General features: G+C 52.8%; 55 protein-coding genes (1 of these 55 only partly in view). 36 read left to right on the top strand and 19 right to left on the bottom strand.

Annotated elements, in window-relative coordinates; all coding sequences use genetic code 11:
• From WNY38_RS05335 to WNY38_RS05300, 8 genes are all read left to right on the top strand, one after another.
• On the top strand, positions 1 to 812 hold the 3' portion of the coding sequence (locus tag WNY38_RS05335) for an ABC transporter substrate-binding protein (protein ID WP_342856301.1). It extends 184 nt beyond the left edge of the window; 812 of the gene's 996 nt are visible here — the last part of the coding sequence; the start codon falls outside the window, past its left edge; the stop codon is at positions 810 to 812.
• Positions 813 to 822: 10 nt separating this feature from the next.
• The gene (locus tag WNY38_RS05330) at positions 823 to 1659 is read left to right on the top strand and encodes an ABC transporter ATP-binding protein (protein ID WP_342856361.1); all 837 of its coding nucleotides are present in this window, start codon (positions 823 to 825) and stop codon (positions 1657 to 1659) included.
• Positions 1656 to 3239 (top strand): ABC transporter permease subunit, encoded by a 1584-nt coding sequence (locus WNY38_RS05325; protein WP_342856300.1) that lies wholly within the window; start codon positions 1656 to 1658, stop codon positions 3237 to 3239. The genes WNY38_RS05330 and WNY38_RS05325 overlap by 4 nt, the downstream gene beginning before the upstream one ends.
• Positions 3239 to 3811 (top strand): aromatic-ring-hydroxylating dioxygenase subunit beta, encoded by a 573-nt coding sequence (locus tag WNY38_RS05320; RefSeq protein WP_342856299.1) that lies wholly within the window; start codon positions 3239 to 3241, stop codon positions 3809 to 3811. The genes WNY38_RS05325 and WNY38_RS05320 overlap by 1 nt, the downstream gene beginning before the upstream one ends.
• 23 nt (positions 3812 to 3834) lie before the next feature.
• The gene (locus WNY38_RS05315) at positions 3835 to 5283 is read left to right on the top strand and encodes an aromatic ring-hydroxylating dioxygenase subunit alpha (protein ID WP_342856298.1); all 1449 of its coding nucleotides are present in this window, start codon (positions 3835 to 3837) and stop codon (positions 5281 to 5283) included.
• Between the two features lie 11 nt (positions 5284 to 5294).
• Positions 5295 to 5711 (top strand): ester cyclase, encoded by a 417-nt coding sequence (locus WNY38_RS05310; RefSeq protein ID WP_342856297.1) that lies wholly within the window; start codon positions 5295 to 5297, stop codon positions 5709 to 5711.
• A 41-nt stretch (positions 5712 to 5752) separates the two neighbouring features.
• On the top strand, positions 5753 to 6724 hold the full coding sequence (locus tag WNY38_RS05305) for a 2-oxoglutarate and iron-dependent oxygenase domain-containing protein (protein ID WP_342856296.1): 972 nt from the start codon (positions 5753 to 5755) through the stop codon (positions 6722 to 6724).
• Positions 6725 to 7417: 693 nt separating this feature from the next.
• Positions 7418 to 8182, top strand: coding sequence for a DsbA family protein (locus tag WNY38_RS05300; protein ID WP_342856295.1), 765 nt, complete (start codon positions 7418 to 7420; stop codon positions 8180 to 8182).
• Between the two features lie 9 nt (positions 8183 to 8191).
• On the opposite strand, the gene WNY38_RS05295 is transcribed toward WNY38_RS05300, so the two are convergent.
• Both WNY38_RS05295 and fdxA read right to left on the bottom strand, forming a co-directional pair.
• Positions 8192 to 8983, bottom strand: coding sequence for a ferredoxin--NADP reductase (locus tag WNY38_RS05295; RefSeq protein WP_342856294.1), 792 nt, complete (start codon positions 8981 to 8983; stop codon positions 8192 to 8194).
• Between the two features lie 16 nt (positions 8984 to 8999).
• Positions 9000 to 9338, bottom strand: coding sequence for a ferredoxin FdxA (fdxA, locus tag WNY38_RS05290; protein WP_342856293.1), 339 nt, complete (start codon positions 9336 to 9338; stop codon positions 9000 to 9002).
• Between the two features lie 122 nt (positions 9339 to 9460).
• Here fdxA and WNY38_RS05285 point away from each other — a divergent pair, with 122 nt between their 5' ends.
• From WNY38_RS05285 to WNY38_RS05230, 12 genes are all read left to right on the top strand, one after another.
• Positions 9461 to 9751, top strand: coding sequence for a gamma-butyrobetaine hydroxylase-like domain-containing protein (locus WNY38_RS05285; protein ID WP_342856292.1), 291 nt, complete (start codon positions 9461 to 9463; stop codon positions 9749 to 9751).
• A 57-nt stretch (positions 9752 to 9808) separates the two neighbouring features.
• Positions 9809 to 11554 carry a fumarate reductase/succinate dehydrogenase flavoprotein subunit gene (locus WNY38_RS05280; protein WP_342856291.1) on the top strand — a complete coding sequence of 582 codons (1746 nt, stop codon included), beginning with the start codon at positions 9809 to 9811 and terminating at the stop codon, positions 11552 to 11554.
• A gap of 11 nt (positions 11555 to 11565) precedes the next feature.
• The gene (locus tag WNY38_RS05275) at positions 11566 to 11808 is read left to right on the top strand and encodes a ferredoxin family protein (protein WP_342856290.1); all 243 of its coding nucleotides are present in this window, start codon (positions 11566 to 11568) and stop codon (positions 11806 to 11808) included.
• A 6-nt stretch (positions 11809 to 11814) separates the two neighbouring features.
• Positions 11815 to 12777, top strand: a complete 963-nt coding sequence (locus tag WNY38_RS05270; RefSeq protein WP_342856289.1) for a HEAT repeat domain-containing protein — start codon at positions 11815 to 11817, stop codon at positions 12775 to 12777.
• 316 nt (positions 12778 to 13093) lie between these two features.
• Positions 13094 to 14473 (top strand): ABC transporter substrate-binding protein, encoded by a 1380-nt coding sequence (locus WNY38_RS05265; protein WP_342856288.1) that lies wholly within the window; start codon positions 13094 to 13096, stop codon positions 14471 to 14473.
• Between the two features lie 78 nt (positions 14474 to 14551).
• Positions 14552 to 15442, top strand: coding sequence for an ABC transporter permease (locus WNY38_RS05260; protein WP_342856287.1), 891 nt, complete (start codon positions 14552 to 14554; stop codon positions 15440 to 15442).
• Entirely contained in the window at positions 15439 to 16113 is a 675-nt protein-coding gene (locus tag WNY38_RS05255; protein ID WP_342856286.1) for a hypothetical protein, read from the top strand. The genes WNY38_RS05260 and WNY38_RS05255 overlap by 4 nt, the downstream gene beginning before the upstream one ends.
• Complete coding sequence (locus WNY38_RS05250; RefSeq protein WP_342856285.1) at positions 16106 to 16945, top strand: ABC transporter ATP-binding protein; 840 nt, start codon at positions 16106 to 16108, stop codon at positions 16943 to 16945. The genes WNY38_RS05255 and WNY38_RS05250 overlap by 8 nt, the downstream gene beginning before the upstream one ends.
• Entirely contained in the window at positions 16942 to 17538 is a 597-nt protein-coding gene (locus WNY38_RS05245) for an SCO family protein (protein WP_342856284.1), read from the top strand. Before WNY38_RS05250 ends, WNY38_RS05245 begins: the two co-directional genes overlap by 4 nt.
• Positions 17535 to 17966, top strand: coding sequence for a copper chaperone PCu(A)C (locus WNY38_RS05240; protein ID WP_342856283.1), 432 nt, complete (start codon positions 17535 to 17537; stop codon positions 17964 to 17966). The genes WNY38_RS05245 and WNY38_RS05240 overlap by 4 nt, the downstream gene beginning before the upstream one ends.
• Positions 17956 to 18549 (top strand): c-type cytochrome, encoded by a 594-nt coding sequence (locus WNY38_RS05235; RefSeq protein WP_342856282.1) that lies wholly within the window; start codon positions 17956 to 17958, stop codon positions 18547 to 18549. Before WNY38_RS05240 ends, WNY38_RS05235 begins: the two co-directional genes overlap by 11 nt.
• Entirely contained in the window at positions 18536 to 19270 is a 735-nt protein-coding gene (locus tag WNY38_RS05230; protein WP_342856281.1) for a Crp/Fnr family transcriptional regulator, read from the top strand. The genes WNY38_RS05235 and WNY38_RS05230 overlap by 14 nt, the downstream gene beginning before the upstream one ends.
• Here the strand turns inward: WNY38_RS05230 and WNY38_RS05225 are convergent.
• A complete protein-coding gene (locus WNY38_RS05225) occupies positions 19264 to 19923 on the bottom strand; it encodes a Crp/Fnr family transcriptional regulator (protein ID WP_342856280.1) in 660 nt (219 codons plus the stop codon). The genes WNY38_RS05230 and WNY38_RS05225 overlap by 7 nt on opposite strands.
• A gap of 236 nt (positions 19924 to 20159) precedes the next feature.
• Here WNY38_RS05225 and WNY38_RS05220 point away from each other — a divergent pair, with 236 nt between their 5' ends.
• The 5 genes from WNY38_RS05220 (at position 20160) to WNY38_RS05200 (ending at position 25864) form a co-directional block, all read left to right on the top strand.
• Entirely contained in the window at positions 20160 to 21452 is a 1293-nt protein-coding gene (locus tag WNY38_RS05220; protein ID WP_342856279.1) for a M20 family metallopeptidase, read from the top strand.
• On the top strand, positions 21449 to 22270 hold the full coding sequence (locus tag WNY38_RS05215) for an ABC transporter permease subunit (protein WP_342856278.1): 822 nt from the start codon (positions 21449 to 21451) through the stop codon (positions 22268 to 22270). The genes WNY38_RS05220 and WNY38_RS05215 overlap by 4 nt, the downstream gene beginning before the upstream one ends.
• An 83-nt stretch (positions 22271 to 22353) precedes the next feature.
• Positions 22354 to 23361 carry an ABC transporter substrate-binding protein gene (locus WNY38_RS05210; RefSeq protein WP_342856277.1) on the top strand — a complete coding sequence of 336 codons (1008 nt, stop codon included), beginning with the start codon at positions 22354 to 22356 and terminating at the stop codon, positions 23359 to 23361.
• A gap of 69 nt (positions 23362 to 23430) precedes the next feature.
• Positions 23431 to 24777: an allophanate hydrolase gene (locus tag WNY38_RS05205; RefSeq protein ID WP_342856276.1), complete on the top strand. Its 1347-nt coding sequence runs from the start codon at positions 23431 to 23433 to the stop codon at positions 24775 to 24777.
• A 94-nt stretch (positions 24778 to 24871) separates the two neighbouring features.
• On the top strand, positions 24872 to 25864 hold the full coding sequence (locus tag WNY38_RS05200) for a putative sulfate exporter family transporter (protein WP_342856275.1): 993 nt from the start codon (positions 24872 to 24874) through the stop codon (positions 25862 to 25864).
• Positions 25865 to 26386: 522 nt separating this feature from the next.
• Here the strand turns inward: WNY38_RS05200 and rlmF are convergent.
• The gene (gene rlmF, locus WNY38_RS05195) at positions 26387 to 27313 is read right to left on the bottom strand and encodes a 23S rRNA (adenine(1618)-N(6))-methyltransferase RlmF (RefSeq protein ID WP_342856274.1); all 927 of its coding nucleotides are present in this window, start codon (positions 27311 to 27313) and stop codon (positions 26387 to 26389) included.
• A gap of 300 nt (positions 27314 to 27613) precedes the next feature.
• Positions 27614 to 27997: a Cu(I)-responsive transcriptional regulator gene (cueR, locus tag WNY38_RS05190; protein WP_342856273.1), complete on the bottom strand. Its 384-nt coding sequence runs from the start codon at positions 27995 to 27997 to the stop codon at positions 27614 to 27616.
• Positions 27998 to 28091: 94 nt separating this feature from the next.
• Between cueR and WNY38_RS05185 the strand changes: the two genes are divergently transcribed.
• Both WNY38_RS05185 and WNY38_RS05180 read left to right on the top strand, forming a co-directional pair.
• The gene (locus tag WNY38_RS05185; RefSeq protein ID WP_342856272.1) at positions 28092 to 28841 is read left to right on the top strand and encodes a MauE/DoxX family redox-associated membrane protein; all 750 of its coding nucleotides are present in this window, start codon (positions 28092 to 28094) and stop codon (positions 28839 to 28841) included.
• A gap of 72 nt (positions 28842 to 28913) precedes the next feature.
• Positions 28914 to 29351 (top strand): cytochrome c, encoded by a 438-nt coding sequence (locus tag WNY38_RS05180; protein WP_342856271.1) that lies wholly within the window; start codon positions 28914 to 28916, stop codon positions 29349 to 29351.
• Here WNY38_RS05180 and WNY38_RS05175 read toward each other — a convergent pair.
• The 12 genes from WNY38_RS05175 to WNY38_RS05120 all read right to left on the bottom strand — a co-directional run bounded on the left by WNY38_RS05175 (position 29322) and on the right by WNY38_RS05120 (position 42527).
• Entirely contained in the window at positions 29322 to 29522 is a 201-nt protein-coding gene (locus tag WNY38_RS05175) for a hypothetical protein (protein WP_342856270.1), read from the bottom strand. The two genes, WNY38_RS05180 and WNY38_RS05175, sit on opposite strands and share 30 nt — an antisense overlap.
• A 430-nt stretch (positions 29523 to 29952) precedes the next feature.
• On the bottom strand, positions 29953 to 31563 hold the full coding sequence (gene groL / locus WNY38_RS05170; RefSeq protein WP_342856269.1) for a chaperonin GroEL: 1611 nt from the start codon (positions 31561 to 31563) through the stop codon (positions 29953 to 29955).
• Between the two features lie 44 nt (positions 31564 to 31607).
• Positions 31608 to 31895, bottom strand: a complete 288-nt coding sequence (locus WNY38_RS05165; protein WP_342856268.1) for a co-chaperone GroES — start codon at positions 31893 to 31895, stop codon at positions 31608 to 31610.
• A 642-nt stretch (positions 31896 to 32537) separates the two neighbouring features.
• A complete protein-coding gene (locus WNY38_RS05160) occupies positions 32538 to 33710 on the bottom strand; it encodes an AGE family epimerase/isomerase (protein ID WP_342856267.1) in 1173 nt (390 codons plus the stop codon).
• 106 nt (positions 33711 to 33816) lie between these two features.
• Positions 33817 to 34593, bottom strand: coding sequence for a DUF1499 domain-containing protein (locus WNY38_RS05155; RefSeq protein WP_342856266.1), 777 nt, complete (start codon positions 34591 to 34593; stop codon positions 33817 to 33819).
• 573 nt (positions 34594 to 35166) lie between these two features.
• Complete coding sequence (locus tag WNY38_RS05150; protein ID WP_342856265.1) at positions 35167 to 36945, bottom strand: adenine deaminase C-terminal domain-containing protein; 1779 nt, start codon at positions 36943 to 36945, stop codon at positions 35167 to 35169.
• On the bottom strand, positions 36935 to 37843 hold the full coding sequence (locus tag WNY38_RS05145) for a nucleoside hydrolase (protein ID WP_342856264.1): 909 nt from the start codon (positions 37841 to 37843) through the stop codon (positions 36935 to 36937). Before WNY38_RS05145 ends, WNY38_RS05150 begins: the two co-directional genes overlap by 11 nt.
• The gene (locus WNY38_RS05140; protein WP_342856263.1) at positions 37840 to 38853 is read right to left on the bottom strand and encodes an ABC transporter ATP-binding protein; all 1014 of its coding nucleotides are present in this window, start codon (positions 38851 to 38853) and stop codon (positions 37840 to 37842) included. The genes WNY38_RS05145 and WNY38_RS05140 overlap by 4 nt, the downstream gene beginning before the upstream one ends.
• Positions 38846 to 39622 (bottom strand): ABC transporter permease, encoded by a 777-nt coding sequence (locus tag WNY38_RS05135; RefSeq protein WP_342856262.1) that lies wholly within the window; start codon positions 39620 to 39622, stop codon positions 38846 to 38848. Before WNY38_RS05135 ends, WNY38_RS05140 begins: the two co-directional genes overlap by 8 nt.
• A gap of 4 nt (positions 39623 to 39626) precedes the next feature.
• A complete protein-coding gene (locus WNY38_RS05130) occupies positions 39627 to 40448 on the bottom strand; it encodes an ABC transporter permease (protein WP_342856261.1) in 822 nt (273 codons plus the stop codon).
• A gap of 85 nt (positions 40449 to 40533) precedes the next feature.
• Complete coding sequence (locus tag WNY38_RS05125) at positions 40534 to 41553, bottom strand: extracellular solute-binding protein (protein WP_342856260.1); 1020 nt, start codon at positions 41551 to 41553, stop codon at positions 40534 to 40536.
• Positions 41550 to 42527 carry a LacI family DNA-binding transcriptional regulator gene (locus WNY38_RS05120; RefSeq protein ID WP_342856259.1) on the bottom strand — a complete coding sequence of 326 codons (978 nt, stop codon included), beginning with the start codon at positions 42525 to 42527 and terminating at the stop codon, positions 41550 to 41552. Before WNY38_RS05120 ends, WNY38_RS05125 begins: the two co-directional genes overlap by 4 nt.
• Positions 42528 to 43087: 560 nt before the next feature.
• Between WNY38_RS05120 and WNY38_RS05115 the strand changes: the two genes are divergently transcribed.
• From WNY38_RS05115 to WNY38_RS05090, 6 genes are all read left to right on the top strand, one after another.
• Positions 43088 to 44647 carry an ABC transporter substrate-binding protein gene (locus tag WNY38_RS05115; protein ID WP_342856258.1) on the top strand — a complete coding sequence of 520 codons (1560 nt, stop codon included), beginning with the start codon at positions 43088 to 43090 and terminating at the stop codon, positions 44645 to 44647.
• Positions 44648 to 44775: 128 nt separating this feature from the next.
• A complete protein-coding gene (locus tag WNY38_RS05110) occupies positions 44776 to 45756 on the top strand; it encodes an ABC transporter permease (protein ID WP_342856257.1) in 981 nt (326 codons plus the stop codon).
• Positions 45753 to 46697: an ABC transporter permease gene (locus WNY38_RS05105; RefSeq protein WP_342856256.1), complete on the top strand. Its 945-nt coding sequence runs from the start codon at positions 45753 to 45755 to the stop codon at positions 46695 to 46697. Before WNY38_RS05110 ends, WNY38_RS05105 begins: the two co-directional genes overlap by 4 nt.
• 5 nt (positions 46698 to 46702) lie before the next feature.
• The gene (locus WNY38_RS05100) at positions 46703 to 47695 is read left to right on the top strand and encodes an ABC transporter ATP-binding protein (RefSeq protein WP_342856255.1); all 993 of its coding nucleotides are present in this window, start codon (positions 46703 to 46705) and stop codon (positions 47693 to 47695) included.
• A complete protein-coding gene (locus WNY38_RS05095; RefSeq protein ID WP_342856254.1) occupies positions 47692 to 48723 on the top strand; it encodes an oligopeptide/dipeptide ABC transporter ATP-binding protein in 1032 nt (343 codons plus the stop codon). Before WNY38_RS05100 ends, WNY38_RS05095 begins: the two co-directional genes overlap by 4 nt.
• A gap of 28 nt (positions 48724 to 48751) precedes the next feature.
• Positions 48752 to 49663 carry a LysR family transcriptional regulator gene (locus WNY38_RS05090; protein WP_342856253.1) on the top strand — a complete coding sequence of 304 codons (912 nt, stop codon included), beginning with the start codon at positions 48752 to 48754 and terminating at the stop codon, positions 49661 to 49663.
• Positions 49664 to 49746: 83 nt separating this feature from the next.
• Here the strand turns inward: WNY38_RS05090 and WNY38_RS05085 are convergent, their stop codons facing one another.
• Positions 49747 to 50622 carry a LysR family transcriptional regulator gene (locus tag WNY38_RS05085; RefSeq protein ID WP_342856252.1) on the bottom strand — a complete coding sequence of 292 codons (876 nt, stop codon included), beginning with the start codon at positions 50620 to 50622 and terminating at the stop codon, positions 49747 to 49749.
• A 162-nt stretch (positions 50623 to 50784) separates the two neighbouring features.
• Between WNY38_RS05085 and WNY38_RS05080 the strand changes: the two genes are divergently transcribed.
• From WNY38_RS05080 to WNY38_RS05070, 3 genes are read left to right on the top strand one after another with little or no spacing between them, the layout of a single operon-like run.
• Positions 50785 to 52404, top strand: coding sequence for a GMC family oxidoreductase N-terminal domain-containing protein (locus tag WNY38_RS05080; RefSeq protein WP_342856251.1), 1620 nt, complete (start codon positions 50785 to 50787; stop codon positions 52402 to 52404).
• On the top strand, positions 52401 to 53609 hold the full coding sequence (locus tag WNY38_RS05075; protein WP_342856250.1) for a mandelate racemase/muconate lactonizing enzyme family protein: 1209 nt from the start codon (positions 52401 to 52403) through the stop codon (positions 53607 to 53609). Before WNY38_RS05080 ends, WNY38_RS05075 begins: the two co-directional genes overlap by 4 nt.
• A 36-nt stretch (positions 53610 to 53645) precedes the next feature.
• The gene (locus tag WNY38_RS05070) at positions 53646 to 55076 is read left to right on the top strand and encodes an aldehyde dehydrogenase family protein (protein ID WP_342856249.1); all 1431 of its coding nucleotides are present in this window, start codon (positions 53646 to 53648) and stop codon (positions 55074 to 55076) included.
• Positions 55077 to 55169: 93 nt separating this feature from the next.
• Here the strand turns inward: WNY38_RS05070 and WNY38_RS05065 are convergent, their stop codons facing one another.
• Complete coding sequence (locus WNY38_RS05065) at positions 55170 to 56138, bottom strand: NAD(P)-dependent oxidoreductase (RefSeq protein WP_342856248.1); 969 nt, start codon at positions 56136 to 56138, stop codon at positions 55170 to 55172.
• Between the last annotated feature and the right edge of the window lie 408 nt (positions 56139 to 56546).

Genomic DNA, 56546 nt, shown 5'->3' with positions numbered 1-56546 from the left:
CTGAAAAAGGGCTGGATGTCAGCCTGTTGTCTGGCGGGCCTAACGCGCCAGTAGAGCCATCCGTCATGGCGGGAACGTCTTTGTTGGGCATCACCGCAGCGGATTATGCATCTGCGGCTGTGGCCGAGGGGGCGACATTCAAAATTATCGCTGTTGCGATGCAAAAGAACCCCTTCACCATTGCATCCCTTCCAGGAAACCCTGTGAATACCCCTGCTGATTTGGTGGGCAAAAAGATCGGAATGGCTGTTGCGAATACACCGATTCTCGCGGCTCTATGCGCATTAAATGATGTCGATATCACTGAAATCGAGATCGTGCCAACGCAATACGACCCCGCGCCACTGGTCAATGGTGAGGTCGATTGCTTGCTGTGCTGGCTCACGGATTTACCGATCGCGATGACAATGGCGGGCATTGAGAATGTCACCATGTTGATGGCCGACTTCGGGTATGCGGTGCACAGTCAAACCTATATCGTCACCGAAGATGCGCTCGAAAATCAACGCGAAGAAGTCGTCGCATTGATGGCTGGCGAAATCGAAGGTTGGAACGCTTATTTTGCCGACACGGATGCAGCTGCCGAGCTGACCGTGGCCAAGTTCCCTGATCTGGGGCTTGATCTGGAAACTCAGAAAATTCAGGCCGCAAAGCAGGTTGACCTCATGGTTTCCCCGTTGACGGAAGAGTTCGGCTTTGGCTGGTTCACGGATGAAACTGTTGCTGAAAACATTGCAACTTTGGGCCTGCTTGGCCGAGAGGTGTCGGCTGATCTTTGGGACCGTTCCGTTCTTGAAGAAATCTACGGGTAAGCCAATGTCGATGAAGCGCAGTGAACAAGACCCTACGTCTGATAAAGGGCCGCCCAAAGTCGAAACATGGGCTGTTAATAAAGTTTTCGGACACGGGGCCTCTGCGGTTCAAGCTGTAAGTGACGTAGAGCTTACTCTTGAGCCGGGGACGACCACTGCGCTTGTCGGGCCTTCGGGCTGCGGGAAGTCGACGTTGTTGCGGATGATCGCAGGGTTGGAAGATCCAACATCTGGGGCCATCCGTATCGGCGGCGAGGAACCACATGTCGTCGCACGCCAAGGACGATTGTCTGTTGCTTTTCAAGATCCGTCGCTTCTGCCGTGGCGGACTGCGGCATCCAACGTGGCGTTGGCGCGTCGGTTGGCGGGCCTGCCTAAAGACCCTGAAAAGGTACAAAAACTCCTGTCGTTGGTCGGGCTTGACGGATTTGAAGACAAGCGACCTGCCGAATTGTCTGGTGGCATGCGGCAACGCTGTGCCATTGCGCGATGTTTGGCGACCGGCGCACGGTTGCTGCTTCTAGATGAACCTTTTGGTGCGGTTGACGAGATGACGCGCCGCCGTCTGAACCTTGAATTGCCACGCGTTTGGGAAGGGCAGGGCACGACAACTCTGCTTGTAACGCATTCGGTGACTGAGGCCGTTTTGCTGTCCGACCGCGTGATCGTGATGAGCCATCGTCCCGCCCGTATCAGCGCGGACATTGCTATCAGCATCGCACGACCACGACGTGCGTCTCACCTCACCAGCCCAGCGTTCCTTGGCTATGTGACGCAGATCAATTCCGCATTGGGAATTGTTGATGACCCTGCCGAAGATAACACAGCGCTGACGGTATCTATATGACATCGCAACACTTTTTGACAGCGCCTAAAGTGCGGACTTATTTTGCATTTTCTGTCCTGTTAATCCTGTGGGAATTGGTGTCACGGCTGGCTTTTTCTCAGCTTTATATCATCTCCCCGCCTACGGCGATTTTCCTGCGGATCATTGAAGGCCTGCCGCTTTACGGACGGGCTTTGGGCACCACTGTTTCCGAGGCGCTTTTGGGGTTCGTCGCGGGCAATCTTGCAGCGATTATTCTTGCCACGTTGGTTGTCGCCATGCCCCGGATTGAGCGGTTGGTACAGGCCATTGCATTGGTTGTTTTCTGTTTGCCGCTTGTGGCGACTGGCCCAATTTTGCGAGTAATTTATGGCCCCGGTTGGGGACCACAGGTCACATTGGCCGCGTTATCAGTGTATTATACGACTTTCGTTCCATTGGTTGTCGGACTGCGTGCCGTTCCGCCCAGTTGGCTGGATCTGGTCGCAAGTTATGGACGCAGCCGTTGGACGGCGATCACCGTTGTGCGCGCACGTGCAAGTCTGCCCTATTTGGTTGCCAGTCTAAAAATTGCGGCACCTGCAGCTTTTCTAGGCGCGATCGTTGGTGAATTTACAGGGGCAGATCGCGGCATTGGAGTACTTGGTATTCAAGCTATGCGTACGCTAGATGTGGATGGAACTTGGGCATTGGCCACGATTGCCTCGGCTGTGGCGATTATAGGTTATGCCTTGGTGGGCTGGGCTGGGCGTCTCTTATCGATTGGTGAACCGCCAACGCTTATGGTGTCTCCTTCTGTTAAAGCCCCCAAAGTTTTCTGGCAAAGAATCGGCTTGGCCATTGGTGCGCCTTTGTTGTCAATTACAGTGGTTCTGTTGTTGTGGCAGATTTCCATGGATACGCTGGATTTGTCGCGTTTCTTTGCCAAACGTCCTGGCGATGTTTGGGCGTATCTCATGACAAGTTCGCAGGCCGTGGCGCACCGCAGCGAATTGTTTGCAGCGCTCAGTGAAACGATGGTCGTCACTGTATTGGGTTATTTTACTGGCCTCGCACTTGGTGCAGTTTTGGCAGCGGTGTTTTGCCTGCTGCCAGCTGTAGAAAAAGTCGCCTCCCCTGTGGCTATTGCTCTGCGTTCTATTCCGATTGTGACAACTGCTCCGCTCTTGGTTTTGGCGTTAGGGCGGGGGCAAGTTGGGATGCTGACGATCGTTGCTGTGATGATCTTTTTTCCAACGTTGGTGTCCTGTTTGCATGGATTGCGTCAGTCACCAGGACAAGTGATCGACTATTTTGATAGCTTCCGCGCACCGCCCCTGACGCAACTGTTTTTGGCGCGGGTTCCCGCGATGTTGCCGTCCTTGTTTGCCGCCGCACGCATGGCTGTACCGATGGCCGTTTTGGCTGCCACAGTTGCGGAATGGCTGGCCACAGGAACAGGCATTGGCAACCTTATGGCGCTGACCAGTTCGACCAGCAATTACAATATGTTGTGGAGCTGTGTGACCATTCTCACTATCGTTTCCGTTGCAGGCTACGCGCTGGTCGCGATGCTTGAACGGCGCGTTCTTTCCCACTTTGCCCCTGAACAGGTGATATAATGACTGACCAACCTTTAGGCCTTTCCAAGACGCTGGCCCTGTATGAAAGCCTTGTCGCCGATGTGGCTTTTCTTGACGCGGCCCCTGTCGTGTTTGATGGCGCATTGGCAGCCGAGGTCATGGCGACTTTGGTCGGCGAGGCGCGCCTGTTGGATCGTCGCCAATTTGATAAGTGGTATGATTTATGGGCCGAGGATGCGGCGTTCTGGGTGCCTTTGCATCAAAATCACCATCCCGCGCGAGATCAAGGCCTGATCATGGATGACCATCGCCGCCTGCGTGAACGGGTGTGGCGGATGCATGATACATCGGCTTGGGCTTTGGTGCCCTATGCGCAGACTGTGCGCATGGTGGGCGGGGTTGAGGCATGGCCATTGCCTGACAGCGATGCGGATGTGATCGCCACCAGCGCGATCAGCATCACGCACGAGCGCACCGGCAAAGTGACGGTTTTGGCGGGACGACAAATCCACCGCCTGCGACGCACAGATAATGGGTGGCAGATTGTACGCAAGATAATGCTTTGCCCTGCGATTTCCGCTGGAATGCCCCATCTGGGCTGGATCCTTTGATGACTATGAACGGGAGACCCACCATGGGTGAAAATATGGGTAAAAATGACCCTGAAACCAATCTTGAACGCGATATTTCCGACAGCCTGCGCCCCGACGCGATTGTCGCGCGAGGGCCTGATTTGACCGATGAAGTGGAGCACCTGATCCGCAAGGATGTTGTGCATCGCCGCGTTTATACGGACCCTGATCTTTTTAATATCGAGATGGATCGGATCTTTGGCGCGACGTGGTGCTTTATCGGCCATGAATCCGAAGTGCCCGAACCTGGCGATTTTGTGCGCAAAAGATTGGGCAAGCGTCAGATCATTTTGGTGCGCACCCGCAAAGGCGAAATCCGTGGATTGCTGAACCGTTGTAGCCACCGCGGCACCACGTTGGTCGGCGAAGAAGAAGGCTGCGCCAAGCGCTTTACCTGCCCCTATCATGGCTGGGCGTTTGATCTTGATGGTCATCTGCAAAGCCTGCCTGTGGCCGACAGTTACAGCAAGCTTTATGAGCGGCCTTTTGATTTGGGGCAGATCAAAGTTGTTTCCCATCGCGGCTTTGTCTTTGGCACCTTGGCAGCAGAGCCTATGCCGCTTGATGAGTGGCTCGGGCCAGCGAAGCTTTGGCTCGATGAGCATATTGATCGTCACCCTAGCGGCAACATCCGTGTGCTTAAAGCGCCGATCAAACAGACCTATAAGGCCAACTGGAAAATGGCGTGGGACAATGCCGCCGACGGCATCCATGCGACCTTTGCGCACCGGTCTTACAACCTGCTGGGCAAAGAGGCCGAGACCGACACCATCTTGTCGCGCAATCCTGCGGTTTCTCCCATGGTAGGCTACACTCTTGGTCACGGGCACTGTGTTGTTGATCAGCGTCCAGGCATTCCCGATGGGCCGTGGTCGACCATGCGGCCCCTACCAACGCGCGAAGATCTTGAGGCCTCACTGAAAGAACGGGGCGGTGATATCCCGCGCGAGACATGGGACCTGATGACTGGCAATATGGTCAATCTGAACATCTTCCCGAACTTGATTTTCGTGGGCAACCAGATGGTTGTGCCTGAACCTATTTCGGCTGATGAAACCTTGATGAATTACTACCTCGTGATGGCGGACGAGACGCCTGAGGAAGTGAATTTGATGCGGATGCGCGTGGACGAAGATTTCATGTCTTTCGGTATTCCCGATGATTTTGAAATGTTTGAGCGGGTCCAAGAAGGTTTGCAAACCATCGAAGAGGAATGGGTTGATGTCAGCCGTGGCGATGACGCAGGCGATGTGGTCGATGAATACGGCTTGGCCACAGGGGACCTCGCTTCAGAAGCGCCCATTCGACACTACATGCAAGAATGGAAACGCATTATGGCGAAACCTATTCCCACGACGATCCGCCGCGCGCGGATCGAAGACAGCAAATTCATGAAAGCTCAGAAACTTAAAGCGGAATCGGCTGCAGCAGCTGCCGCCGACGCAAAATAAGGACGATCGATATGACAACTGACAGCAACAAAGCCCTCGTGCGGGCCTATCACACTGAGCTTTGGGAAAAGGGCGATAAGACCTCTATCGACCGATACTGGAGCGCGGATGCCAAGGTCGACGTGACCGATTTTGACAGCAATGCCATCGACGCGATTCATGACGACGTGGCGCGCTACTGGGGGGCCTTCAAAGACGTTGAAACTGAAATTTTGACGTTGGTTGCCGAAGGGGACCAAGTTGTTTTGCACTGGCAAACGTCCGGTCTGCATTTTGGCCCTTACGGCGATGTCGCGGCCACCAATAAGCGGATCACCATGGCGGGGATCGATATTTTGCGCATCGAGAATGAGCGCATTGTTGAGTGTTCGTCCATGTGGGACGGGCTGAGCGTTTATGACCAGCTGGGCGTGCTCAACATCGGGTAACGCGCTTTTGTGCACCATTTTAAATAGAACGGAGACCAAAAATGGCCGAGTTCACACTTCCTATCGTTGATATTTCGCCTTTCCTTGAGGGCACGGCTGCGGGCAAAGAGCGGGTCGTCTGCGAGTTTGCTGATGCCTTTGAAAGCGTCGGCTTTGCGGTCATCACGGGCCACGGCGTGCCTGAAATCTTGACCAATGGGCTCTATGACGCCGCGACTGAGTTCTTTCAGGAACCTTTTGACGCCAAGATGACCTATTCCCCGCCTGAGGCTGCGAAAAGCCGTGGGTATCTGCCCATGGGTATGGAAAGCGTCGCCAAAACCCTGAAAGGGGAAACGCCGCCAGATCTGTGCGAGGCACTGGTGTTTGGCGCGCCACATCATGAGGGCGAAGAGGGGCACAGCGCTAATTTCTACCCCGAAACACCGGCGAGTCTTGCCGGTTTGGTGACAGAATATACCGACGCGATCTTAACGCTGAACGCCGCCTTGATGCGCCTGTCTGCGCTGGCGCTGGATCTGCCAGAAGATTACTTCGCGCCGATGTATGCGGATCCCTCGCTGACCCTGCGTTTTGTGAATTACCCAGACCAAGACACTGATCCTCTGCCTGGCCAATTGCGCTATGGCGAGCATCATGATTACGGCGCGATCACCATTTTGCGCCAAGATGCCGCCCCAGGCGGTCTTGAGGTGATGGCTCTTGACGGCACATGGCATGAAGCAAAAGTCATTCCAGAATCTTTTGTCATCAATGTGGGCGATTTGCTGTCGCGCTGGACCAATGATCGCTGGCGCTCCACTTTGCACCGTGTATCCAATCCTGCGCGCACCGCGACGGGTTCCACGCGCCGTTTGTCCATGGTGGCCTTTACCGGGCCTGCGGGTGACACGACTGTCTCGGCCTTACCAAGCTGCGTGTCACAAGACGCGCCGGCCAAATATGAGCCAGTATCGGCTGGCGATTACATCATGTCCAAAATCCGTGCGTCCCACGATCTTGCAAAGACATAGGGATCCATTCCCAAGGTCAGGCTCGGCTTCTCTCGTGCTCTGCAGGAGTGCGGGGGCCCGTCCGAGGCCGTCGAGGATGTTTTCGTGGGGCGGCTGGCCTTTGGCCTAGTCAGGTTGTTGGTGGTCGAATTCGGCCAAGTTCCCAATGATCTCAGCGTTTCGAAATAAAGCTTTTTGGTGCAGTGGGTTCATGTGTCTGACGTCAGCGCTTACCAATGCAGCCTGTGACGTTTTTAGAGAACGAACTAGAGGCGTCTCTCCCAACGCCATTGCCAGATCGCCAGTGCATATCACAAGGTCCTCGACCTTCCACCAGACGGTTTTGTTGCACAAATCAACGGTGACTTGGAACACGCCCTATCACCTCGCCTGCAGGTTGGATCAGGGCGGCGTCTGCACCGTGCCTTGCGTCACTGGATTTGTGCGGGTGTATGAGCGTGGTGGTGGGTGATTGTCATCGGTTTATGAGGCGGCATCAAGCCGCGACAGGTCCAGACTGCTCACGCATGAAATTTGGACGAAGTCGATCCATGGTGCTCATGATTCAACCAAATCGTTTATTCAGTCGCTCTATGTGTTGTGAAACATCGCGTAAATTTTTCCGCACCCGCAGGGTCTATTGAGGCTTTGAAATTCTTGAGACCAAAGCATGTTACGCAATGCGGTCGAACTTTTGAAAGGGACGATAATACTATGGAGCCCATTTTATCCCATATCGATTTCAAGGCTGTCTTTTCTTCAGTGAAAGGTCTTGTGCGGGCGTTCGCAATGGGCAGTGCGGCTGCTTTGATGTGTAGCACGCCATTGCGCGCTGACACTGATGTTATTTTTGGCGAAAAAGTGCGCCAGTATTTGCTTGAAAATCCTCAGGTCATTTTGGAAGCTATGGATCTGTTGGCCGCTCAACAACAGCAGACCTTCACGCGCGATCTGATCGCGCCATATGTGACAGACTTGTTCGAGACTGAGATGGATTTACGCATGGGGGCTGCTGACGCGTCGCGCGTGATTGTTGAATTTTTCGATTACAATTGCGCAGTGTGCAGGGCCAATGTGCCTGCGATGCGTACTTTTATTGCGGCGAATCCCGATGTGGCGATTGTCAAAAAACATCTGCCTATATTGACGCCGGGATCTGAGCGCGTTGCGCGTTTTGTATTGGCTGCGCGCAAGGTTTATGGCAGTGAAGCATATTCAAATTTGCACAACGCGCTGTACGCAAAAGTTGGACCGTCCAATCTCAGCCGATTGTCGAATTATGCCAGTGATTTGGGTCTGGATGCGGATAAAATTATTGCTGAAATGCAAGACGAAGAGATCAGTGCGATTATAGATCGGCACCGCACCATCGCCATCGCCTTGCAGGTGGTCGGGACGCCAACATTTGCGACCCGAGATAAGATACATGTGGGGGCTGTGACGCCTGAAATTTTAGCCGAATTGGCCCCCGTGCGCTAACGAAAGCCGCTAGTCGACAAAGGCCTTTTCAACAACAAATTCAGCGGGCTGGCTGTTGGCGCCTTCAGATAAGCCTTGCGCTTCACACAACGCCATTATGTCTTTGTTGAGCGCCATATTTCCACAGACCATCACGCGATCTTCAGCACTGTTCCAGTGCGGCAGACCGAGTTTTTCAAACACTTGTCCTGTACGAATATGATCGCTGATACGGCCTTCGTTTTCTGAAGGCTCGCGCGTCGTTGTCGGATAATAGTGCAGCTTGTCGCCCACCAATTCGCCAATCAACGGATCGTCAGGCAGAGCGTTTGCCAGCGCGGCTCCATAGGCCAGTTCATCTTTGGTACGGCAGGTGTGGGCGAGGATCACCTCGTCATATTGCTCGTAGGTTTCAGGATCACGCAGCAAGGCGGCGAAAGGCGCAACACCTGTGCCGGTGCATATCATCCAAAGCCGTTTTCCAGGCAACAAAGCATCCAATACCAATGTGCCAACGGGTTTGGGGCGTAAAATAATCTCATCGCCTTCTTTGATCTTTTGCAACCGCGATGTCAGCGGTCCATCGGGGACTTTGATCGAGTAGAATTCCAGTTCCTCGTCCCATGACGGAGAAGCGATTGAATAAGCGCGTAAAAGCGGTCTGCCGTCGTCTTTAAGCAAACCAATCATCACAAATTCGCCGGAGCGAAACCGCAAGGACTGCGGGCGCGAGACGCGAAAGGAAAACAGGGTGTCTGTCCAATGGGTGACCGATGTCACGATTTGTGCATCGGGGAGTGTTTTAACTGCTGGAGTGTTCATATGTGCTTTCGTCTGATCAGTCCTGTTCTGCAGGCGCTTCCGAGAACAGGGTTTCAAGTTTATTCGGTGTTCCGTCGTGGTCATCCGCGTCAGGCAAAGGGTCTTTTGAACTTAGGATAACGGGCCAAACGGCTGCATATTTGGTGTTCAACGCAACCCATTTTTCAGCGTTCGGATCGGTGTCTGCCACGATGGCATCCGCAGGGCATTCTGGTTCGCACACACCGCAATCGATGCATTCTGATGGGTCGATCACTAGCATGTTTTCGCCCTCGTAAAAACAATCGACGGGACAAACATCCACGCAGTCGGTGTATTTGCAGGCGATACAGTTGTCGGTCACAGCATAGGTCATAGGGGCTCTTTCTTGTTGTTGTGACCTACTTTTCAGGAATCAAATTTAATGTCCGTCAAGTAATTGCTATTGGCGATTTCTGCACTGCGGCAAGGTGAAAAAAACAACGGTAAAGGTGGAAAATGCTCGATTCACTTCAGGTGTCAGAAGACCTGACACGGCTCACAATGTGTTGGCTGGATGGGCCCTCGTCGGAATTGTCGGCGCAAATATTGCGTCAAGAGGCGCGCGACGCGGCCTCGGTTCGGGCCCGCCATGATCATGGCCATTTTGCAGTTGCCGCAGATTTGCAAATCACAGCGCTCGAACCCGTAGGAGGCTTTGGCGTGAACATCCATTTCTCGGACGGACATGATCGAGGGATCTATCCTTTTGTGTATCTCAAGGAATTGAGTGAGCGGTTTGACAATTAACTGACATATCTACGCCGCATCGCGGCGCATGCTGAATGAAATCTTAAGGAGATTCTCATGGACGACATCCTCGATGGCATTGACCAAATTGACTGCGACATTCTTGTCATAGGAGGTGGTACGGCGGGCCCGATGGCCGCGCTGAAGGCTAAGCGTAAAAACCCTAACGCCAATGTTGTTTTGCTGGAAAAGGCGCATGTGAAGCGCTCTGGCGCGATCTCCATGGGTATGGACGGTCTCAACAATTCGGTGATCCCCGGGTATGCGACGCCAGAGCAATACACCAAAGAAATCACCATCGCCAATGACGGTATCGTCGACCAAGCGCCAATCTATCGCTACGCTGAAGAATGCTACGGCATTATTCAAGAGCTCGACGATTTCGGCATTCGGTTCCAAAAGGACCAAAACGGCGAATATGATGTTAAAAAAGTGCACCACATCGGCACTTACGTTCTGCCAATGCCCAACGGTGACACCGTCAAAAAGGCGCTGTACCGTCAGTTGCGCAAAGCCCGTATTAAAATTTCCAACCGGTACATGGCCACACGTTTGCTGACAGGCGAAGGCCGTGTCGCAGGCGCAATTTGTGTCAATACGCGCTCTGCTGAGTTCCTTGTGATCCGCGCCAAAGCCGTGATTATGTGCTTGGGGGCCGCGGGCCGTTTGGGTCTGCCAACATCTGGGTATTTGTACGGCACTTACGAGAACCCGACCAACTCTGGTGAGGGCTATTCCATGGCCTACCATGCAGGCGCTGGCCTCGCGAACCTTGAGTGCTATCAGATCAACCCGCTGATTAAAGATTACAACGGTCCTGCCTGTGCCTATGTTGCTGGCCCGCTTGGCGGCTACACAGCCAACGCCCAAGGCGATCGTTTCATCGAATGCGATTATTGGTCCGGCCAAATGATGCAGGAATTCTACGATGAATTACAGGGCGGCAAAGGCCCAGTGTATTTGAAATTGAACCACCTCGCCGAAGAAACGGTGTCCGAAATCGAACGCGTCTTGCACATCGTGGAACGTCCCACGCGCGGCCATTTCCATGCGGGGCGCGGCACAGATTACCGCAAACAAATGATTGAGATGCATATCTCTGAAATCGGCTTTTGTTCAGGTCACTCGGCTTCTGGAGTGTTCGTTGACGAGAATGCAAAGACCACGATGGATGGTCTTTATGCAGCGGGCGACATGGCGAACGTGCCGCACAACTACATGTTGGGCGCGTTCACCAATGGCGCAATCGCGGGCGAAGAAGCGGTTGATTACATTAAAGATGTTGATTTTGCTAAGTTCGATATGGGCGAAGTGGATCGCGAACGTACACGTGTATTGGCCCCAACCAAACGCGATGACGGCATCCCGCCAAATCAGATCGAATACAAGACACGTCGCTTGGTCAACGACTACCTTCAGCCGCCAAAAGTGACAGCCAAAATGTTGACTGCACAGGCACGTTTCGAAGAAGTGCGCCACGCGATGGAAACCGAGATGTACGTCAAAGACAGCCACGAATTGATGCGTGCGCTTGAGGCGTCATCGGTGATGGATTGTGCGGATATGGCAGCCTCTGCGTCGCTGTACCGGACCGAAAGCCGTTGGGGTCTGTACCACAACCGCGTGGAATATGAGCAAAACGACGAAGATTGGTTCTGCCACACCATCATGACCAAAGGCGCGGACGGCAAGCCGACCAGCCGCAAGCAAGATGTCAAACCATACATCGTTGAAATCGATGAAGCCGACAAAGGCGCTTATGCCAACCAACGTGTCACATCTGACACCGTAGCAGCAGAATAAGGACGCCGACTATGCCTCTGGCCCAAACCTCTACCTCCGTCCCAGTAATTGTTGATGATGCGCTTTGCATTGCCGACAAAGGCTGTACCGTCTGTGTTGACGTCTGTCCTTTGGATGTTTTGCGCATCGCCAAAATGGCTGACGACTCAAAGACAGCCTACATGAAGTACGACGAATGTTGGTACTGCATGCCGTGTGAGACAGATTGCCCGACGGGCGCTGTCACCGTGAACCTACCATTTTTGCTGAGGTAAGCGGATATGATCGATATTTTTGAAGACTTTAGCGACATTGAAGAACTGGCCGAAGACTTGAATGATCCCGCACCCGGTGCGCGTATCATGGCAGTGATTGAATTGGCTGACAGTGCTGATCCTGCAGCGATTCCTTATATCGCCAAAGCGATTGAGGATGAGGATGCAGGCGTACGGTTGCGTGCTGCGACTGTGTTAACTGACTTTGATGGCCCTGAAACCTCAGCCGCGCTTGTGATCGCGTTGAGCGATGTGGACGAGGCGGTGCGCAAAGCGGCCGCGTTCAGTTTGACCGAGTTGAAAGACCCAGAAGCTGGCACACCGCTTTTACCCTGTGTGGAGTCTGCGGATGAGTTCGTCAAAGTTTCTGCGCTGTGTGGCTTGAAAGAATTGCGTCGCCCTGACGCTTTGGCCCCTGCAATTGCAGCGCTTAAAGACAGCTCACCCGCTGTGCGCGCAGCGGCGGTGCAAGTGATTGGCTGGCTGCAAGATGAAACAGCGTTGCCTGCTATGATGGCAGCGGCGCGTGATGAGGACCCAAGCGTGCGACGCACAGCTGTGGCAACCTTTGGCTTTACCTCTGGCGAGCACGCTGAGGCCGCTTTGATCAAAGCACTTGGCGATGAGAATTGGCAAGTGCGTGAGGCGGGCGCAGAAACCTTGGCCAAGGCGGGTTCTGCCGCTGTTGAGGCTGACCTTATGGCCGCTTTGGACGATGATTATTGGCAGGTGCGCCTCAAAGCGGTGCGCTCGTTGGGCAAATTGGGTTTGACGGCGGCAGCGCCAAAAATCGGACCAATGATGTCTTTGGATATCCCGAACCTGCGCAAAGAATGCGCGGCTGTTTTGGGCGAATTGGCTGTCCCTGAGAGCGCTGTGTTCTTGGAAGACTACCGCGATGACGTGGATCCCGATGTACGCAAAAACGTACGTTGGGCGCTCGATAAAATCGCGCAAAGCGTAGCATAACTGCGCTCAAGTTTAACAGTTTTTACCTTAAGCCACCAAGCTTTGCTTGGTGGCTAATTTTGCGTCAATTTTTCTTTTAACACTTTGAATTTAAATAATAAAATTTAACGATTCGAATCGGTCATAACGCAAGAATTCCCCTTTATTTCGGCTCATTTTTGCCCGTGGTAGGATTATTGTGCCGAAAAAATGCGCATCGGACCATTTGATTTTTAAAAAGGTTATTTTGCCCCCCAGAAACGTAGACATTACACCTCCACCGTCCAGATAATGATTTCAATAAATAATAAACAGTCTGACAAACATGGAGTTGAATATGAAGTTTTCACGCACACTGGTTGCCCCGCTTTTGGCCGCCAGCCTCACAACATTTGCGAGCAGCCTTTCCGCAGAAACAATCGAGATCGCCGTTGGTCACCAATCGATGTGTACTGATACGTACACGGCCGGCATTGTGATCAAAGAACTTGGTTTGTTGCAAAAGTATCTGCCGACAGATGGCAAATACGCAGACGCTGAATATGACATCTCTTGGGCTGACTACAGCTCAGGTGGTCCAATCACCAACCAGATGCTCGCCAACAAATTGAACTTTGGCGTCATGGGCGATTACCCTCTGATCGTGAACGGCGCAAAGTTTCAAGAAACAGACAGCCTGAGAACGATCTATGTGGCAGGCACAGGCTATAACCTGAAAGGCTCAGGCAATGCGATTGTCGTGCCTGTGGACAGCGACATCTATTCCATTGATCAGCTGGTCGGCAAAGAGGTGTCGACGCCAGTTGGGTCTGCGGCATGGGGCATGTTGCTCAAAGCGATGCAAGACAACGGCATTGCGACAGAAGACTACACGTTGAAAAACCAAAGCCCTGCTGTTGGCGCCGCCAATATCCAAGCGGGCAAGATCGATGCGCACTCTGATTTCTGCCCATGGTCTGAAATCATGGAATTCCGCGGCACGGGTCGCAAAATTTTTGACGGCTCTGAAACAGGCGTGCCTTACCTGCACGGCGTTGTTGTGCGCGAAGACTTTGCACTGGAATACCCAGAGGTCGTAACGGCCTTTGTGAAAGCTGTCTATGCAGCGGGTGACTGGATCCGTGAAGATCCAATGCGCGCAGTGACGATGATGGAATCTTGGACTGGTGTCGAAAAAGAAGTTCTGTACCTCTATTTCTCAAAAGGCGGTCACTTGACGCTTGATCCAACGATCAAAACTGAGTGGATGGATGCTTTGAAATTCGATCACGGCGTTTTGGTTGCTGAGAAAGCCATCCCACCCTTGGATTTCGATGCATGGATCACAGAAGACTACCTCAAAGCTGCCTATTCAGAGCTGGGTGTCGATTACGAAGCTGAAAAAGCCGTAGCCGTGGACGCTAAGATTGCAAATGCTGGCTTGCCATTCGAAATCTGGCACTCTCGTGAAGGCATCCTGACATTTGACGACGCTCCTAGCTTTTTGACCGCACTGGCGGGCATCCGGGCAGAAGCTTCTAAGGTGAATTCCACTTATGTTTATGATGCCGATACAGGTTTGAAATTGTTCGGTAAAACAGCATTTTGGGTGAAGTCTGGCGATGATTTTTCAACCTTCCTGCGCAAAGGCGAAGCCGAAGCATATGCGGCTTCCAGCGGTGGCGAAATCATCGACTTTGATGAAGCGATCTTAAGCTTTATGCCAACGGACAGCTAAAACGCTTCCATGAAAACGGGTGTTGCAGCGATCGTGCTGCGACACTCAATCGAACTTGATCATAGAGGGGATCATGACGTGCAAAACACTGCTGCTGCTATCGAGGACAGGCTTGAACCGGTTGAAACACCGACGTTGAAAGGCTCTGCCGTCGATCAAATTAAACCGCCTACACCTGTGGCAAAGGCGCGTCTTAAACCAGGTCTATTGAGATCGCTTTTCATCGGCACACTGTCGCTGGCTGTTGGGGTTTTGATGTGGCATCTGGCGGTCGCCTATAAGTTGGATTTCTACATCAGCTTTATGAATGTGCCATCCCCTGCCAAGGTGCTGGCTGCCTTCGTTGAACACATACAAACCGAGGTGTTCTACATCCATATCGGCGTTTCTATGCGCCGGATTTTACTGAGTTATTCCATCGCCACCGTTCTGGGTATCGCATTGGGCGTGATCATGGGGCGCTCCAAATTTGCGCGCTCTTTTTTGATCCCCTACATCGAGGTGATCCGACCGATACCTGCTGTGGCCTGGATTCCTCTAGCGATTTTGATGTGGCCGACCGAGGAAAGCTCGATCATCTACATCACCTTTCTTGGAGCTCTGTTTCCCATTGTTCTCAACACATTGCACGGCGTTGAACAAACCCCTGAAGTTCTGGTGCGCGCGGCCAATTCGCTGGGGGCGTCACGTATGGCGATCTTTTGGCATGTTGTTTTGCCTGCTGCATTGCCATCGATCACAGCGGGACTGGCGATTGGCATGGGCGTCTCTTGGTTTTCACTGCTCGCAGGTGAAATCATCTCGGGTCAGTACGGGATCGGGTACTTTACTTGGAATGCCTACAGCCTGATCAATTACGACGACATTGTCGTCGGGATGTTGGTTATCGGTTTGTTGGGCACAGGATCCACAGCTGCCGTGCGCTTGATCACATCGCCTTTGTTGAAATGGCAAAAGAGAACACGATGACACATGCGCTGAACATACTTTGGGACACCACAAAAAATCATTGGCGTCGGCTGGTGATCTGGGGGCTTGCATTTGCCGTGTTGACGCAAGTGTTCATGCTGATCGCACTGATAGTGCGGTTTCAGGATCTACCAAACTATACGCAATTTTATGACTGGGGCAGCAACGTTGCATGGATTATCCAATCGACACCATCGTGGTCTGATATTCCGCCGATCATTGCCGAAGAGTGGCTGATCGAGATTGGGTTCATGAACTATGATTATGGTCACGGAATTTCCGAGTGGAGCCTCAACGTTATCCCGTCGCGGATGCTCGTGTTGTTCGCGCTTGGGGCACTTGTGGGGCTTTGCCTGACCTTGTCCCAGTCGCGCAATTGCTCATTGGTCGAAAAACGCGGGCTGACTGCGGCCACGGGGGCAGGGACCATCCTTGTTGCGATGACGAACGCCACCATGAGCTGGGTGGTGTGTTGCGCAGCACCCTCATGGGTTGTGGGGCTGACGATGCTGGGCCTTGGCGTTTCCACCTCTTTGGCCATTCAGAATTTTGGCACGCTGATCTCAGTATCAGGCTTTGCGGTTCTGGGATCATTGGCCTTTTACCTTGCTTTGTCGAAATCGCGCCTCGAGCGCACAAAACGCACAAATGGAGTCCTCTCACATGCTTGATGTCTTAAAGTACCAACGGCCCGAAGATGCGCCAAGTTCAGCGGGCAAAGGCCGGATCGAGATCAAGGATGTCGGCATCACCTTTGGCAAAGGCGCCGAGACACACCGCGCGGTTGAGACCACGACGATCACAATCGAGCCGGGGGAATTTGTTTGCATCCTTGGGCCGTCGGGGTGCGGAAAATCCACCTTGATGAACGCGGTCGCGGGCTATGTCACGCCAACTGAAGGCGAAGTGCGTGTGGACGGGGAATTGATCACCAAACCTGGTCAGGATCGCGGCATGGTGTTTCAACAGTATTCCTTGATGCCATGGAAAACCGTTTATGAAAACGTTGCTTTCGGGCCGAAAATGGCGGGGCATTCGCGCGCAGAAGCGGGCTCTATCGCCAATACATTTTTGAACATGGTGGGCTTGAGCAAATTCGGTGATCGTTATCCCGCCGAACTGTCCGGCGGCATGCAGCAACGGGTTGGCATCGCGCGTGCGCTGGCCAATTACCCGTCAGTTTTGTTGATGGATGAACCTTTTGGGGCGCTCGATGCACAGACGCGGTTGATGATGCAAGAAAACCTGCTGAGCATTTGGAAAAAGTTCGGCACGACAGTTGTTTTTGTCACTCATGATGTGGATGAGGCCGTTTTCCTTGCGGACCGCGTCTTGGTCATGAGTGCTGCCCCCGGTCGGATTATACGTGATTTGAAAATCGACCTGCCGCGTCCGCGTGATCCTGAAATGGCCACGGATCCGATCTACATCGCCGCGAAAAAGGAATGCTTGCAATACATCCGTTCCGAAAGCCTGCGGGCGTTTGAGCAGCAGAACCAATGAGGGGTGCGCTGTTTGCCATAACCCTTTGGGCCGCCAGCGCCAGCGCTGTGTTTGCACAGGTGCAAGGCGTCGAACTGGAGGCACCCGAACCGATGCCCGCTTTCGAGCTGACAACGACAGACGGCGAGGTTTTCTCGCGCGAAAATTTGAACGATCAATGGACCATCATCATGTTCGGCTTCAACTCTTGCCCCGATGTCTGTCCTTTTACCTTGAGCAATCTCGAGTATGCCATTAGCGAAACCGCTCTGCGTGTGCGGCCCGAAAATGTGCCCAAAGTGGTGTTCGTTTCTGTCGATCCCGATCGAGATGCCGACAGCGTCAGCGAGTATGCGCAGTTCTTTCATCCTGATTTTCGTGGCGTCACTGGCGCGCGCGACCAAATCGATACTTTGGTTGAAGCCACTGACAGCTTTTATCGCCTGCTGCCCCCAGATCGTGATGGTAACTACGACGTGCAGCATTCCTCCGCTGTCAGCGTGATCGGACCTGGCGGAAATCTGCGCGCCAAACTGCAACCGCCTTTTGATCCAGGCCTCACAGCCGAATTTCTAGCGCGTTTGCAAATCTCATATCGAAAGGAAATCCAATGACGCTAAAAACCCTTCTATTTGCCGCGATGCTTTTCCCTCTGGGCGCTTTCGCCGATAGCCAGCTATCGGCTGAGGCGTGGATCCCGACACCGCCGCCTATGGCCATGTCTCATGCAGCCTATGTGACTTTGCACAATACCGAAGCTGTGCCACGTGTTCTGATTGGGGTGAGCTCTGACACATATGCCATGTCGCATTTGCACGAAACCAAAGAGGTCTCGGGCATGTCCACCATGTCGATGTTGCACCAAATTGAAATTCCCGCTGGCGAGACGCTCACGATGCAACCCGGTGGCTTGCACATCATGCTGATGTCTCCAAAACAACCCGTAGCAGAAGGTGACAGCGTGATGCTGACCTTGAGCTTTGCCAATGGCGAAACGCTTACCGTTGATGCCATGGTCAAAGCGCGTGATTATGGCAGTTAGGGTTGCCCTTATTGCCGCAGTCCTTTGGGGCGGTCCTGTGATGGCCAATTCTTTCGGCTCTGATCAGGACGCGCCCTATGAGGTCTGCGCACTGTGCCATTCTTTGGACGGCGTGTCGCGTATGGCTAAATTTCCGAAACTGGCTGGACAACCCGCGCCCTATATCGAAAAGCAATTGAATGACTTTTTGAGCGGCAGACGCCAAAATGATGGTGGGCAAATGGTGGAAATTGTCACAGAAATTACACCAGACGACATTCCTGTCGTGGCTCAGTGGTTTTCCACGCAACCCGCGCCGCCGCCAGTGGATGCAGGTGATGTGTCTGCTGGCAAAGTTGCGTTTGAAACGCTGGGCTGTTTGGCCTGTCACGACAACGCCCGCGCGAATGACATGACCCCGCATTTGACCGCCCAACACGCTGGGTATTTGCAAAAACAAATGTTGGATTTTCGCGATGGCGCGCGAGACAATGACCCAGGTGGCATGATGCGCGCTGCGATGATACATCTCACAGATCCGCAAATTCTGGAACTGGCAACTTATCTCGCTACAACAACAAGAGAGCGCTATGAAACTCGTTGAAAACCATACCGATCATGACGACCAAAGCGCGATTTTTTTGTCAGAGTATCTTCTAGATCTAAACTCTGGCGCGGGGTTTTTAAACGGCCTTGATGACTTGGATCGTGCCAAAATTCGCAAAGCAGGGTCTCGTCGGTTGATTACAAAGGGCGAGGGTCTGTTTTTTCAAGGCGACCCGCACACCGGCATATGGGTGGTAGAAAAAGGGCGGATGCGATCATTTTACACCGCGCCATCAGGGCGCGAATTGACGCTGGCCTATTGGACGCCCGGTCATTTTGTCGGTGGCCCTGAGGTCTTTGGCCGTGGTCGCCACGTGTGGTCCGGCGATGCGCTCGAAGATTGTGAAGTGCTGTTCATCTCTGGCATGGCACTGCGTGATTTGGTCAGCGAAATTCCCGCCGTCGCTTTAAAGGTGATTGATGGTTTGGTGGCCAAAGGCAATTGCTATTCCGCTTTGATCCAGATGCTGGGCACGCGCACGGTGTCTGAGCGGCTTGAACAACTTTTGGTCATTCTCGCGAGCACCTATGGGCATCACGAAGGCGAGACGATTGTGATAGATCGTTCTATTACTTATGAACAGGTCGCGTCTATCGTTGGAGCGTCGCGCCAATGGGTGACGCAATCGTTAGACAAATTGCAAAAAGAGGGTGTTTTGAATATTTCGCGTCGTCAAATCACCATCTATGACATTGATCGTTTGTCGCAAGATCAATGACGGTTTTCGATGGGGTCTATACCCGCCAGTTTGCGTAACTCAGGTACGTTCAGCACTGAAATTGAATCCCGCTGTCGCGTGATCAGCCCTTCTTTTTCATAGACTTTCAATATAGCGCCAACGGCTTGGCGCGTTGATCCGATTTCACGAGACAATTCCAAAGGGCTCGCGCGCCACAGCGATTCTGTTTGCGCCGTATCGCAGGCCGACACAAGCGCACGCGCCAACCGTTGTGATACAGTATGAAACGCCAAGTTTTGTGCCAACTTGGAATATCTGTCGCCTTTATCACCCAAGCAAATGATCAGCGTTTCGGCGAATTCTGGATCGCTCGCAATCAGTCCGCGCAGGTTGTCTTGGCTGAGATGCAAGGCATCAACTGTGCCCACGGCACTGGCTGACCAGCGCTGCGGGACAGTGCCAAAAATATGTGGCGCGCCGACAAAATCATATTTAGACCACCGCGCCAAACGAAGGTCTCGGCCTGTGTCAGAAAAGTAAATACTCTCTACAACTCCAGACAAAATAATGAAGATTCCATTGGCAGAATCGTCTTGCCGAATAAGCAAGGCCCGATTCGGGAAAACACATCTTTTGCCGACCGCCAACAGGGTGTTTTTTTGATCATGAGTGACTTCATCAAACAAGCGCATTTTTCAAATCCCCTCTATGTTTCACCCAAAAATCACAGGGATGCAATTCGTTGTGGCGTGGTGGTGTATATTGACTAATTCATGGGCGGTTCGCAAGTTGCGTGAAAAACCTTTCAAAACAATTCGTCGACCTAACTACATAATAACATTATACTTTATTTAGTCAATTAACGGTGGCCGCATCTGTGGTCAGGTCCGTTTCTATTTATAAAAATCTGTGAAAAAGAGGTCCTAAAGTGGATGAAGTTGCCCTTCAGGCACTGTGCGATAGCGCGTGCGAAAAAATCACCGAAGACAGGTTTATTGAGCTCGCGACAGCGCTGATCAAAGCGGGCCAACCGCGCTCAGGAAATGCACTTGATCCTGACATGCCGGGGGCTGAAGAAGAGGCGATAGCGTTGTTTGTTGCGGGCAAACTTGAGGCCGTTGGGCAGACCGTCACCCTGCATGAAAAGACCCGTCATCGCCCCAATGTTTTAGGGCGAATTGGGGGGGGCGATGGACCATCTTTGATGATCAACGATCACCTTGATACCTATCCGGTTGTCGAGCCTGAAAAATGGCACATGACCGATTTCGATCCTTTCAAAGCCACCCGTCACGGCGACCTTTTGTATGGACGCGGCACCTCGGACACGCGCGCCAATATGGCGGCAGCTTTGTTGGCGGTGCAGGTTCTGCATGAACTGGGCGTCACCTACAAAGGCGAATTGATGTGCTGTTTCACCGTGGACGAAGAACGCGATGGTACAGACGGTTCTATATATATGACCGAAGAATTGGGCCTGAAACCGGATTATTCAATCACCGCAGAACCCACGGCTTGGGGTGGACCTGAGGGCCCTTGGGGCATGAGTATTTCGACTGCAAATTCCGGTCACTGTTTGGTCAATATCGACATCACCGGCGTCAAGGGGCACATCTGGCGACCTGACATCGTGGCCAACCCTATTTTGCAAGCTGCCAAGTTGTTGCCTGAGCTGGAAAAAATGGCTTTTGAACATGTGCCGCATATGTTTATGGGCCACACGCCACCCTGTTGTTCTGTGGTCAGAGTGCGCAGTGGGCTTGAAGGCGAAATGCAGTTTTCCCCCGATCACTGCCGCATCACTTTGGCCGTTGTCGGTATTGTGCCCGAGATGACGATGGACAGCGTTTTGTCCGACATTCAATCCGTGTGCAACTCGGTCTGCGGTGGATCCAATGAGATCAGCGTCACAGCAAGCCAAACGCCAGGGTCGCTGTTCGTGCCGGGAACAGAGCCTGTGCCAGACGATCAAGAGCCCTGCGTCACTCTGCGCCGAGTGTACCGCGACATGATGGGCGAGGAGCCTAAAATCAATCGCAAAAATGCGTTCAATGACACCATTCGTTTCCGCCAAGCGGGGATCAATGCGGTGACCTTTGGGCCAGGCGAAGACGGTTGGGCCGCTGACAATGAATGGATTTCGATTCCGAAATCGGTCGCTGCGGCCAAAATTTACGCACAGACAATTGTTCGCATTTTGGGGGTGAAAGCGCCCGCATGATCGAAGAGCCACTCCCAATACCAGACGCGCCAAAACGGTCTTACAAGGTGTCACGCAGTTTGAAACTGTCGACGTTCTCTGTCTGCTTGATGTTTGCAGTGTGGATTTTTGTGACAAGCACGGGCTTGGCCAACAAACTGTTTTTGCCACCGCCTGCGGATGTCTGGGGGGCCTTTGTAAAGGCCTCTGTCAAGGGCTATCAAGGCTCGACATTGTTCGAACATGTGACCGTCAGTGTCGCACGGATTTTGGCAGGTTTTCTGCTAGCCTGCCTCGTTGGCATTCCGCTGGGCATTTTGATGGGCGTTTCAAAAGATGCCCGCGCGCTGCTCAATCCCTTCATTGAATTCTACCGTCCTTTGCCGCCGTTGGGTCTGTATACGCTGTTGGTAATGTGGCTTGGGATTGGCGAAGAATCCAAGCTGGCCTTGCTATTTTTAGCGGGATTGCCGGGGATTATTATTTCGACAATTCAAGCGGTTGAATCTCTTGATCCTATATATGAACGCGCGGCGCTCGCTTTGGGTGCTAGCAAACGAGATCTGTTGTTTCACGTCTATTTGCCCGGTGCGGGACCTATCATTTTGGCAGGCATGCGCATTTCACTCGGCTTTGTCTACACCGTGCTTGTCGCCGCAGAAATCGTCGCGGCCACGGCAGGCATTGGTTGGATGATATGGGACGCAGCCAAGTTCCTTTTAAGCGATGTGGTGATCATGGGGCTGATTGTGCTGGGCATCACGGGCATCGGTTTGGACATGATCCTGCGCGCCATCGGGAACGCTTTGATGCCGTGGATGCGCAAGAGATCGCGGTGAGCGAAACAAACAACACGTCACAGCCAAAACGTCTGGGTCGGCGTTTGGCAAAAAACAAAATGACCCTCAACAAGGAGAGTACCATGAAAAAGACAGTATTAGGCTTTGCGGCAGCAGCTATGATCGCCGGAACAGCAACACAAGCGCAAGAGACACCAGAAGAGGTGACCGTTGGGTATTTGAATCTCGTCAATGCTCAACTGGTGACCAAGAGCCTTGGTCTTGTGCAAAAACACATGCCGGGTGTGAAAATCAATTACATCAAAGTCGGTGGCGGAGGGGACATGCTGCGCGCAATTGCAGCCGACCAGATCGACTTTGGTGGTCTTGGAAATCCGCCCGCCGCGATTGGCGTGGCCCGTGGCCTGCCGATCCAAGGCACAATGGTGTTGAACATGCTCGATTTCGTTGAAGCCATGGTTGTGCGCACAGATGCTGGCATCAAATCCTTTGCCGATTTGGAAGGCAAAACGTTGGCAGCGCCTTTTGGGTCCACAACGCACTACCTTTTGTTGCAGGCTTTGGCGGACGAAGGCATCGATCCTGCCAGCATGAAAATTCTCGATCTGCGCCCCAACGATATCGCTTTAGCATGGTCACGCGGTGATATTGATGCGGCATGGTTTTGGGAACCAAACCTCGACAAGGCCGTCAAAGATGGTGGCAACATTTTCATGACCTCAGGGATCATGGAAAAACGCGGATATCCAACGTGGGATGTTGGCGTTGTAATGAACCGCTTTGCCGACGCTTATCCTGACTACGTTGAAAAATTCGTGGCCGCAGAGTGTGAAGGCATCGATTACTGGATCAGCAACCCTGCCGAGACAGCAGCAATCATCGCGACTGAGTTGGAACTGACTTTGGAAGACGCCACACGGATGATGCGCGGCACAGAAATGGTGCCTTGCGATACGCAGCTGACATCAAAGTATATTGGCACATCCGAGGCGCGTGGCGGGTTTGTTGATACTCTGGAAGTAACAACGGCGTTTCTTGTGAGCCAAGATCGTTTGCCTGAGGCCCCGAGCCGCGAGATTTTCGAAACCTTCTTGCAGCCAAAATACCTTGAAGCGGCTATTTCAGAGTAAATAAAATCCGGTCGCGCGATGCGCAAGACGCGCGGCCGAACCCTCCCAATACCTCAAAGGAATACCCATATGGATCTGTCACCCGTAGCCCTGCGCACGGCCTATGCTGATGGCCGCGTGACACCCGTTGACGTTGTGAAATTTGTACTGTCACGACTCGGGGATGATGACCAAGATAATGTTTGGATCTCTACGGTTGATCCTGAAATGGCTCTTGCCGCCGCTGAGGCGCTTATGCTGCGGATCGGGGACTTGGATGCGCTGCCGCTGTTCGGGTTGCCGTTTTCCGTCAAAGACAACATCGACGTTTCGGGCGTGCCCACGACCGCCGGCTGTCCTGCTTTTCAATATAAAGCAAAAACGTCCGCGTTTGTGGTGGATGAGGCCTTGAAGGCTGGCGCGATCTACATTGGCAAAACCAACCTTGATCAATTCGCTACGGGACTGGTTGGGGTCAGATCGCCTTACGGGACGCCGCGCAATCCGTTCAACCCAGAGTACATCCCAGGCGGATCAAGCTCTGGGGCAGGGGTGAGTATTTCGACGGGCGTGGTGTCCTTTGCCTTTGGCACCGATACGGGCGGATCGGGCCGCGTGCCCGCATCTTACAATGGCATTGCGGGCCTCAAGCCTGCACCGGGTTTACTGAGCCGTCGTGGCCTTGTATTTGCCTGTCGCAGCATCGATACGCCAAGCGTCTTCACCAAAACTGCTGGGGATGCCTGTACGGTCTTTAATGCCGTGAATGCACATGACCCACTTGATGCCTATGGGAGTGCGCCCGCGATCATCAACGGGCAAAAGGCGCTGCCAAGCCGCCCAAAGATTGCGGTGCCGCAAAAATCAGATTTGCAGTTTTTTGGCAATGCCGAGATCGAAACGCTGTTTGAGGCGGCAACGGACCATGCGCAGACGCTGTTCGGACAGGTCAGCGAGGTCGACTTTACACCCTTTATGGACCTCAACGATATCATGTTTTTTGGACCGTTGCTTGCCGAACGCGATGTGTCCGTCGGGGCGTTCATCGACGAGAACTATGATGCAATAGATCCAACCGTGTGTGGGCTGGTGCGCAAAAGCAAGCAAATGTCTGCCGCCGATGCCTATCGGGCGCAATACAAGATATTGGACACCAAAGTCGCAACACAAAGCTTTTGGGATCAATACGATATCCTTATGGTGCCGACCGTTGGCACCTTGGTCACGACTGCGGACTTGTTGGACGATCCTGTGTTGCCGAACTTTAAAAATGGGTTTTATACCAACTACGCAAATCCTCTGGGCTTGAGCGCCATTGCGACGCCCTTTGCGCGCACAAAAAGCGGTGTGCCTTGGGGGGTGACCTTGCTTGTCAATCACAGCAGTTTGGATGATTTGGCCGCAATTGCTGACCAGTTTAGCCATTCCGTCGCTTAAACGCCGAAAGACGCCATTTATTGACATCGCCGCTGCGGAGCTATGACATATCAAACATCATATGCTTCGTAACGCGCTCGAATAGGACCCCTATATGAACACCCTAAAAGCCACCGGCGAGCGGATTTTCCCTGGGCTTGTGATCGCGGGGCTTGTGGCCGTGACGGCGCAGTTTTTGTCTGAGCATTACGGCGCGCCAGCCATGCTTATGGCGATTTTGCTGGGGATTTCGCTGCAGTTTTTGTCTGAAGAAACCCGCACAGAGCCGGGCGTGACCTTTGCCGCCAAGGGGCTGTTGCGGTTCGGCGTGGCGCTTTTGGGCGCGCGGATCAGCGTGGAAATGTTGCAAGATTTGGGTCCGGCTTTGGTGGGTTTGATCATCGCTGCAGTGATCTTGACGATCCTGTTTTCGTTGCTGATCGGGCGACTGTTTGGCCGCGATATGCTGTTTTCATTTCTCACCGGCGGTTCGGTTGCGATCTGCGGCGCATCGGCTGCAATGGCTATCGCATCGATCTTGCCTAAAGGCGAAACGCGTGAACGCGATCTGGTTTTCACCGTGGTCTCTGTGACGGTTTTGTCGACCATCGCGATGATTTTCTATCCTATTTTGGCAGAGCGGTTGGGGCTTGATTTGCGCCAATCTGGCGTGTTTTTGGGCGGCACGATCCACGACGTCGCGCAAGTCGTCGGCGCAGGTTATTCGATCTCGGACGAGACCGGAGATTTGGCCACCGTGGTCAAGCTCATCCGCGTCACAATGCTGGCGCCTGTGGTGTTGATTTCATCGCTGTTTTTGCGCAAATACGCGCGCCCCGGAGAAGCACGCCCGCCGTTGGTGCCCGGATTTGTTTTGGCGTTCTTGATCATCGCGACATTGAATTCATTGCACCTTTTTCCAGAAACCTTGCGCGACTTGGCCTCTGTCGTGTCCCGTTGGGCGCTGCTGACTGCCATCGCTGCCGTCGGCATGAAAACATCAATACCGCGCATCTTGCAGGTCGGCGGACCGGCGATCGGATTGCTTGTCACGCAAACCCTGTTCTTGGCCGGATTTGTACTGATCGGGGCCTTGGTGCTGGGGTGAGGGGGCAGCTGCGGCACGACTGGCCTTGTCGCTCACAGGATGGGACTGTTGCATTATCAGGGGGATTATTGCGATTATTGCTTTGTGACGTTCCGCACTCCTTGATGATGTTGCTTAAGCATAACAGTGCCAAATCACGCATAAGCTTACCAATTTGATGAAAACTGCTTAATGCATCACGTTTCGTGATCGTGCGTGGAGACTTCCGATTTTAAGCGTCACAAGATCCTATCCCAATACATCACCGTTTCAATTGAGCTGACCGTCCGTTTTGGAAAATCAGTGCTGATCTGCCACGCCTTGAGGCACGGGAGGGGCGTGACAACGCTATTCGACAGGGGGGGTGCCCGAGGAGGAGGGCTACGCCTTTGCCCTGTGTCTGGTTCGTAAGGATTAGTGTGCTTTCTATCGGCCCTTAACGGACATGGGCGGCAAGGCATTGTTCTAAGGCGCAACTTTTCGAAGCAGACATTTACAGCGAAGCAGATATTTGCAGCATTGCTGGCTTCGACAAAGGGCCTCCTAAGTCTCAGGTTTATTGGCAAACAAGGCGCGTTGATTCCTCTTCGTGAAAGTCCAAGCAATAAAGCGACTTGTTTTTTGCCCTTGTGCCATTTCGACGACTTTGAAGTCAGCAACCTTGGCTTTGCTTAAAATTCGGTAGAGTAGCTGGAGGTTATCCTTTTTCGACACCAACGAGGTAAACCACAGGCACTGATCGGCAAAGTCTATGCTCTGTTCAACCATGCGGGCGACAAACTTTATTTCGCCACCCGGACACCAAAGTTCAGTGTTCTGACCGCCAAAGTTGAGTTTTTTTGACTGTCCTTTTCCAAGGCTCGCCCACTTACGTTGGGTGCCTTTCTGCGCTTGCTCCATGGACGAATGAAACGGCGGGTTGCACATGGTGACGTGAAAAAAATCGTTGGCTTTGATCACACCGCTGAAGATATTTTTAGGCTCACTTTGTTGCCTAAGGGCTATTTTCAACGCGTTGCGTTCACAAATCTGCCTTGCGGATTTGAGAGCCCCCACATCGATATCGACGCCAGTAAAGCTCCAGCCGTATTCGCTTTGGCCCGTCAGGGGGTACACTAGGCTCGCTCCGGTGCCGATGTCTAACGCTTTGATGTGAGGCCCAAGTGGGATGTTTTGATTATTGCTCTCGGCAAGCAAGTCCGCGAGATAGTGGATGTAATCGACACGACCGGGAATTGGCGGGCATAGATAGCCGCTTGGGATATCCCAAAAATCAATATTGTAATGCGTCTTGAGCAAAGCCCGATTAAGCATACGGACAGCCCTCACGTCTTGAAAATCAATCGTCGTCTGACCGCGTGGATTGCTGATGGTGAAAGCTTCAAGTTCGGGTGTCTGCGCCACTAAACGCACAAAGTCGTAACCTGCGACATGTTGATTGCGAGGATGCAGATTCGGTTTGGTGGTCATGGGGGACGCCTTCATAAATGTTGGTGGACGTCACGCGCAGGACGGTTGGTTGGTATTTGGTCTTCAAGCACAAATAGTAAAATCGGGAACCGGGCAAATCCACCACTGACGCGTGGCCTGATCGTTTGCTCCCTGTGCAGCATCCGACATTCTGAGCTCGAAGTCGACGCTCTCTGGCGCACAGTATTGCAGTATTGCGCAGAGCCAATAGATGCGCCGTCAAACAAGACCCTAAGCAGACATTGACGCAACCTGTCTGTCAAAGGCGGCTTTTGCGAAACCTTGGTCGTCGTTTGGCACTTACCCCAAGTAGTCGATAATCGGGCAATCTGGCCGGTGATCACCACGGCACGATGTGACGAGATGCGCCAACTCGTCGCGTAGGGATTGCAGCTCACGCTGCTTCTCTTCAATCTCTTCAAGTCGTTTTGATGCGATCCGTTTGACCTCGGCGCTTGTGCGAGTTTGATCTTGGTACAATCCCAAAAGTTCGCGACATTCTTCAATGGTAAATCCAAACGCGCGTGACCGGCGTATAAAGACCAGTTTGCGCACAGTCACATCGTCGTAAGTACGATATCCTGCGGTAGACCGTGCAGGCGCTTTGACCAGACCTATATCGGCGTAATAGCGTACCGTTTTGACGGACAGTCCTGCCGCCATTGCTGCCGAAGAAATATTCATAACGTGCTCCCTTGACCTTCCATCTACTGGAGACCCTATATTGTGTACATTAGGCAATCAAGGGCGCGAGACGCCTAGCTAGGGAACACGCACAATGTCAAACCAAAACACCACCAAAACCGCCACGCTTTACCGCATGGTCATGACCGACCACATGTGTCCCTACGGGCTCAAATCCAAAGACCTGTTGGAGAGGAACGGCTTTCACGTGGATGACAGACACCTAACCAGCCGCGACGAAGTCGATGCATTCAAAGTCGAACACGATGTCAAAACCACACCGCAGATTTTTATCGACGGCACACGGATCGGCGGGTTTGATGACCTGAGTGCCCATCTCGGAGCACCCACAAAACCCAAGGACGCGACAACCTATAAACCGGTGATCATGCTGTTCAGCGTTGCGGCTTTGATGGCTGTGGTTGTCACTTGGCTGAGCCTTGGTGCTGTGTTCTCGGGTCAGACGCTGGAATGGTTTATTTCAATCTCTATGGTGCTCTTGGGATTGCAAAAGTTGCAAGATGTTGAGCGTTTCGCGACGATGTTTTTAAACTATGATCTCTTGGCGCAACGCTGGGTGCGCTATGGTTATATCTATCCCTTTGTCGAAACGGGTGCAGGTCTGTTGATGATGGCGGGTCTGTTGACGTGGATCTCTGCACCTGCTGCGCTGTTTGTGGCCAGCATTGGGGCTGTGAGTGTCTTTAAGGCTGTCTATATCGACAAACGAGAACTGAAATGCGCTTGTGTTGGTGGCGACAGCAAAGTCCCGCTGGGATTTATCTCGCTCACAGAAAACCTGATGATGGTTGGTATGGCAATCTGGATGCTCTCGAAACTGTGATCGGTTAAGGTTTGACCCTCCCCTAAGGGGAGGGCGTAACACAATGCAAAACAACATGAGCTAGAGGCCACGATGAAACCAGTACTTCTAACTGCCGCTGTCGTAATCTTCGGTGGATTGGCCTATGTCACTTGGCCCGCAGCTGAGCAAAATGCGCAAGCCTCGTCCCAAGGCGACATCGCTGGGATCGCTTTGGTCAAAGTCGTTTTACCAGATGCGCTATCCTCCAATGCAAGTGTCGGAAAACGTGCGTTTGATGCCAAGTGCGCGGCTTGCCACGGTGAAAACGCCGCTGGCCAAGATGGGATTGCGCCACCGTTAATCCATAAAATCTATGAGCCTAACCACCACGGCGACGAGAGCTTTCAGATCGCGGCAGCCAACGGCGTGCGCGCGCACCATTGGACATTCGGAAACATGCCTCCAGTCGAAGGCATCACACGAGGAGACGTGACAATGATCGTCGCTTATATCCGAGAATTACAACGCGCCAACGGGATCAACGGCTGACCTACATTCAGTCGACGTGGTCAGAGCGAGAACGCGTCCCGCCTCGGAGCAAATCGCGTCACAATGACAGTTGTCTGAAAAGACCGAAGCTTCGGCAAAATATCCGTTCGACTGCGCGCCGATCCCACCACCGATTGGACGCAGGTAAATATCGGTGCCCTGCGGGTTCATCTCGTTGGTATGGACAATGTCATGACGAAAGCTGCGGTTGAAACCACTTTGGCGAATTACGCAGTGTCGCTTTCGGCGGCAGGAGGCGCCCCCAACAGCCATGTCTGTTCAACGCATGGTGTCGGCCCATGGTCCAATGCTGCAGCAAAAAACGGGAGGATCAGTTGCAACTGATAACCAAATAAATGGCCCTTATTGCAAATCGACGCGCACGACCCTAAGCCGACCTTTGCGCACAGCGCCACCAAGGTCGGATTTGATCTCCCTTTTTTGGATGCTGCAAAATGTACTCGGGAGCCAGAGTCTTGTTTGCATGTTCCCAATGCCTCGCGCCCAAAGCTTAGTAGGATGATCGCAGAGGCATTTCACCTTTGATGGTGCGCATATACGGCCAGCCAAAAAAGTGCTGGCCGTATAATGATTTTAGGACCTACATATCGGTCATATTGCTGCCGCCCGAAGCAGGTTTATTTGCGACCATGGCTTCCGTCGTAATCAAGAGCCCTGCAACTGATGCGGCATATTGAAGTGCGATCCGCACAACTTTGGTCGGGTCGATCACCCCCGCTTTCAGCATATCCCCGTAGCGCTCTGATTGTGCGTCATAGCCAAAGGTTTTGTCCGCATTCTCCGCGATCTTGCCAGCAACAACGGATCCGTCAACACCCGCATTTTCAGCAATTTGGCGCAGCGGCGCTTGGAGTGCTTTGCGGATAATCGCTATGCCAGCTTGCTGATCAGCGTTGTCGCCTTTGAGGCCCACAAGCACTTTGCCTGCATGCACCAATGCGACGCCACCGCCGGGCACAACGCCTTCTTCGACGGCCGCGCGCGTTGCGTTTAATGCGTCATCGACACGATCTTTGCGCTCTTTCACTTCAACTTCGGTGGCACCACCGACTTTGATGACAGCGATACCGCCCGAAAGTTTCGCCAATCGTTCTTGCAGTTTTTCTCTGTCGTAATCAGATGTCGTGTCTTCGATCTGAGCACGCAGCTGGATCACGCGGGACGCTATGGCAGCTTTGTCGCCCGCCCCGTCTACAACTGTTGTTGTGTCTTTGGTCATCGTGATTTTCTTGGCCGTGCCAAGCATATCCATCGTGACGTTTTCTAGTTTGATGCCAAGTTCTTCTGAAATAACGGTGCCACCCGTCAAGACGGCAAGGTCTTGTAGCATCGCTTTGCGACGATCGCCAAAACCGGGCGCTTTGACGCCAGCCACTTTCAAGCCACCACGCAGTTTGTTGACAACAAGCGTCGCCAGAGCTTCGCCAGCGATGTCTTCGGCGATGACCAAAAGCTGTTTGTCTGCCTGCATGACGGCCTCGAGCAAGGGCACCATCGGTGCCAAAGAGGTCAGTTTTTTCTCGTGAAGCAGAATGACGCAGTCATCTAAGGTGGCTGTCATCTTGGACGGGTCTGTCACAAAATACGGGCTGAGGTAGCCGCGATCGAACTGCATGCCCTCGACAACTTCAGTCTCGGTCTCAAGGCCTTTGTTTTCTTCAACAGTGATGACGCCTTCGTTGCCGACCTTTGCCATCGCGTCTGCGATCTGTTGACCTATAGCGACCTCGCCATTGGCGGAAATTGTCCCGACCTTGGCGATTTCTGCGGTGTCGGCAACAGGGCGTGACATCGCTTTGATCTCGGCGACAACTGCGGTGACGGCTTTGTCGATACCGCGTTTAAGGTCCATCGGGTTCATGCCAGCGGCGACAGATTTCATACCCTCTTTGACGATGGCCTGCGCCAGAACGGTCGCGGTGGTTGTGCCGTCGCCAGCTTCGTCATTGGTGCGTGAGGCGACATCTTTGACCAACTGTGCGCCCATGTTTTCAAAGGGATCAGACAGTTCGATTTCTTTGGCAACGGACACGCCATCTTTGGTGATGCGGGGCGCACCATAAGATTTGTCGATCACCACGTTGCGCCCTTTGGGGCCAAGCGTGACTTTGACGGCATTGGCCAGTGTGTCGATGCCTTTGAGCATACGGTCACGAGCGTCCGTGCCGAATTTTACGTCTTTTGCAGACATATGGGTATTCCTAAATGAAATTTATGGGGAAGGTGCAGCGTCGATCAGGACATGATGCCAAGAATGTCGCTTTCCTTCATAATCATCAACTCTTCGCCGTCGATCTTGATTTCGGTGCCGGACCATTTACCGAACAAAATTTTGTCGCCAGCGGTGACATCCATAGCAATGCGTTTGCCTTTCTCATCCTTGGCGCCTGCACCAACAGCGACGATTTCGCCCTGCTGTGGTTTTTCTTTGGCAGTGTCAGGAATGATTAAGCCGCCCGATGTTTTTTCATCGCCTTCGATAAGACGAACCAAAACGCGGTCATGGAGTGGAGTGAACGACATGGAAATGCTCCTTTTGAGATTTCCGAATGGGTGGCATGCGTAGAGACGCATTGGCACTCGCCACACCTGAGTGCCAATGTATGAGAAGTGGCTATGAGAAGAGACCGCTACAAGAGGCAAAAGAGTTTTATTTCTTCTGGCTGATTGTTCCAAAGATCGGATCTGCTGTCGTCGACCTCAAAGCCTTATTTTACTTTTTTCCATGGAATGTCCTTCCTGAATGCAGCGACCCAGTGCCGAAATGGCAGGGAGGGGCTGCGATATGCGCCGGTCGCATATCAAAGGCGCGGCGTACTTCCAGAAGGGGCGAAAGAAGCGCTCGTGTTTTTAGGGTGCGCTGATACTACGATCAATACCGGACAGTTCGTCCGCCATTTGCAACAAACGGCCTCGCAGCAGTTTGATCCCCAAGCAAGGTTTACCCTTAGTTTTTTGTGGCCACGTCTGCGCCCATGCACCCAACTAGTCTAAATTGATAGGAAAGTGTGCCGCCGTCTCAATTGGTTCAGAAATGCTTGATGTTTAGCACTCCAAATGGGTTGTTTTCGATTATGGTCGAAGACAACCCATGTAATCCACCTGGACTAGAACCTATATCATAATTGTGTTGCAAGCATCATCGCGACGTCAATCCACCAGCTTTTAGGTCTTCGCTTTCGGGACATCATCTGACCATAATCCAGCCCGCGTGCCTTCGCTCAACGCTATGACAATGTGATACATCAGCCGCGTCAGGCCTTCATCCCATAGGGTGTTCCCGTCCGCATCTATCTGATTGATGAAGACCGGATGCTTTGCAAACCAGCCCTCGAACATGAGGCATAGTAAGCGCTGGGCGCGTGCGCCAACCTCTGGCTCGCCGGCTCTGTGACGTGTCGCTAAGATTTTGATTGCTTCAGTTTGGGGCCACATCAGAAAACTGTTTTCAACCAGATCTCCATTGGCTGAGACCGCATCAAAGGCCGCGCCCTTCAATAGGCCGTCCTGCGCAAAGCCGTAGTTATCGGCAAAACGAATAAGCGGTTTTGCCCCCAAGCGGAGGCTGTCATCATTGGCAAGCTCGGCTTCTTCCACCAAAAGCCAAGCCCATTCGCACTGATGCCCAACCTCACGACGCAGGCCTGCGGCATCTGGTAAGGGGTTTAGATCGGGGGTCAGAAACTCAGCAATACTTCCGCTTTGTCCGTCCATGAAATACTGTAGGCCTGTCGCACGCAATTGCGCGGCACGGGTCAGCCAGATGTCGTCATTTGTCATGCGAAAGGCCTGAAGACAGGCTTCAAACAGGTGCATATGTGGGTTTTGTGCAGGCCCGTTATTCGCGCCGCTATCATCGTTACGCAGTAATCCCGTGGCTGGGTCTGTCAGGTGCGCTTCAAGTGCACTCCAGCAGTCATCAATCAAGGTGACGACCTCGTCTGATGGTGCGATCTTGTTCCACGTCACCAGTCCAAGAATGACAAAGGTCTGATCGTAGCTGCGAGCGTGTTCGTCTTCGATGGCACCGGTAAGGCTGCCATCGCGCGCTGTCATGCAGCGATACAGTCCGGGTGTCTTTTGAAAGTGCTTCAGAAAGGTGACCTGCCCTTTGGCCGCTGCGATCAAGGATGGGTCGCCTGTCACCAGTGCGGCATGTGACAAGGTGAACAACGTGCGCGCCTGCGCCAGAAGTGACTTTTTCGCGGTCAAATCAGGCTTGCCGTCAGCGTTTAAAGCGTCAAACACGCCGCCTTGATCGTCTTGAACTCGTGCCAGCCAGTCGGCAAAGAAGGTGCCCCAAAACCACTGAGACCAATATGTTGCGTCTTTTGTCATCGATTAGTCCCTCTTCGAACGTTCTTATATTTAGCAATTGCGGCAGTCAAAGCGTCAGCTCTTAAAGTGTTTTCGCACTATAGTCTGATTTTACAAGTGGCTATAATTATGACCCAGAAAAGGCCTCTGAAAAGGCCCGTATCCGCGCCGCGTTAACACCTTGATCACTGCGTCCGACCCGAGAGACGCTACGGATGTCAATGCGGCTGCCGTCTAGCAACGGCATGACAACGACAACCACGTCATCGGCAAAGTAGAAAACGGGCGTACGCGCTGTGGCTTCGAACCGAAAGTTTTCGTCCTGCTGTGCCGCGACAGTCCAACCCATTTCGTCCGCGATATTCAGCGCGCGTTGATACGCATCAGATGCCGACAGGTCGGTCACGATGGGGGCAATGTCGGGATAAGCCTCTGCTTGGAGTGCGGCTGTTTTTTCACCACTGTACACGAGGCTGTTTTGGGCGCCGGCACGGGTGTCGTCCAATACAAGAAACGCTGGTGGCGTCTGAGTGTCTGTCGAAATATCGTGAATGGGAGGCGCGCGGACGGGTGGGTCGAGGGTGGCCCATGCGATCGGCGTCAACAGGGCTGCACCAATTGCCAAGGCAATACTGGATAAGGCAAGCCCTTTGCGTTCTTTTCTGACGATATGGACTGTAAATGCGGCCAAAGCTGCCCCAGCTGTGACATAAGCAATCCAGCTATAGTGGGTGCGGTAAAGCGCAAACCCTTCAATTGGCGCCCATAGGCCAAATCTTGCACCGAATATGATTGTAAGGACTGCGATCACGGCCAAGATCGCGACAGTCAACGAAATTGCCCCCAGAAGACCCCATAGAGCTGAGCGAGCATCACGGGAGATTTGTCTATTGAATTGGGTCATTCTTTCCTCATGGATTGCATCGTTTATAACTCAAACAGTGATAGAACATTTTTAAGCTGAACACGTATCTTCTAAGACGCTTCTAACGGTTCCCTGACCTTCTGCGCAACCGAAGGTTGGTTTCATGCCGTTAGACGAATTGCTCAATACCACTTTCTTGGCGGCGGCTTTTGATTGTTGCGGCTTCTTCGTTACCTAAATTTCTCAACCAATAAGATGACAAAAAACCCTAAGTTATGAAAGTCCTCAAATTTATCCCAAGGGTGCAGATGTGAAACCCTGTCCCCTGTCAGAGTTTTTGGAACCGAAAAGGGCCTAAAATATCAGTATGTGTGGCTCATCTGGCTGTATGCGCTTTGGGGCGCGTTGTTTGAGATGCAAGCAGCGCGTCTTGAGTGTTTTTCGTTTGATGTAAGGTTTTGATTGTTAATCAGAACAAAGGAAGATGAACGATGCAGCTGTTTCGGAAGCTATGGGCAGATCAGTTGCAAATTATGCCCGATGCGGCCCTATTGCCTTCCAAAACGTCGTGAGTTTCCCATACTGAAAGGCACTGTGTTTTTTTTGCGTCTGCTAGCAAATGCCATCCAATACAACGCAGCTTTCAAGGATTTTTCCCTCAAACACGTCAACAAGACCCACATCGCTCAGGCGTGGCCCAGCGTTGCAAACCAAAGACGCGCCAAACAGCGCTTTGAACACAAGGTAAGGCGGCTGCCAATCGACCAACGCGTCAAGTGCGGCGCGCAGATCGGCAAACTCCTTGGCCACGACGGCAAGCGGTTTTTCACTGATCAGACCAGCAACTGGCAGCATCAATGTTGCCATAACTTCGCCATTTGCCACAACCACCAGCCCGCCTTGCATATCGCGCAAGGTATTGGCCGCCAGCGTCATATCGTCAGGTGAGCGCCCGAAGACGGTCAGGTTATGGCTATCGTGGGACACAGTCGTTGCAAACGCGGCTCTCCAAGTCCCCCAGTTTTCCATGAAAGCGACCCGTGTGGGCGCGCCGATACCGTAGCGATTGCAAACCGACATGCGGATCATGTCATCGGGCAGCCGAAGTTGCCCATCTTTGACATCGACATCACGCGTGCCCCATTCCGGAAACCGTGGCTTAGATAACGTGGCGATACGGGCCATCGGGCCTTTGGCTTTCACTTCGAAATCTGACGGCTCAAAGGCTTTGGTCTGAACTGTGTTCAAAATTGCAGGCAGGGTAGGTGTCTCAGGGACCGGTTCGATCAGGCCGTCTGCATTTGCTGCTAACGTGCCGCCGACAAAGACATGCGAGGCTGTGACCTTGTGCAGATCGGACAAAATCACAAAGTCGGCCATTTTCCCTGGAGCAATAAGACCGAGTTCAGGTCTGCCAATACGGCTGGCAGCATTCAATGTCGCGGCGCAGTAAGCCCAAGCGGGCGGCATGCCGTTTGCAATCAACATTGCAATCACATGGTTCAACCCGCCTTTTGCGTGCAAATCGTCAGGGAAAACATCATCCGTGCACAGCGTAACTGTTTGTGGCAGATGGCCCAAATCGATCAGCGCTTGGGTGAATTCTGGAATGAGATGCGGGTGTGAACCGCGCAGCTCAATCGTCATCCCAAGCTCCAATCGGGCGATGAGATCGGCGGCTGAGGTCAATTCATGATCCGTCTCGACGCCAGCGGCGGCATAAGCGGCCAGATCCCCACCTGTCAGGCCGCGACCATGACCGCAAACCCGTTTGCCACTGGCAAGACCTGCAGCGACAATCCCTTGCACACGCGGATCGCCGTCGAGCAATTGATACATTGTCATCAGCTCAGCTGCACCGTGGATGTCAGGACGAGCCAGCAGTGAGGTGACCTCAGAGGGCCCAAAGTCCCCACCGCTTTGTTCAAATTTCGGCGCAGATGGCACGCAGGTCGGCGCGAGTGGCAAAATTCGCAGTGGCAGCGCTTTGGCAGCTTTACAGGCGTAATCGACGCCGCTCAGCCCTGCGACATTTGCCAATTCATGTGGATCCCACAGCGCCGTTGTCACACCGCGAGGCACCACTGCACGGGCATATTCAGCGGGCGTCACCATTGAGCTTTCAACGTGCATATGCGTATCGATAAAGCCCGGCACAACATAAGCCCCAGCTGCGTCTAGCTCTGCATGGGCTTTACGCGCCGGGTCTGGCGCATGAACGCTGGCAATCAACGGGCCTATGAGGCCAATATCGACCGGCCTTTCGCGACCTGTGATCAAATCGAGCATCATCCCATTGCGCACCAGCATATCAAAAGGACGCAGACCGCGCGCGGCCTTGACGGCTTCGGCGCGCAAAATGGGATCATTCAAGTTCGGTTTAGTCGACATTGGTATGGTTCCCAAAGAGTGAATCTAAGCAGGCTTTTACAGCATCAAGCGTTGTCCCTACAACACGGCGCGTCGATCCAGTCTCATTTTGCTTGAAGGTCGTTTTGCCGTAGGTTTCATCCGCAGTTGTCGAGACGCTCATATCGCAGCGTTCAAATGCGAAGGCTTCTGGCTGACAGGCGACAAGGGCGGCCACGGGATCATAGATCGCCATGTGGGAGCGTCCTCTGTTTAGCGCAATGTCTAGATATCCGCCCAACAAATCGGAGGTCAGCGCATCGCCGTCTATTAGGTGGTCTGCCCCAAAGGTGATTGTGCGGCAAAACATCAGATCGACCACATCCATTTGAATGCCAGCCCCGGCGACAATCGCTGCGGCTTCGGGGTCAGCTAAGGCGTTGAATTCTGCCTGCGCTGAATGATTGCCAGCGCCATTGCTGCCACCCATCCAAACAATGCGGGTGATGCTGGCGGCTAAATCAGGCGCGTCTTGCACCAAACGCGCGATGTTTGTCAGCGGACCTATCGCCAATATGTCGCGTCGCTCGGTGCCTTTCGCCGATCTAAGCCATGCTTTGAGCGCCGTGTTTGCATCCTTTGCTTCAACCTCGCCACTGCCAGCGGGTAAATACTGACCTCGGCTCAGCATGCCGCGTGGCCCTAAAATGCGTTCGGCCGTTTCCGTAGTTCGCAAAAGTGGGCGATCTGCACCTATGTAAATCGGCGCATCAAACCCATAGGCTTGGCGGGCCCCACTGGCATTTGAGATGACCTGCGCCAGCGGCGCGTTGCCCGCAACGAGCGAGATACCAGCGACTTGCCCCCCCAAATGACGCAACACAAGCAGCGCCCAGAGATCGTCAAAACCAAAATCTGTATCGACCCAAAATGTGTTCATCGGGCGAGGGGACGTGCAGTGGTTTCGGGAAGGTCAAAATTGACGACTTCGCCCAGCGGCACTTCAGCGGTTTCAATTGGCGCATCCGCTTTGATCGGACCCAAAGGCGTATCGATCACGTATTCGCGGTGCCCGCCTGCAAAGCTGCTGGCCGACACGCGACCACTGAACGGGCCTGTGCCGACCACAACGCCGCTCGGGCGCCAGCCGAGCATCGGAGTGGTGGCGGTGAACCCCAATGGCAATGCCCCAGAATCTGAAACAAGGTTGCCGTCTTGAACACTGAAAATGTTTTCAAACCCCATAAATTCGGCGGCAAAGGCCGTGGCCGGTTCCGCGTAAAGTTCATGCGGGGTGCCAAGTTGTTCGATTTTGCCGTCTTTCATCAACACAATTCGGTCTGCCAGCGCCAAGGCTTCGGCCTGATCGTGTGTGACGAAAACCATTGTCACACCGGTTTTCTTTTGAACGCGTTGTAATTCGGTGCGCATTTCCAAGCGTAGCCGTGCATCAAGGTTCGACAGGGGTTCATCCAAAAGCAGCACCTTTGGTTCCATCACCAAAGAACGTGCCAAGGCCAGACGTTGCTGTTGGCCACCGGACATTTCTGCAGGCTTGCGGGTTTCAAACCCGGCCAAACCCACGGTGGCAATACCGGCTTCAGTGCGTTTGCGAATTTCAGATTCTGGCATCTTTTGCAATCGCAACCCAAAGGCCACGTTTTCAAAAGCACTCAGGTGCGGGAACAGAGCATAGGATTGAAACACCAGCCCAATGCCGCGTTTGTTTGCGGCGACCCGCGTGACATCGCGCCCATCGATCGAGATGCTGCCCGAGGTTGGCGTGAGCAGGCCAGCAATGGCGCGCATGGTTGTGGTTTTGCCGCAACCAGATGGCCCGAGCAGGGCGATCAATTCGCCTTCAACCACGTTAAGATTAAGGTTCGGAACCGCAACCGTTTTGCCATAGGACAAGGTGAGATTGGACAGGCTTACAAATGTATCAGACATAGCGGGAAAATCCTAAAAGGCGTTCGGCAACAAAGACGATGGCGAGGGACATGAAAGCCAGCAAAGCCGATAGCGCCGCGACGGAAGGGTCATAGGTGATTTCCATATAGGCGAGCATATCGATGGGCAGGGTTTTCACCCCAGGGCCAGACAAGAACAGCGATACAGGCACTTGATTGAAGCTGGTCACAAAGCCCAAAATGAACGCGGCAAGCACGCCACCGCGAATGTTTGGCAGCACCACTTTGGTGAAGGCTTGCAACCTTGTGCAGCCCAGCAAAACGGCGGCTTCTTCCATGTCAGAACGCAGATTGTTCAAACTGGAGGACACAACGCGCACCGCATAGGGCAACACCAGCGCTGTGTGCGCCAAGAACAGCGCCATGGTCACGGTGAAATCAAGTGGGATGACCAGATACCGCAAAAGCGCCAAGCCGACGATGATGCCCGGCACAATGATCGGCGAGGCCACGATGGTGCGGATGGTCTCGGCGCCCGGCAAATCGTAGCGGTTTAAGGCATAGGCCGCAGGAACGCCCAGCATCAGCGCGGCCAAAGTGCCGAAAATGGCAAGGCCCATGGATAACAGAAAACTTTGACGAAAGCTCTCGATGGTGAACACCTTGAGATACCATTTGAGCGACAGGCCGTCAGGGGGGAACGCCAAGGCTTCGCCCGCTGACATACCGGCGAAAATGATGATGATGAAAGGCCCGATTAGAAACGTCAAAGTGACGGCAATAATGGCCCACGAGGTGATGTTTTTCATAAGGTTACTTCCGCGCGGTGGCGATGCGCTTTAACAGCAGGTTTGCTGTAAAGGACATAACGATTAAGATCATTGCGATGACGCTGGCCGAGACGAAATCATTGGAAACGTTAACGCGTTGATACAGCAAGGTTTCCAGCATCAGCACCTTCGATCCACCCAGAATAGCGGGCGTGATATAGGCGGTCAGCGCGCCGGTGAACACAAGCGTGCCGCCAACGACCAAGCCTTCTTTTGTCAACGGCAGAATGACCCTGAAAAACACCTGAACCCAATTGGCGCCCAAAACGCGCGCGGCAGGAATAACATCGCGCGGGATGTTTTCCATCGCAGACAGCAGCGAGATAATCATCAAAGGCATGAACAGCTGCAACAGGCCAAGAAACACTGCGGTTTCTGTGAACAGCAACCGAATGGGAGTTTCAGACAGGCCAAGCCCAACGATCGCGTCATTGACGATGCCCGTGCGTCCCAAAATAACGATCCACGCATAGGTGCGCGCCACAGGCGAGATCATCAACGGCAAAATGATCAACCCAAACACCCGTCCGCGTGCAACGGGCGACAGGTTGGTGATGCTGAAAGCTGCGGCATATCCGATCACCGCCGCCGTGCCGGCCACCAAAACGCCCAGTTTTAGTGTGCGCAAAAACACTGATCGATTGAGAGGTTTGGAAAAGAAATCGACATAGCCCTGCAGCGTCCAGCCTGCGTCGGACTGAAACGCTTCGGACAACAAGATGCCAACAGGCACGATAAAAAGCAGCAGTGCGAACAGGGCTGCGGGCAATGCAAGAGCCAGCCCTTCGCGGGTACTTGAGAACATCTGCGGGTTCCGTTCTGAGACTATGACTGAGAAGACTTAGATTTTGAGGGTAGGGGGCGGTCACATGATCGCCCCCAAAAAGAGGTTAGCGGATAACTTCAGTGTTCCACTGATCAACCCATGCTTCGCGGTTGTCGATGATTTCCGCAGGCGACAGGATGTTGAGTGAATTGATAAGATCCGCGCCATAGGTCAGGTTGTCGGCAATCTCGTCGCTGACAACAACGTCTGCGTTTGCGGGGCTGTCGATCAGGGCCTCAGCAATTCGTGTCTGCACTTCAGTGGACAACCAGAAGTCCATGAACTGATAGGCCAGATCTTCGTTGCCGTTGCCTTTGGTCATGATCATAACGTTCATGCCGCCCGCTTGGCCCTCGGCTGGTTCAGCCCATGCAAATGGCAGAGGTGAGCTTTTGAAACGGCTCCATGCGAAACGACCGACTGGGGCGGCGATGACCTCTTCTTGGTTCATCAATTGCGCCAATTCGGACGAGCGAGAATAGAAGGTGACAATATCATCAGCATGCGCGCCAATGTCAGAAATCACACCCTTATAATCGGTGCCGGTCTCGCCATTGGCCTTTGCCAGCATCATCAACGTCAGTGGACCTTGGGTCCCGGTGATATTGGGCAGCGACACATTGCCTGCAAGCTTTTCGTCAAGTAGATCGGCCCAGCTGTTAATCTCAACAAGATCAGTGCGGTAGACAATAGAGCTGGCGTAGAATGTATACCCGACCGCCATGTGATCGCCCAGCGGATCTTGCGCCGCTTCATAAAGTAGGTCGTAGTTTGACAGTTTCGCGACATCAAGTTGCGCCAGTAAATCCTTGCGCGCCAAGGCCAAAGCATCATGAGACGAGATCACGGCCATATCGATGACAGGGTCTTTGGCATTGGCTTCGATCTTTGACATACGCTCAACACTGTTTCCAGTCTCGATAACCAATTTACAGTCACAGATCGCTTCAAATGGATCATAAAGCGCTTCTTTATACGCGTCTTGCGCAAAGGAATAGGTCGAGATGGTCAGGGTTTTGTCTTGCGCGATGGCAGGGACTGCAAGCGCACAACAAAGCGCTGAAAGGGAAAGTGTTTTTTTCATTTGATAGTCTCCAAGCTGGTCGTGTTTCTTTTGAGTGAAGTAGAATCTCGGGTCACAAGGCGCATCGCAATTTTGTCGTTTTTCTCTTGCGATTGTTCGCCTTGAATAGCGCGCATAAGGTGCTCGATCGCCACCTTAGCGATCTGCTCAACGTCCTGCGCGACGGTCGTCAACATGGGGTGCATGGCAAGACCAAAAGGCAGATCGTCAAAGCCTGTTAGGCTGACATCGTTTGGCACGCCAATCCCACAGCGGATCAAATGCGACTGAACTCGCAGCGCCATTAAATCAGATGTGGTCAGGATGGCCGTCGCACCATTTTTGATGGCGCCGGCAAGTTGATCCATGCCGTCTTCGCCCCAAAGTTCGAGCACTGTATCGGCGGTAACAAGACCCATGCGCATGCCCTCGACGCGATCGCGCTGCACCTCTGACACGCGATCAACACCCAGAATAACAATATGACGATGCCCAAGTGCGGTGATATGTTCCGCAATCAGTTTGCCGCCACCCGCATGGTCCGCGCTGACAGTGTTGTCGGGGTCAGAGGCGGTGTTGATGATAACTGTGGGCACAGATTGCAGCCCAGGTGTGGTGCCTTTTTGCGGCACGATCAAAAGACCATCCACGCCGCGATCAAGCAGCCGGTTGATCGCCTGCGTTTGCTCATCGGGATTGCCGCGTGAGTCAGCAATTAGGATGCCCACTTGGCGATTGTCAGCAGCCAAAGACAAGTGTTGCGCGATGCGCGGAAACAGCGGGTTGGTCAAATCGGGCATCACCAAACCAAGGATGCCAGATTGCCCACTGCGCAACGCGCGCCCTGCAAGACTTGGACGATATCCAAGCTCACTTGCACGCAGTTTGATCCGTGCCACCATCTGGGCAGAAACGCGCCCCTTGCCAGTCAAGGCATTGGACACAGTTGCGACCGAGACACCCATATCTGCCGCAATCTGTTTGATATTTGCCATAAGGCCTCCTGTTGGTAAAACGTTTAATCAACGTGGAAGGGCTATGTCAACGTAATCGCTAGATCCAAAGCCCTTCAGGCAGTCTTTGCCTAAAATATGGTCAGTTGTTCTTGCCCAAGGGGCGCCAATAACCAATTTTTACGTTCTTCCATGATCGCTCATCGATTTCAGGGCAGCTTTCATCATGCCGTAAAGCATCGATTGCAGTCCCTCTAAGCTTACAAACCCAAAGTCGATTGTGTCGTGCTAGGTTGAACTTAGCACAGGGTATCGTGTGAAGCCTCACGCTTCAGATTGTGCGAGAGCGTAAGAAATAATGACAGCGGGGCCACTATAAGAAACGCAGACTTTGCGCGTGAGAATACACCCAGATCTAACGTTCGATGTCACGGATGAAAACATTTTGGAGGCATTTGGGGCTTTGTGTCACTTACCGCGTGGTCGCTATACCGGTTTTGCATACGCTATTTGCAATTGGCATTGGCCGATTGCAAATGCTCTGCCCTAAGCTTTGGTGATTCAGGAGAGAATACCTGACATCCGACAGAGAAGGACATCACATGAATACATTTATCCGCCTAGCAGCGGCAAGTGCGATGACGGTCGCGTTTGGAGCAGCTGCCCAAGCCGATATTTCGGTCAAGGTCGCCTATGACGCTGACCCCGTCTCACTAGATCCACATGAACAGCTCTCAGGTGGCACGCTTCAGCTGTCACATATGGTTTTTGACCCGCTGGTGCGCTGGACACAAGATTTTCAATTTGAAGCTCGCTTGGCTGAGAGCTGGGAACAGATCGACGCCACGACAACACGGTTCCATTTGCGCGATGGCGTAACATTCCATTCTGGCAATGCTTTGACCTCTGCTGATGTGGATTGGACCTTTGATCGTCTCAAAGAAAGTCCTGATTTTAAAGGCATCTTTAGTCTTTTCACAGACGTAGAAGTCGTTGACGATCTGACGTTTGACCTGATCACGTCCGAGCCCTTCCCTTTGGTTATGCACACTGCGACCTATATTTTCCCAATGGACAGCGCCTTTTACACAGGGATGACTGACGACGGAAAAGACAAAGCTGAATTGGTCAAGCACGGTGACAGCTTTGCATCGCGGAATGTGTCCGGCACCGGGCCTTATGTTGTGTCCGAACGCGAGCAAGGCGTGAAAGTGGTCTTTGACCGTTTCGACGGCTACTGGGATACAGCGTCCAAAGGCAATGTTGACCAGATCGTTTTGACCCCCATCAAAGAAGACCCAACACGCGTTGCTGCCCTTTTGGCTGGCGATGTTGATTTCATCTCGCCAGTCCCCCCAACAGATTTGGCGCGCGTTGACGAAAACGACGGCACAGATCTAATCACTATGCCTGGCACGCGCATCATTACATTCCAAATGAACCAAGAGCGTTTTGAGCCGTTTAAAGATGTACGCGTGCGCAAAGCGATCGATTACGCTGTGAACAACGCTGGTATCGTTGATCGTATCATGCGTGGTTTTGGCACTGTTGGTGCACAAGCAAGTCCTGCAGGCTACCTTGGTCATGACGCAGCTTTGACACCGCGCTTTGATGTCGAAATGGCGAAATCTTTGATGGCTGAAGCGGGTTACGCTGACGGTTTTGAAATCACCATGATGGCGCCAAACAACCGTTACGTGAATGATGACAAAATCGCGCAAGCGGTTGCGTCCATGCTGTCTCAAATCAACATCAAAGTTGATCTGCAAACGATGCCAAAAGCGCAATATTGGCCTAAATTTGACGAACGCGCTGCTGACATGATGATGATCGGCTGGCATGCTGACACGGAAGACAGTGCAAACTTCCACCAGTTCTTGTCAGCTTGTCCTGATGCAGACTCCGGTAACGGTCAATACAACTCAGGCAACTACTGTAACCCTGAAGCGGATGCTCTGATGGTGGCGTCAAACGCCGAAACCGATCCCGCAAAACGTGGCGAACTGTTGCAAAAACTTGAAGGCATTTTATACGAAGACGCGGCCTTCATCCCACTGCACTGGCAGAACCTTGCTTGGGGCGCGCGCAAAGGTGTTGAAGCGGGTTCAATCGTCAATGCTTTGAATTTCCCTTACTTCGGCGATCTTGTTGTCTCTGAATAAACCCGACACGATATGAACCTTGCTTGGGCGGCCTTATATTTGGTCGCCCAAGTTCAAAATAGCCGACATTTATTCATGGTTCGCACAAATGGCGGCGCATTGATAACGGTCGAAACAGGTTGGAACACATGCTCGCTTATCTCGTCAAACGTCTCTTCCAAGCCATCGGAGTGATGCTCGTCATCTCTTTAATTGGTTTCGCTATCCAGGATAATTTGGGAGACCCCCTGCGTGAGTTGGTGGGCCAGTCTGTGACCGAAGAGGTTCGAGAACAGCTGCGTGACGACCTTGGGTTAAACGACAGTTTTGTCAAACAATACACGCGATTTTTAGGCAACGCGCTGCATGGAGACTTGGGCACAAGCTACTTTTTCAAAGAGCCCGCCTTGGATGTGATCCTCAAAAAACTTCCCGCAACGCTTGAACTGGTGTTTGGGGCTACGCTGATTATCATTTTCCTGTCCGTGCCACTTGGCGTGGCCACGGCGATTAGACCAAATGCAATTTTCAGCCGCGTGGTCATGGGCATTTCGATCGTTGGGATTTCGATTCCAGTCTTTTTGACCGCGATCTTGATGATTTATGTTTTCTCTGTGGGATATGGGTGGTTGCCAAGCTTTGGACGGGGCGACGTCGTGCATGTCTTTGGTGATTGGGATACCAATTTTGCCAACATCGACGGTTTACGTCATATCATCATGCCATCCTTTGCATTGGCATCGATTATGCTGCCGTTGTTCGTGCGGTTGATCCGTGCCGAAATGATGGAAGTGCTGCAAAGTGAATATGTCAAATACGCGCGTGCCAAAGGTATTCGGCCTTGGCGCATTTATTTCGTGCACGCACTTAAAAACACGCTCTTGCCCGTTATCACTGTTGGCGGTGTGCAAATCGGGACAATGGTGGCCTACACCATTTTGACCGAAACCGTGTTTCAATGGCCCGGCATGGGGTTCATGTTTTTAGAAGCTGTGAACCGCGTCGATACGCCGTTGATCGTCGCTTATTTGATTGTTGTCGGTTTCATTTTTGTTTTGACCAATACAGTCGTTGATTTGATTTACGGCCTCGTGAATCCAACTGTGAAACTTGCAAGGATGGGCGCATGAGCATTCTAAATACGATACCGCGACCCTCGCGTTGGTCACGAATCAAAGAGTCCAATATTGGCTATAGTTTTCGCAAAAACCCTGTGGCTGTTGCTTCGATGTGCATCTTTGCGATCATCGCTATCATGGCGCTTTTGGCGCCGGTGATCGCGCCGTTTGATCCTTATGATCCGGCGCAAATCGACATCATGAACAGTGAATATCCGCCGATTTGGATCGATGGCGCCGTGCCACAGTTTTTACTGGGAACAGATGATCAGGGTCGTGATCTTTGGTCGACGATCCTATATGGCACGCGCCTATCGTTGATGATCGGTCTGTGCGCTGTGACATTGCAAGCTGTGCTTGGCATCAGCATCGGGCTGATTTCTGGGTATGTAGGTGGGCGGCTTGACAGTCTATTGATGCGCATGGCGGACATCCAATTGTCATTTTCGACATTGATGGTTGCGATCATATTTTTGGCTGTGGCGCAGGCGATGTTTGGCTCTGAAACCTTCAGTCAATACGCGGTGTATTTCTTGATTGCCGTTATTGGCGTGTCCGAATGGCCGCAATATGCGCGCACTGTTCGTGCCACCGTACTGGCCGAAAAGAAAAAGGAATATGTCGACAGCGCGCGCGTTTTGGGCTTTGGGCCTTTGCGCATCATGGTGCGTCACATTTTGCCAAATTCGTTGTCTCCGATTTTTGTGATCTCCACCGTGCAAGTCGCCAACGCTATTATCTCTGAGGCCTCTTTGTCATTCTTGGGTCTGGGGATGCCACCCAGCCAACCGTCGTTGGGATCGCTGATTTCCTCTGGATTTGATTACATCTTTTCTGGCAGTTGGTGGATCACGGCGATCCCTGGCGTTGTTTTGGTTGTTCTTGTGTTGGTGATCAACCTGCTGGGCGATTGGCTGCGCGATGTTCTGAACCCGAAACTCAATAAAGGATAATCGGTATGTCACTTCTGTCCGTGCGCGACCTGACGGTGAAATTTGCCATGCGCGATCATTCCGTGACCGCATTAAATCAAATTTCCTTTGATTTGAAACGGGGTGAACGCCTTGGAATCGTCGGTGAATCTGGCGCTGGAAAATCTATCACTGGGTTCTCGTTGATGAACCTTTTGAGCAAGCCTGGATACATCGCAGGCGGTAAAATTCAGTTTCAAGGTGAAGACATCGTCGGTATGCCCGAGGCCAAAATGCGCCGCATTCGCGGCAATCGCATGGCGATGATTTTCCAAGACCCGATGGTGACGCTGAACCCCGTTTTGACGATCGGTCAGCAAATGGTTGAAACCCTCAAAGCGCATCGCAAGTTGAGCAAATCTGAGGCCGAGCAAATCGCGATTATGAAGCTCAAGCAAGTCTATATTCCTTCGCCAGAAGAACGTTTGGCCCAATACCCACACGAGCTGTCGGGGGGCATGCGTCAGCGGATCGTCATCGCCATCGCGCTGTTGCTAGACCCTGAGTTGATCATCGCAGATGAGCCAACAACCGCGTTGGACGTGACCATCCAAGCCGATATCATGGAGCTGTTGTTGGAGCTGTGTCAGTCAAGTAAAGTGGGTTTGGTGTTGATCACACATGACCTTGGGGTCGTCAGTCAAATGACAGATCGAACATTGGTGATGTACGCTGGCCGTATCATCGAGGCAGGTACCACACGCGAAATCATCAACGATCCGCAGCATCCTTATACACAAGGGTTGATCAACGCCTTGCCGCAACAAACAGCGCCTGGCCAAAGGCTGAAACAAATCCCCGGCGCAATGCCCACTTTGAACGAAGTGCCCGCAGGCTGCCCGTTCAGCCCAAGGTGCACATTCGCAACAGATCAGTGCCGTCATACATCGCCTGAAATCGTGCGCCACGCGCATGTTGAAGTGGCATGCCATGAAGTGAATCGGCTACAATCGCCACTGCCTGAGGGTCAATCCGCATGAACAAAATGATCGACAAAGAGCCCCTTTTGGAACTGCGAAATGTTGAAAAACGCTTTGAGCTTGATCAAGGGTTATTGGAAACACTCAAGTTCCGTAAAGGTAAATTTGTGCGTGAGAAGCGCGACGTCCATGCGGTGAATGGCGTTTCTTTAAAAGTTGCGCGTGGCGAGGCCCTGTGCGTAGTTGGCGAAAGTGGATGCGGGAAATCCACAGTGGCGCGTTTGATCGCGGGCTTGCTGACGCCCAGTGCTGGTGAAATCCATTACGAAGGCACACGGATCGATAATAAGTCGCGTCATGACCTTTTGCCCATGCGTAAGAAAATGCAGATGATTTTTCAAAATCCCTATGCTTCGTTAAATCCCCGCATGACGATCAAACAGGCTTTGGAAGAGCCGGTGCGCTATCATAATCCGTCGTTGTTAAACGGTGAGGTTGAGGCCAAAGTGGCCCATGTGATGCAATCTGTCGGCGTTGATCCGACATGGATGGTGCGCTATCCGCATGAGTTCTCTGGCGGGCAACGTCAAAGGATCGCCATCGCGCGGGCTTTGACCGTGGATCCTGAGTTCATTATCGCTGACGAGCCGATCTCGGCATTGGACGTGTCGATCCAAGCACAGGTTTTGAATTTGATGCTTGAAGCCAAAGATCATCGTGGTTTAACTTATCTTTTCATCACTCATGACCTCAGTGTCGTGCAACACTTTGGCACCCGTGTTGCGGTGCTATATTTGGGATCTGTTTGCGAACTATCAGACACGGCGACGTTGTTCGAAAACCCCAAACATCCCTATACCAAAGCCCTATTGTCCGCCGTGCCGCAGCTTAAAGACGATAGGCCAGGTCACATCCGTCTTAAGGGTGAAATTCCAACGCCAATCAATCTGCCGCAGGGTTGTCCTTTCCAAAGCAGGTGTTCTTACGCCAATACTAGATGTGCGACAGAAGCTCCGCGGCCAGTGTTGCAAGCTGACGGTTCTATGGTGGCCTGTCACGGCGTTGAAGAAGATCGGCTTGATAGCTGATCTGTCGGGCGAAATATGGGACCTGTAGATGGATATTGAATGGCTTAAAGACTTTGAAGCTTTGGTTGCACAGAAAAATTTTTCGCGTGCTGCCGAAGAGCGATATGTCAGCCAACCGGCCTTTTCGCGTCGCATTCGTGCGCTCGAAGAGGGGGTGGGCGTAAAGCTTATCAACCGTCAAACATTGCCATTGTCTTTGACGCCTGCTGGCGAGGTGTTCTTGTCTCAATCACGGGTGATCTTGCGTTCATTTGCCGAAACCATTGATCGTTGCCAAACCATCAGCGCTGCGAGCGAGAACGTGATCCGCTTTGCCACCTCTCAGTCGCTATACATGACTCATTACAAAACCCATTTAGCCCCTATGGTTCAAGAGGGCGGGTTGGATATTGATTTAAATTCAACCAGTTGGGACGCCGATCAATTTGTCTCGGCCTTACAGCAGCGCTATTGCGACGTCATTTTGACCTACTGGCACCCTTCTATGGATTTTCTAGCGCCGCTTGAGTTGGGCAAGTGCGAGTATCTCACCCTATCCAAGGATGACTTTGTTTTGGTGTCAAAGGCCCACAAGGGTCTGCCAGTGCACGATTTGGATAAGACCAGTAAAAGGCCCGCATCGCTGTTGTCCTACGGCATCGCGTCTGCGCTTCATGCTGTGGTGGACCACATGTTGCGCTTGTGCAGTGACGGCCCCAAAATGCTGACCGTGAACCGGAGCGCCTTGGCCATTTCCGTTAAGGCGATGATCTTGGAAGGTTTTGGCATGGGTTGGCTGCCCTATGAATTGTGCAAAGAAGAACTTGCTGATGGTCGTATGGTGCGGCTTGGAGACGACAGTCATCTGGAGCAGATCGAAGTTCGATTGTATCGCGATAAAGAAAACAACAAACCAACCCTGCGCAAACTTTGGGCTAAGTTAAAGGTCGTGCATGAGTGATCGCACGTGCCGTGTCAGTTTGAGATGAATGGCACTTACGAAGGCGGCCAGCGGCATTTTTTCGCGCTGAGGTCGTCCGCGTTTTACACGGTGATCGACGTGAGCCAATCATAAAAGATCATAATTTGCTGGCGCTTTTTAGGATCAGGGTGTGCAACAAAATAAAAGCCGTTTTGGGTTTTAAGGGTTTGCTCAAAGGGTGTCGCCAGAAGTCCTCGCTTGATGTGGCCCTTTGAGAACATCTTGTTCACAATGGCGACGCCACGTCCTGTCGCGATACTTTCTAAGGCCAGCAATGAGGAATCCACCGGCATCCATGGCTGTGGCACGGGGCAGTCCAAACCAAGCTGTTGGAACATGAGCGGCCAATCATTTTCTGATCCGATGATCGGCACGATGTCAGCATCCTTCAAACGAGACGGATCGCGCTGAAACAAAGCCGCATCGTTGGGATTGCACACAAGGGTCGCTTGTCCTTTGCCCAAAGGCCATATGTCTTGTTCAGGCCAGTCCCCCGCGCCATACCTAATATCGACGTCAATCGTCGCGTCGCTCATGCGGTCTGACCAGACGATTGTCGACAAGACGATGTCGATCTCTGGATGCAACGCGCGAAATTCGTGCAGACGCGGGGCCAAGACAAGCACGCCAAAAGAAATCGAGGCCCGCACGCGCAGGCTTGTTTTCGTTTTAGGTTTAAACAGGTCATCTGTCGCCGTTTTTAGATCATGAAACGATGCACGCACTGGCTGGGCATAAGCTTGACCTATGTCTGTCAGCTCAACTCCTTTGGGCAGCCGTTTGAACAGCTTCATTTCCAGAGTTTCTTCCAACAACTTGATCTGTTGGCTGACGGCAGCAGGGGTCAACAAAAGTTCATCGGCTGCTGCTGCAAACGAACTGTGGCGTGCGGCGGCTTCGAAGGTTCGCAACCAATTCACATGCGGAAGACGTCTCATGATCACACACTCCGTTTTTGTGACCCCATCAGTGCATGTATTCGTTTTGCGGATCAATGCTTGATGGACAATTATTTTTACCCCATTGGCGCAAATCCATTTGTTTGCAACAGGGGCGTCTGGCGCTGTTTATGAGGGTCCAAGAGCAGGTGGGCGATCATAATGGACTTTTCAAATTTCGACTTTGTGATTGTTGGTGCAGGCTCAGCAGGCTGCGTTCTAGCCAATCGGCTGACCGAATGCGGTCGGTACAAAGTTCTGTTGCTGGAAGTGGGCGGCAGCGACGCGCAGTTTTGGATCAAAGTGCCGCTGGGGTACGCAATTAACGTCTCAAATCCTGCCTTGAACTGGGGATATCACACAGTGCCCGATGCCGGATTGAACGGGCGGTCTATTTCTTGGCCGCGCGGTAAAGTGATTGGTGGATCGGGGTCGATTAATGCCATGGCTTATGTGCGCGGTTTGGCGCATGATTATAATGATTGGGCAAAATCTGGCGCGCAAAACTGGGATTGGGACGCCGTAAAAGCGGTTTTTGACCGGATGGAAGCCCATTCAGAGCATACCTCGAAAGGTCGCCAAACACGTGGAGATGGTCCGGTTGTCATATCCGATTTGTCCGATCAGATGTCGTCGTTTTCCGAACGTTTTCTAACGGCCGCACGGGATGCAGATTATCCTGTCATCTCGGATATGAATGCGCCCGATGTAGATGGGATTGGCTATTACCGCAGCACAGTCCGAGGTGGTCGTCGCTGGTCATCAGCGGACGCCTTTTTGCGGCCAGCCGAGCGCCGCGGGAACCTATGCGTCATTCGTCATGCTATGGTTGACAGGCTCATTCACGAGAATGGCAAAATCACAGGTGTCGCGTTTCGCCGCGGCGAACAGCAACATCAGGCAACAGCGCGCAAAGAAGTTATCGTATGTGCGGGCGCTATCAATTCGCCAAAGCTGTTGCAGCTCTCAGGAATTGGCCCAGTAGATGTGTTGCGGCGTCATGGTGTTGAGGTCGTGCAGGATGTGCCGCAGGTCGGGCGCGGCCTTCAAGACCATTTGGCCGTGTCTTATCAGTTTCAAACGAATAGAGTGACCTTGAACAATACGCTTGGGCGAACACTTGGAAAGCTGCGCGCAGGCGCGAAATATGTGCTGACCCGCAAAGGGCCGCTGGCGGTTCCAGTCAACCAAGTTGGTGGCTTTGTGCGTTCTGACCCTGGCTGCGACGTGCCCGATATGCAGCTTTATTTTAACCCCGTTTCCTATAGCGAATCCGCCTCTGGCGCGACTGTCGTGGACAAGTCCGCGGGGTATCAAATTTCTGCGCAGCCTTGCCGCCCGACCAGTGTCGGATCGATTGAGATCGCCTCCGCGTCGCCCCAAGATGCGCCCCTGATCAATCCGCAATCGCTAAGCACTGAAGACGACAAAGCGGCCGCCATTCGCGCGGGCAGAACGTTGCAGCGCTTTGCGAAAACGGCGAGCTTGCAAGAGGTGACGACAGCTGCGAAGGCGCCCGACTTGATGGCGCTTGATGATGCTGCCTTGTTGGAAGATTTCCAAGACCGCGCCAAAACGGTATATCACCCGACATGTACCTGTCGTATGGGGCGTGATCGCGAGGATTCAGTGCTTGATGCAAGGTTGCGTGTACACGGCGTGTCGGGGTTGCGTGTTGTCGATGCCTCTGCATTTCCGAACATAACCTCAGGCAACACAAACGCGCCGACAATGATGTTGGCGATGCGTGCTGCAGATATGATTTTGGAGGACTCTTTGTGAAGCTTGAGAAACTAGAAACCTTTGTGGTTGGCAATCCACCACCGCGCCACGGCGGGCGTTACTTTATTTTTGTGCGCCTTACGACAGCTTGCGGAATCACAGGTGTTGGCGAGATTTATAACGCCACTTTCGGGCCTGAAGTGTGCTGTGCGATGGCGCGTGACATGTTTGGCCGCCATTTCGATGGCGCTGATCCGCATCATATCGAGGTCCTGTTTCGCAAATCCTATGGCGCCGGTTTCACGCAGCGCCCTGATGTTAGCGTTATGGGTGTGTTCAGTGGGCTTGAGATGGCCTGTTGGGACATCATCGGTAAGGCGGCTGATCTGCCTGTTTACGAGCTTCTTGGGGGGCGTGTGCATGATCGTTTGCGCAGCTATTCCTATATTTATCCGCCCGCTGGTGATGTCTATCCTGATCCAAGCTTGCCCAATGCCTATAACGATTCATCCATCGCCGCCGAGGTGGCGCTTGGTATGGTTGAGCAGGGGTTTACGGCCTTGAAATTCGACCCCGCGGGACCGTTTTCCATCTATGACGGGCATCAACCACGGCTCGAAGACATCACACGCAGCGTTGCGTTTTGTCGGGATATCCGCGAAGCCGTTGGCGATCGTGCCGATCTTTTGTTTGGCACCCACGGTCAATTTACGGTGTCGGGGGCGAAACGTATGGCCCGTGCGCTTGAGGAATTTGACCCGCTTTGGTTCGAAGAACCCCTGCCGCCTGAAAACCCAACTGACATGGCGCAGGTCGCCAGCTTTACGTCGATCCCTGTGGCCGCTGGTGAACGCCTGTGCACCAAGCACGAGTTCGCGCGATTGTTAGAAGTCAGTGCTGCGTCGATTCTGCAGATCAATTTGGGGCGTGTTGGTGGACTTTTGGAAGCCAAGAAAATCGCATCTATGGCTGAAACGCGGTCCGCGCAGATAGCACCCCATCTGTACTGCGGGCCGATTGTAGCGGCCGCCAATATTCAGATCGCGACCTGCAGCCCCAATTTCCTTGTCCTTGAAAGCATAGGCACATTTGATGGCCCCTATATGAATGCTGTCAAAGGCGAAATTACTTGGGAAAATGGTTATGTTATTCCACCCACCAGCCCTGGTTTGGGGCTGGAACTTGATGATGAAGCCATCGCCCAGATGCCTTATGAAGGCACAGAATTGCATATTGAAATGGCAGAACTGCCAGTCACCCCATAGCTATCCATCCATAGCCAGCCTTTAGGAAACCACATCATGCTGACACTGAACAAATTCTACATCGATGGCGCTTGGGTTGATCCTGCGTCTGACGCCACAATGCCGATCATGAACCCTGCAACAGCCACCCAAATCGGGACGGTGTCTATGGGCAATTCCGAAGACGTCGATCGCGCAGTGGCCGCCGCAAAGCGCGCGTTCGAGACGTTTTCAATGACACCAAAAGCCGAACGCCTTGCTTTGCTTGAAAATCTGCGCGTCGCCACCATCGCACGTTTGGATGACTTGGCGGCGGCCATGACGTCTGAGATGGGTGCGCCCGCGACGATGTCATTGGAGTCTCAGGCGCATTCCGGCTTGGGCCACCTTGACGATTTCATCGCAGCACTCAAATCCATGGAAGACGAAGAGACATTGCCAAACGGTGACATCATTTCACGCGAACCTATCGGTGTTTGCGGTTTGATCACGCCATGGAACTGGCCGATCAACCAGATCGCGTTGAAAGTCGTGCCAGCTTTGGCAACAGGCGCCACGTGTGTTTTGAAGCCTTCCGAGCACACACCAATTTCCGCGCAGATCTATGCAGAGATTGTCGAGGCTGCAGGCTATCCTGCAGGCGTGTTCAACTTGGTGCAGGGCGATGGGATTTCTGTTGGCTCAGCGATGTCGCGCCACCCAGATATTGCCATGATGTCTTTCACAGGTTCTACCCGCGCGGGCACCGCCGTGTCCAAAGATGCGGCGGATGGCGTGAAACGTGTGACGCTGGAACTTGGTGGGAAGTCCCCCAACCTTGTCTTCGCGGATGCCGACTTGGGCAAGCGGATCGCAGAAAGCGTTGAAGGGTGTTTTTACAACACGGGCCAATCGTGCAACGCGCCCACGCGCTTGTTGGTCGAGCGCAGCTGTTATGACGAGGTGCTTGAACTTGCGAAAGCCGCAGGCGAGGCGCAAAAAGTTGGCGATCCTGCGCAGCAGGGTGATCACATCGGGCCTGTCTTTGACAAGATCCAATACGACCGCGTTCAAGCCATGATCAAGATCGGCATCGACGAGGGCGCACGCGTTTTGGTTGGTGGTCTTGGCAAGCCCGAAGGTTTGGAAGCTGGTTGGTTCGTGAAGCCAACGATTTTTTGCGATGTAGACCACGACATGCGTATTTCACGCGAGGAAATTTTTGGCCCAGTTTTGGTCATCACGCCGTTTGACACGGAAGACGACGCCATCACCATGGCCAATGACACGGATTATGGGCTTGCCGCCTATATTCAGTCTGGTGATGAGGCGCGGGTGTCGCGCGTTGTGCGTCGCTTGCGTGCAGGTACGATCCAAATCAACGGACGTGGCCCTGATTACGGATCACCGTTTGGCGGATATAAACAGTCTGGCAATGGCCGTGAAGGTGGTGTGTTTGGCTTGGACGATTACCTTGAGACTAAAGTGCGCCCACCGTTCACGGCGTAAACATTCACACACTGAAACGAAAAACGGCGCAGAGGTTCTGCGCCGTTTTTTATGTCGTGAGCTCCGGAATGAGTACTGCTTAAGTCAACGGTATCAATCCGCCAGAATGGGCTTGATCAAACCGGTTGGGATCACCTCATAGCCTTGCTCTTCTGGTTCATCGTCGGTCAACTCCAGTGGGAAACCTGTGGCGGTGACGTCCAGACCTGTCGCATCTTCTAAACGTCGAATGATGTTGGGTGACAATTCGCGTTCGCCATATTTCGCGATGCCGTCGTTGAAAATCTCGACCATCAAGGGACTGATTTCAAGCGGCACATTTGCGTCTTCTGCCAGCTTTTGAAACAGACCGATGTCTTTCTTCACAAGGTCCATGGTGAAAGAAATATCGCGTGAGCCGTTCAAGATCACTTGGCTTTCCGTTTCATGCACAAAGGAGGTGCCAGAGCTGATTTTCATCGCCTCATAGGTGGTGTTCATGTCAATGCCCACGGCTTTCATCGTCACCAAGGCTTCACAACAGGTCAGCAAGTTTGCTGTCGCCAGATAGTTTGTCATGACCTTCAACGTCGAGGCAGATCCAATCTCGCCTGTGTGCAAAACGCGGCGGCCCAAGGTGGTTAGGATCGGTAGCATCCGTTCAAACGTCGCGCGATCAGCGCCCGCAAAGATCGAAATATTGCCCGTGTCCGCGCGGTGGCAGCCACCAGAGACTGGGCATTCAATCGCAGTGCCGCCCTTTTCGGTCACAAGTGCCGCCAGCCGTTTGACTTCGGAGACTTCTGTCGTCGACATTTCCATCCAGATTTTGCCGACCTCAACAAAGGGGATCATTTCTTCAACAACAGCGGCGCAGGCCGCAGGAGAGGGTAGGCAGGTGATGACTGCATCGCAGGCTTGCATCAAATCTGCAGGGCTGTCAGCGGCTTTCGCGCCTTTCGCGACAAAACCTGCAACCAATTCGGCATTGAGGTCTAGAACCGTGAGGTCATGCCCGTTACGCAATAAGCTACCGGCCAGTTTTCCACCAACATTTCCAAGCCCAACAAAACCCATTTTCATCTGAAAGTACCCCATTTTAATCTATTTTATGTCTGTGCTGGTTTGGTGCATTCGCAGGGCAATATGAAACAATATATTTAAACCCTAAGGGGTGATTTTTGTTGTGTCTGGATGGCACAGCGACCCCGTTGGGACATGCCTTAAGCGCCTTTCCATGACGGACATGCCGCCATAAAGGGGTTTGCAGCCTATGTCGGACCAATGCCACCTAATCTGAACTGCTCCAGCCGATTGCACCATCGTCGTAGTTATATTCGGGGTTATGCAGGTTGGCAGAGGGTCCATTGCCTATTTTGACCATACAGCCAGAAACTTTGTTTCACATAAACGTAAAGTCTTCCCCAACCAAAGCCGGTGTCATATCGAAAGAGAGAGATTGTTAGGCCCAGCCACAGAGCGCGCCGCTTC

This window comes from Pacificibacter sp. AS14, from assembly GCF_038899935.1.
Classification (GTDB): domain Bacteria; phylum Pseudomonadota; class Alphaproteobacteria; order Rhodobacterales; family Rhodobacteraceae; genus Celeribacter.
Note: the sequence above shows the minus strand (reverse complement) of the source record. Positions and strands in the feature narration are given on the sequence as shown.

Excerpts from the sequence above, each read along its gene's own strand:
- WNY38_RS05330 (WP_342856361.1), top strand. The coding sequence starts at position 823 with ATGAAGCGCAGTGAACAAGACCCTACGTCTGATAAAGGGCCGCCCAAA.
- WNY38_RS05325 (WP_342856300.1), top strand. The coding sequence starts at position 1,656 with ATGACATCGCAACACTTTTTGACAGCGCCTAAAGTGCGGACTTATTTT.
- WNY38_RS05320 (WP_342856299.1), top strand. The coding sequence starts at position 3,239 with ATGACTGACCAACCTTTAGGCCTTTCCAAGACGCTGGCCCTGTATGAA.
- WNY38_RS05315 (WP_342856298.1), top strand. The coding sequence starts at position 3,835 with ATGGGTGAAAATATGGGTAAAAATGACCCTGAAACCAATCTTGAACGC.
- WNY38_RS05310 (WP_342856297.1), top strand. The coding sequence starts at position 5,295 with ATGACAACTGACAGCAACAAAGCCCTCGTGCGGGCCTATCACACTGAG.
- WNY38_RS05305 (WP_342856296.1), top strand. The coding sequence starts at position 5,753 with ATGGCCGAGTTCACACTTCCTATCGTTGATATTTCGCCTTTCCTTGAG.
- WNY38_RS05300 (WP_342856295.1), top strand. The coding sequence starts at position 7,418 with ATGGAGCCCATTTTATCCCATATCGATTTCAAGGCTGTCTTTTCTTCA.
- WNY38_RS05295 (WP_342856294.1), bottom strand. The coding sequence starts at position 8,983 with ATGAACACTCCAGCAGTTAAAACACTCCCCGATGCACAAATCGTGACA.
- fdxA (WP_342856293.1), bottom strand. The coding sequence starts at position 9,338 with ATGACCTATGCTGTGACCGACAACTGTATCGCCTGCAAATACACCGAC.
- WNY38_RS05285 (WP_342856292.1), top strand. The coding sequence starts at position 9,461 with ATGCTCGATTCACTTCAGGTGTCAGAAGACCTGACACGGCTCACAATG.
- WNY38_RS05280 (WP_342856291.1), top strand. The coding sequence starts at position 9,809 with ATGGACGACATCCTCGATGGCATTGACCAAATTGACTGCGACATTCTT.
- WNY38_RS05275 (WP_342856290.1), top strand. The coding sequence starts at position 11,566 with ATGCCTCTGGCCCAAACCTCTACCTCCGTCCCAGTAATTGTTGATGAT.
- WNY38_RS05270 (WP_342856289.1), top strand. The coding sequence starts at position 11,815 with ATGATCGATATTTTTGAAGACTTTAGCGACATTGAAGAACTGGCCGAA.
- WNY38_RS05265 (WP_342856288.1), top strand. The coding sequence starts at position 13,094 with ATGAAGTTTTCACGCACACTGGTTGCCCCGCTTTTGGCCGCCAGCCTC.
- WNY38_RS05255 (WP_342856286.1), top strand. The coding sequence starts at position 15,439 with ATGACACATGCGCTGAACATACTTTGGGACACCACAAAAAATCATTGG.
- WNY38_RS05250 (WP_342856285.1), top strand. The coding sequence starts at position 16,106 with ATGCTTGATGTCTTAAAGTACCAACGGCCCGAAGATGCGCCAAGTTCA.
- WNY38_RS05245 (WP_342856284.1), top strand. The coding sequence starts at position 16,942 with ATGAGGGGTGCGCTGTTTGCCATAACCCTTTGGGCCGCCAGCGCCAGC.
- WNY38_RS05240 (WP_342856283.1), top strand. The coding sequence starts at position 17,535 with ATGACGCTAAAAACCCTTCTATTTGCCGCGATGCTTTTCCCTCTGGGC.
- WNY38_RS05235 (WP_342856282.1), top strand. The coding sequence starts at position 17,956 with ATGGCAGTTAGGGTTGCCCTTATTGCCGCAGTCCTTTGGGGCGGTCCT.
- WNY38_RS05230 (WP_342856281.1), top strand. The coding sequence starts at position 18,536 with ATGAAACTCGTTGAAAACCATACCGATCATGACGACCAAAGCGCGATT.
- WNY38_RS05225 (WP_342856280.1), bottom strand. The coding sequence starts at position 19,923 with ATGCGCTTGTTTGATGAAGTCACTCATGATCAAAAAAACACCCTGTTG.
- WNY38_RS05215 (WP_342856278.1), top strand. The coding sequence starts at position 21,449 with ATGATCGAAGAGCCACTCCCAATACCAGACGCGCCAAAACGGTCTTAC.
- WNY38_RS05210 (WP_342856277.1), top strand. The coding sequence starts at position 22,354 with ATGAAAAAGACAGTATTAGGCTTTGCGGCAGCAGCTATGATCGCCGGA.
- WNY38_RS05205 (WP_342856276.1), top strand. The coding sequence starts at position 23,431 with ATGGATCTGTCACCCGTAGCCCTGCGCACGGCCTATGCTGATGGCCGC.
- WNY38_RS05200 (WP_342856275.1), top strand. The coding sequence starts at position 24,872 with ATGAACACCCTAAAAGCCACCGGCGAGCGGATTTTCCCTGGGCTTGTG.
- rlmF (WP_342856274.1), bottom strand. The coding sequence starts at position 27,313 with ATGACCACCAAACCGAATCTGCATCCTCGCAATCAACATGTCGCAGGT.
- cueR (WP_342856273.1), bottom strand. The coding sequence starts at position 27,997 with ATGAATATTTCTTCGGCAGCAATGGCGGCAGGACTGTCCGTCAAAACG.
- WNY38_RS05185 (WP_342856272.1), top strand. The coding sequence starts at position 28,092 with ATGTCAAACCAAAACACCACCAAAACCGCCACGCTTTACCGCATGGTC.
- WNY38_RS05180 (WP_342856271.1), top strand. The coding sequence starts at position 28,914 with ATGAAACCAGTACTTCTAACTGCCGCTGTCGTAATCTTCGGTGGATTG.
- WNY38_RS05175 (WP_342856270.1), bottom strand. The coding sequence starts at position 29,522 with ATGAACCCGCAGGGCACCGATATTTACCTGCGTCCAATCGGTGGTGGG.
- groL (WP_342856269.1), bottom strand. The coding sequence starts at position 31,563 with ATGTCTGCAAAAGACGTAAAATTCGGCACGGACGCTCGTGACCGTATG.
- WNY38_RS05165 (WP_342856268.1), bottom strand. The coding sequence starts at position 31,895 with ATGTCGTTCACTCCACTCCATGACCGCGTTTTGGTTCGTCTTATCGAA.
- WNY38_RS05160 (WP_342856267.1), bottom strand. The coding sequence starts at position 33,710 with ATGACAAAAGACGCAACATATTGGTCTCAGTGGTTTTGGGGCACCTTC.
- WNY38_RS05155 (WP_342856266.1), bottom strand. The coding sequence starts at position 34,593 with ATGACCCAATTCAATAGACAAATCTCCCGTGATGCTCGCTCAGCTCTA.
- WNY38_RS05150 (WP_342856265.1), bottom strand. The coding sequence starts at position 36,945 with ATGTCGACTAAACCGAACTTGAATGATCCCATTTTGCGCGCCGAAGCC.
- WNY38_RS05145 (WP_342856264.1), bottom strand. The coding sequence starts at position 37,843 with ATGAACACATTTTGGGTCGATACAGATTTTGGTTTTGACGATCTCTGG.
- WNY38_RS05140 (WP_342856263.1), bottom strand. The coding sequence starts at position 38,853 with ATGTCTGATACATTTGTAAGCCTGTCCAATCTCACCTTGTCCTATGGC.
- WNY38_RS05135 (WP_342856262.1), bottom strand. The coding sequence starts at position 39,622 with ATGAAAAACATCACCTCGTGGGCCATTATTGCCGTCACTTTGACGTTT.
- WNY38_RS05130 (WP_342856261.1), bottom strand. The coding sequence starts at position 40,448 with ATGTTCTCAAGTACCCGCGAAGGGCTGGCTCTTGCATTGCCCGCAGCC.
- WNY38_RS05125 (WP_342856260.1), bottom strand. The coding sequence starts at position 41,553 with ATGAAAAAAACACTTTCCCTTTCAGCGCTTTGTTGTGCGCTTGCAGTC.
- WNY38_RS05120 (WP_342856259.1), bottom strand. The coding sequence starts at position 42,527 with ATGGCAAATATCAAACAGATTGCGGCAGATATGGGTGTCTCGGTCGCA.
- WNY38_RS05115 (WP_342856258.1), top strand. The coding sequence starts at position 43,088 with ATGAATACATTTATCCGCCTAGCAGCGGCAAGTGCGATGACGGTCGCG.
- WNY38_RS05110 (WP_342856257.1), top strand. The coding sequence starts at position 44,776 with ATGCTCGCTTATCTCGTCAAACGTCTCTTCCAAGCCATCGGAGTGATG.
- WNY38_RS05105 (WP_342856256.1), top strand. The coding sequence starts at position 45,753 with ATGAGCATTCTAAATACGATACCGCGACCCTCGCGTTGGTCACGAATC.
- WNY38_RS05100 (WP_342856255.1), top strand. The coding sequence starts at position 46,703 with ATGTCACTTCTGTCCGTGCGCGACCTGACGGTGAAATTTGCCATGCGC.
- WNY38_RS05095 (WP_342856254.1), top strand. The coding sequence starts at position 47,692 with ATGAACAAAATGATCGACAAAGAGCCCCTTTTGGAACTGCGAAATGTT.
- WNY38_RS05090 (WP_342856253.1), top strand. The coding sequence starts at position 48,752 with ATGGATATTGAATGGCTTAAAGACTTTGAAGCTTTGGTTGCACAGAAA.
- WNY38_RS05085 (WP_342856252.1), bottom strand. The coding sequence starts at position 50,622 with ATGAGACGTCTTCCGCATGTGAATTGGTTGCGAACCTTCGAAGCCGCC.
- WNY38_RS05080 (WP_342856251.1), top strand. The coding sequence starts at position 50,785 with ATGGACTTTTCAAATTTCGACTTTGTGATTGTTGGTGCAGGCTCAGCA.
- WNY38_RS05070 (WP_342856249.1), top strand. The coding sequence starts at position 53,646 with ATGCTGACACTGAACAAATTCTACATCGATGGCGCTTGGGTTGATCCT.
- WNY38_RS05065 (WP_342856248.1), bottom strand. The coding sequence starts at position 56,138 with ATGAAAATGGGTTTTGTTGGGCTTGGAAATGTTGGTGGAAAACTGGCC.